The sequence below is a fragment of the Bacillus sp. SH5-2 genome (genome assembly GCF_008368905.1).
GTDB lineage: Bacteria > Bacillota > Bacilli > Bacillales > Bacillaceae_G > Bacillus_A > Bacillus_A luti.
In genome coordinates this window covers 115,343-173,013 of the sequence record NZ_QOSD01000025.1, presented here as the reverse complement: position 1 = coordinate 173,013, position 57,671 = coordinate 115,343, and the positions used below count along the sequence as shown (strand labels likewise).

Here is a 57,671-nt window from a genome sequence, read left to right as displayed (position 1 = left end):
CCAGCCGTTTTGAATTTGTATTCCGGGATCGCTAATCGCTCTAACCAGTGATCTATAGCGAGATCTACTTCTTTCTTAGACATTCCTTCTAATCTACCAAAATATCGCAACTGATCTACTACTCTACTCTTTGTATATAAGCCTCTTTCTTCTGGTAAATACCCAATTGTTACCCCGCTATTCTCGAATGCTTTTCCATCCCACGTAATCGAACCTTCATTAGGCGTTAATAATCCGAGAAGCATTTTGATTGTTGTTGTTTTCCCTGCACCATTTCGTCCAAGTAACCCTAGTACTTCACCTTTTGGTACCGAAATTTGCAAACCGTTAACCGCTTTTGATTCCCCAAATTGTTTCGTTAAATTTTGAATTTGTAAGCTCAAAGTATAAAGCCTCCCCTTTAGTATCATTCACGCTCTCTTTCAAAGACTATGTTTATTCAGGATAAAATATAGCACTACACTTCATCCTCTTACATGTAACACCAACCGCAATCCATCATTTGTACTATTTAGTTAAAATTGTAAATATCAAAGTTTCATTTGTTAATTATAATTGTCATTACGACAATTAAATTTGTCAAAAAAACTATCATTATTTTACTCGCCTTTCTAATATAGGACATACTACTATATATACAAAAGACAATATGCAAATGTTCATAAAAAAATTTTTATATTTTAATATATAATATAAAATGATTTTCTAACATCAAGGAGGATACATATGAAGATGAAGAGGGGAATTACCACTGTATTATCTGTAGCGGTTCTATCTATATCGCTTGTAGCATGTTCAGGAACAACAGAGAAGTCAGTGGCGAAAGAAGAAAAAGTAAAGTTAACAGAACAGCAATTAATGGCTGATTTATGGTATCAAACAGCTGGTGAAACGAAAGCACTTTACTATCAAGGATACAATATCGGTCAATTGAAGCTTGATGCAGCTCTTGCAAAAGGAACCGAAAAAAAACCTGCTATCGTACTTGATTTAGACGAAACTGTTTTAGATAACAGTCCTCATCAAGCAATGAGCGTAAAAACAGGAAAAGGCTATCCTTACAAATGGGATGACTGGATTAATAAAGCTGAAGCGGAAGCCCTTCCAGGTGCAATTGATTTCTTAAAATATACAGAATCTAAAGGTGTAGATATTTACTACATTTCAAATCGTAAAACGAATCAACTAGATGCGACAATTAAAAATCTCGAACGTGTAGGTGCCCCTCAAGCAACGAAAGAACATATATTATTACAAGATCCGAAAGAAAAAGGAAAAGAAAAACGCCGTGAACTCGTTTCTCAAACACATGACATTGTCTTATTCTTCGGTGATAACTTATCTGATTTCACTGGTTTTGATGGAAAAAATGTAAAAGACCGCAATCAAACCGTAGCAGATTCAAAAGCACAATTTGGTGAGAAATTCATTATTTTCCCTAATCCAATGTATGGTGATTGGGAAGGTGCTTTATATGATTATGATTTCAAAAAATCAGATGTAGAAAAAGATAAAATCCGCCGTGACAACTTAAAATCATTTGATACAAAGTAAAGAGGATGGCATTCGCCATCCTCTTTACTGCATATTTCTCGTTAAAGGTAAAATAAACACTTCTACACGTCTATTTTTCGCCTTTCCTTCTTGTGTATCATTTGGAGCAATAGAACGGTATTCTCCGTAACCAACAGCACTGAATTTTTCCGGTTGTAATTCTTTATTTTGCAGTAATACTTGCATGAAATTAACTGCCCGCTGCGTGCTCAATTCCCAATTCGATGCAAATTGCGCATTTGCAATAGGAACATTGTCTGTATGGCCAGATACTGTAATTTCACGAGGCGATGTGGAAACTAGTAAGTTAGACATTTCTTTTGCAATATTTAACGATTCCAATTTCACATCTGCTTTCCCTGAATCAAATAGTACATTTTCTAATATTGTTACCTTTAATCCTTTTTCTGTTAAATCAGTTTTAAAAGAAGAAGATAATTGCTTTTCCTCAATATACTTATCGATACTTTTTTGTACCGCTTTTAATTCGTTCATTTCTTGCTGTTTTACTTCAGCCTCAGCATTTTTTTTCATCTTCTCAGACTCTAAACTACTTGCCGACAACTCTTTTTCTTCATTCGGCTTTTGATTACTTAAAAATTCTTTATTCCCTGTTCCACCTGCTAGTTCACTTCGAAAAGCTACTGCCATCTGTTTAAACTTCGCTGCATCTATACTACTCATTGCAAATAAAACGATGAACAATGCAAATAACAACGTTAACATATCAGAATATGGAATTAGCCAAGTTTCATCAATATGCTCATCATGCTTTTTCTTTTTGTTTCTTCTATTTTTTTTACTCCGCATTTTTTTCTGCTCCTTTTTCGAGTTTTTTACGCTCTGTTGCAGAAAGCGCACCTAAAATGCGGTTCTTCATTATAAATGGATATGTACCTTCTTGTAACATTAATAAACAATCGATAATTAAACGTTTTTTCTCTATTTCAGCTGCAGATTTTTGCTTCAACTTATTTGCAAATGGATGCCATAGTATATAACCTGAAAAAATACCAAAAATCGTTGCAATAAATGCACCCGAAATAGCGTGTCCTAACTTTTCTACATCAGTTAAATTACCTAGCGCAGCTACTAGACCGATAACAGCACCTAAAACCCCTAGTGTAGGTGCATACGTACCCGCTTGTGAAAAAATAGTAGCGCCTTTTGCATGTCTATCTTCAATTGCTTCTAATTCAGCTTCTAAAATCTGCTCTAAATCTTCTGCGGATACACCATCAATCACAAATTTCATACCACGCAAAAGAAATTCATCTTGAATTTTATCTAATTGTTGCTCTAAAGACAAAATACCGTATTTTCTACTTTCAGATGTCCAATGAACAAACAATTCTAGCAACTGTTCATAACTTAAATCTTTTTTATTTGAACCAAAAAGAACTTTAAATAATTTTGGAATCCTTTTTAGTTGATTCATCGGAAATGCTATGCATACTGCAGCAAATGTACCAACAAAAATAATTAATGCTGCGGCAGGATTAACTAAGGCCATTACGTCAGCGCCCTTGACAACCATCCCTACTACTACCGCCGCTACTCCTAAAATTATTCCAATAATTGTTGCAAAATCCATTCCCTTTCACTCCTAGTCTATACAAGAAGTTCTTTATTCTCGATAATCGTTACATCTTCTTATGTATATATATTACATAAAAAATGAATTTCATGAAAGATAAGAAATGAATTATATAAAAAAATACTACAATTTCACACATTTTCTGACATTTTCTTTGCATTTCTATTACGTTACGACTCTTATATTTCCTTTTCAGTCAACTAGACTTATAATAAAAATGATACATATTTTATTAAGAAAGGACTGAGATTACAAGGCATCATGAAAAAGATAATCATTATTTCTGCCGCTACTATTGTAATCGGTATCACATCTTTCGCTTACTTCGGTTCTCAATCACCATTACAAAATGGAGCGAAAGCTGTCGAAGGTCAAAAGCATAATAACCATCCAAAAGAAGATATTCCTGCTTTTCCAAAAGCTGATCATAATGCAAAGAAACTAGACAATGATTTTTCAGTTGTAACAAATCCGGAATCTAATCTTGTCTTAGTTAATAAACATCGAAAACTACCAGATGGATACATACCTGAAGACTTAACGAGACCAAACGTACCATTTACTAGTCCAAAAGACAAAGAAAAAACGTTGCTACGCAAAGATGCTGCAGACGCACTTGAGAATATGTTCGAATCGGCAAAAAAAGAAGGACTTGAACTTACAGCTGTATCTGGTTATCGTTCATACAAACGCCAAAAATCATTGCATGATACGTACGTTAGACGTCAAGGAAAAGCTGAAGCTGATTCTGTAAGTGCAATTCCTGGCACAAGTGAACATCAAACTGGTTTAGCAATGGATATTAGTTCAAAATCTGCCAAATTCCAATTAGAGCCTATTTTCGGAGAAACAGCAGAAGGAAAATGGGTTGCAGAACACGCCCATGAATTCGGTTTTGTCGTCCGTTATTTAGAAGATAAAACAGGAACAACAGAATATGCATATGAACCGTGGCATTTACGTTACGTTGGTAATCCATACGCTACATACATATATAAACATCATTTAACATTAGAGGAAGCGATGGAAGACAAAAAATAAGAGAGCAATTTTGCTCTCTTATTTTCTTTCACTCTATCATTGTAGTAATTTTGCCTTCCACTCTTCAGGCCATGGTTCGCCTCTTCCAGTTTTTTTTGATGCTTGAACCATCATACCACGCCCCACTAAACAAACTTCCCCTGCTGCATTTTTGACCATATAGTGTAAATCTAAAGAAGAATTCCCAACCGATCCTGCCTTTACATATACCTTCAACTGTTCATCAAAATATATTTGCTTAATAAAATTACATTGTAAATCTGCAACAACGATCATCGTTTCTGATGATTCATGCGTCCATTCTTGCATAAATCCAAGTTCTTTAAACAATTCGATACGTGCCTCTTCAAAATAAGTAAAAGCAACGACATTATTTACATGTCCAAACATATCTACTTCACCAAAACGAACTTTGACAGGATTGTAAAATGAAAAACCACTTTCCCATTTCTCAAAGTCTTCAATGTAAGAAATTCTCTTCATTATTCTCTCCCCTTTTCCTCTTAATAAACAGAATAAACTGAAAAATACAGTTATAAATATTGCCTCTTCAAGATGAAGAGGCAATATTTATTAATAGTTATTATCGCTACCAAAGAAATCTTTGAACGATTGAATTGTTGTATCACGGTTTAATGCCGCAATTGAAGTTGTTAATGGAATACCCTTCGGACATGATTGCACACAGTTTTGAGAGTTACCACAGTTTGCAAGTCCTCCATCTCCCATAATTGCACGTAAGCGATCTGCTTTATGCATTTCACCCGTTGGATGTGAGTTGAATAAACGAGCTTGTGATAACGGTGCTGGTCCAATAAAATCAGATTTACTGTTCACGTTTGGACATGATTCTAAGCAAACGCCACATGTCATACATTTTGAAAGTTCATAAGCCCACTGACGCTTTTTCTCTGGCATTCTTGGACCTGGTCCTAAGTCATACGTACCATCGATTGGAATCCAAGCCTTAACACGTTTTAACGCGTTAAACATACGGCTACGATCAACTTGCAAGTCACGTACAACCGGGAATGTCTTCATCGGCTTTAAGCGAATTGGTTGTTCTAACTGGTCGATAAGAGCTGTACATGATTGACGTGGTTTTCCGTTAATCACCATCGAACATGCTCCGCATACTTCCTCTAAACAGTTCATATCCCATGCAATCGGAGTTGTTGCGTTTCCTTTTGAATCGACAGGATTACGGCGAATTTCCATAAGCGCCGAAATAATGTTCATATTCGGACGATACGGAATTTCAAACTCTTGGTCAAATTCTTGTGCATCTGGTCCATCTTGTCTCGTAATGATGAGGCGGATTGTTTTCTCAGACATGTTGTTTATCCCCCTTCTCTTCACTCTTAGCAGCTACATCATGTTTTGAAGAATAGTCACGTTTACGTGGTTTAATTAATGAAACATCCACGTCTTCGTAATGGAATGCTGGTGCATTTCCTTCTCCCTCAAATTTCGCCATCGTAGTTTTTAAGAAGTTTGCATCATCACGATTTGGGAATTCAGGTTTGTAATGTGCCCCGCGGCTCTCATTACGGTTATATGCGCCAATTGTAATAACACGCGCTAACTCAAACATATTTGCAAGTTGGCGTGTAAATGAAGCACCTTGGTTACTCCATCTTGCTGTATCGTTAATGTTAATACGTTTGTAACGAGCCATTAACTCTTCAATTTTCGCATCTGTTTCTAATAATTTTTTATTTTCACGAACTACTGTAACGTTATCTGTCATCCATTCTCCAAGCTCTTTATGAAGAACATATGCATTTTCGTTACCATCGAGCGTTAAAATATTGTTAAATTTCTCTGTTTCGATTAATTCATTTTGCTCATATACAGTAGATGAAACAGCATCCGATGATTTAGAAAGACCTTTCATATATTCAATTGCATTCGGCCCTGCTACCATACCACCGTAAATTGCTGATAATAGTGAGTTCGCACCAAGACGGTTACCACCGTGCATAGAATAATCACACTCACCTGCTGCAAATAAACCTGGAATACTTGTCATCTGCTTATAGTCAACCCATAATCCGCCCATTGAATAGTGAACAGCTGGGAAGATCTTCATTGGTAGTTTACGAGGATCATCACCTGTAAATTTCTCATAGATTTCAATGATTCCACCAAGTTTAATATCTAGTTCTTTCGGATCTTTATGAGAAAGATCTAAGTACACCATGTTTTCACCGTTAATACCTAGTTTTTGCTCTACGCAAACATCAAAGATTTCACGCGTTGCAATATCACGAGGTACAAGGTTTCCGTAAGCAGGATATTTTTCTTCTAAGAAGTACCATGGCTTACCATCTTTATATGTCCAAACACGTCCACCTTCACCACGTGCAGATTCACTCATAAGACGTAATTTATCGTCTCCAGGAATTGCCGTTGGATGGATTTGAATGAATTCACCGTTCGCATAATATGCACCTTGTTGATATACAGCAGATGCTGCTGTACCTGTATTAATAATAGAGTTAGTTGATTTTCCAAAGATGATACCAGGGCCCCCTGTTGCCATAATCACGGCATCAGCTCCGAAACTTTTAATCTCCATAGTTTGTAAGTCTTGTGCTACGATTCCTCGGCACACACCTTCATCATCAACAACAGCTCGTAAGAAATCCCAACCTTCATATTTCGTTACAAGTCCTGCTACTTCATGACGACGTACTTGCTCATCTAATGCGTATAGTAATTGTTGACCAGTTGTTGCGCCAGCAAATGCTGTACGGTGATGTTGCGTTCCACCAAAGCGACGGAAATCAAGAAGTCCTTCTTCCGTACGGTTGAACATAACACCCATGCGGTCCATTAAATGAATGATACCAGGCGCTGCTTCACACATTGCTTTAACTGGTGGTTGGTTCGCTAAGAAGTCCCCACCATAAATTGTATCGTCAAAGTGGATCCATGGAGAATCCCCTTCACCTTTCGTATTTACGGCACCGTTAATTCCACCTTGGGCACAAACAGAATGTGAACGTTTTACTGGTACTAATGAAAACAGTTCAACATTTACTCCTGCCTCTGCCGCTTTAATCGTTGCCATTAAGCCGGCCAAGCCACCGCCGACTACTATAAGTTTCCCTTTCATGCTCTCCCACTCCTTACTGGTTTGCTAGCTGTGGATCGATGAACGCTAATAATGCACTCACACCTACATAAGATAGACCTAAGAAAATAGCTAATGTTACATAAGTAGAGATTCTTTGTGAACGTGGAGATACTGTAATTCCCCAGCTGATGCAGAATGTCCATAGTCCATTTGCAAAGTGGAAAATTGTTGAAACAACACCAACTAAATAGAATGCAAACATAGCTGGATTGCTTAAAATATCTGCCATCATATCATAGTTTACCTCTTTACCTAACATTGCTTGAATACGAGTTTCCCAGACGTGCCAAGAAATGAAGATCAGCGTGACGATACCTGAAATTCGTTGGAAGACGAACATCCAGTTACGGAAATAACCGTAAGATACCGCATTGTTCTTAGCTGTAAATGCAATATATAAGCCATATATAGCATGGTACAGTATAGGTAAAAAGATGATGAAAATTTCTAGCGCATACCGGAATGGAAGGAGCTCCATAAAGCCTGCAGCTTTGTTAAAAGCCTCTGCTCCTCTTGTTGCAAAGTTGTTTACTACTAAATGTTGCGTCAAAAAGACACCAACCGGGATGACCCCCATTAATGAGTGCCACTTACGAAACGTATACTCGCGGCCTTTCATGTCCCCATTACCCCCCTCGAATGTTTGACTGCTGTTTTCAGATTAGTTTACAACAATAATGTTTTTTCACTATTGGCATAAGAAAAACTGAAAAAATTATTCGAAATATTTCAGCATAATTTGATACCAAGTTCATTTTACTCCTATTTTTGTCGAAGCGTCAAGAAAACGTATACATAATTTGCATATAATTTGCCAATTCTTTTTTTCTTCTTATATATTCAGATTTTCCTAAAGAAAAATCTGTTTTTATAAATGTGAAATGTTATATAATAATCCCTATAGAAAGAGGGGATTATTGTGAGTAAAAATACAATTGATATAACATCTTTAGAAGATGTTTCATTGAATGCCTTCGCTTATGAATTGCTACGTGAAGAATTACTACCTGACTTAATTGGCAACGATTTAGATGGTATTTTATACTGGTCTGGTAGAAACCTTGCGAGAAAATATCCACTAGAAACAATTGAAGAAGTTATTCAGTTCTTTGAAAAAGCTGGTTGGGGCACTTTAAGTATTATTGAGCATAAACGTCGTGAAATGCAGTTCCAACTTAAAGGCACACTTATTGCTGAACGTCAAAAACAAAATAGGCATTCTTCTTATCAATTAGAGGCTGGATTCATTGCTGAGCAAATTCAGAAGCAACGAAACGTCGTTGCAGAGTCATACGAAGAAAAGAAAAAACGTTCAGACTCTATTACATTTCTTGTGAAATGGGATATAAAAGATCTCATTGAAGTGTAGCATTACCTACAGTCAACTAGACATATAAGTTTAGTTGACTTTTTTGTATTTTCAATTAGATCTAGTTATTTTAAATCTTCAGAAATTATAACAAAAAATCGAAGACATTGTAAACTACAACGTCTTCTTATCTGCTAAATAAGTATAGATCGTCTCCGCGACATTTTTCGGCATACCTGCTTCGACAAATTCCGCCACAGAAGCTTCTTTCATCTTTTTTAACGATCCAAAATGTTTCAGCAATATCTTTTTTCGTTTATCACCAATTCCAGGAATATCATCCAGTGCCGATTGAATGACAGATTTCCCATGTAATTGTCGATGGAATGTAATTGCAAATCGATGCACCTCATCTTGAATGCGCTGCAATAAATAAAATTCTTGGCTATTCCTTTCAAGCAAGACAGGTTCAGGTGGGTCCCCAATAATTAAATGTGATGTTTTATGTTTGTCATCTTTCACAAGCCCTGCCATTGGAATATATAATCCGAGCTCATTCTCTAGAATATCACTCGCAGCCGCTAAGTGGCCTTTTCCGCCATCAATAATGATTAAATCAGGTAAAGGTGAATTTTCTTTCAGTGCCCTTGTATAACGGCGCCTCACAACTTCTCTCATAGACTCATAATCGTCTGGCCCTTGAACCGTTTTAATTTTATATTTCCTATATTCTTTCTTCGCGGGTTTCCCATCGATAAAAGCAATCATTGCTGAAACAGGATTTGTTCCTTGAATATTTGAGTTATCAAACGCTTCAATACGATAAGGTGTTTCAATTCCTAGCTGCTTCCCTAAATTTTCTACAGCTTTAATCGTCCGTTCTTCATCACGTTCAATTAAGTAAAACTTCTCTTCAAGAGCAATCTTTGCATTTTTATTTGCTAATTCTACAAGATCTTTTTTCTTACCACGTTTTGGCTGTGTCGCTTCAACTTCTAAAAAGCGCTCTACTAATTCTGAGTCTATACTTCCTGGAACGACAATTTCCTTCGGCTTAAAATGACTACTGTTTTCATAAAATTGACCGATAAATGTTAAAAATCCCTCTTCCGGTTCATCATAAATTGGAAACATCGAAACATCACGTTCAATTAACTTTCCTTTTCGAACAAAGAAAACTTGAACGCACATCCATCCTTTGTCAACTGCATATCCAAATACATCACGATCCACTAAGTCACTCATAATCATCTTTTGTTTTTCCATAATTGCATCCATATGAGCAATTTGATCTCGTAATTCTTTCGCACGTTCAAATTCTAGTTTCTCTGAAGCATCATACATCTTTGTTTCTAATTCTGAACGAATTTCTTTATGCCCACCATTTAAAAACTTAACAATTTCATCCACAATTTCTTTATTTTGTTCTTCTGTCACTTCTTTCACACAAGGTGCTAAACATTGACCCATATGATAATACAGACAAACTTTATCTGGCATATTCGTGCATTTACGAAGTGGATACATACGGTCTAATAGTTTTTTCGTTTCATGGGCTGATTGTGCATTCGGATAAGGTCCAAAATATTTCCCTTTATCCTTTTTGACATTGCGCGTAATAAGCAAGCGTGGCTGTTTTTCAGCTGTAATTTTAATAAAAGGATATGTTTTATCATCTTTTAATTGAATATTATATTTTGGATCGTATTTTTTTATTAAATTCAGCTCTAAAATAAGAGCTTCCAAATTTGAGGAGGTTATAATATATTCAAAATCTACAATTTCTCCTACAAGCCGCAGTGTTTTCCCATCATGCGAACCAGTAAAGTACGAGCGCACACGATTTTTAAGCACTTTTGCCTTTCCGACATATATAACCGTTCCTTGCTTATCTTTCATTAAATAACAACCAGGTTGATCTGGTAAAATGGCTAACTTCTCTTTCAAATGTTCGTGCACTCGTCACCCTCCATTTCTACATGCTTAGCATTTTTATTTTCACATGAAAACATACTATGCCAAAACACCCAACATACGTTCTTTCATTGTAACGGAAAGGCTATAAAAAAGAAAATAAAAAAAGCTACCAAATGGTAGCTTCTTTATTTTAGAAGTGTTTAGAAACTAATTCTACTAACGCTTCTTTCGGCTTGTAACCTAACGCTTGATCAACTACTTTACCGTCTTTTAATACGAAAAGAGCTGGAATGCTCATTACTTCGAATTGACGAGCAGTTTCTTGATTTTCATCAACGTCTACTTTTACTACTTTTACTTTCTCGCCTAATTCTGCATCGATTTCTTCTAATACAGGAGCGATCATTTTACAAGGTCCACACCAAGGTGCCCAGAAATCTAATAATACAACACCTTCGCTAGTTTCAGCTGCGAAGCTTTGGTCATTTGCATTTACAATTGCCATTTTATTTCCTCCTTCAAGTATATTCTACCAAGAGTATATCATTAACTTATATACGTGGCGAATATTATGTATCGTTATGTATTGTAACAAAAAAATGTTCCTTTATACTATATAAAAATACGGATAAAATACTAAAAAGATGAGAGACAGGGGATCTCTCACCTTTTTCTATATATAGGGGTACTTCACTTGGAACTCAAGGGTACTCAAATCACGAATGTACTTTTAACTTTTTAAACTCTTCTGTTAAAAGAGGCACCACTTCAAATAAGTCACCGACAATACCGTAGTCAGCTACTTTGAAGATACTTGCTTCTGGATCTTTATTAATCGCAACGATGATTTTTGAGTTAGACATACCAGCTAAATGCTGAATCGCACCAGAAATACCGCATGCAATGTATAAGTCTGGCGTAACAACTTTACCAGTTTGACCAATTTGTAATGAGTAATCGCAATACTCAGCGTCACAAGCACCACGAGATGCCCCAACAGCGCCGCCTAATACGTCAGCTAACTCTTTCAATGGTTTAAATCCTTCTTCACTCTTCACACCGCGTCCACCAGCGATAATTACTTTCGCTTCAGAAAGATCAACACCTTCTGCAGTTTTACGGACAACATCTTGAATGATTGTACGTAAATCTTTTACATCAACTGTAATAGAAGACACGTCACCTGTGCGAGACTCATCTTTTTCAAGAGTTGCAATGTTATTTGGACGCACTGTCGCAAATAAGATGCCATCTGTTACAATCTTCTTCTCAAACGCTTTACCAGAGTAGATTGGACGAGTAAAGATAACATTTCCACCTTCAACTTCTAAAGCAGTTACGTCAGAAACTAGACCAGCCTCAAGCTTTGCTGCTAATTTTGGTGATAAATCTTTACCAAGTGCTGTATGTCCAAATACAATACCTTCTGGCTTTTCTTCAGCATATACAGCTAAAAACGCTTGTGCATAACCATCAGACGTATATGATTTTAATTTATCGCTTTCAACTGTCACAACGCGATCTGCACCGTAATGAATCAATTCATTTGCAAAAGAGGCAACGCTGTCTCCAACTAGAAGACCTACCACTTCACCGCCTTCTGCAATTGTTTTTGCTGCTGCTACCGCTTCAAACGAAACGTTACGTAGCGATCCGTCACGAACTTCACCCATTACTAATACTTTACGAGCCATAGATTTTCCCTCCTGCGTATATAATTTCGTATTTTATTAGATTACTTTCGCTTCTGTATGGAGCAACGATACAAGTTCTTTTACTTGATCTTGCAGCTCGCCTTGTAACACTTTTCCTGCATCTTTCTTAGGAGGCAAATAGATTTCAATTGTTTTTGTCTTTGCTTCCACATCATCTTCTTCTAAATCTAAATCATCTAATTCTACTTCTTCTAATGGCTTTTTCTTCGCTTTCATAATACCTGGAAGCGATGGATAACGAGGTTCATTTAAACCTTGTTGCGCTGTTACTAAAACTGGTAATGATGTTTCAATAACTTCTGTGTCACCTTCAACATCACGCTCAATTTTCACGCTTGTACCATCAATCTCAAGCTTTGTAATTGTCGTTACGTATGGAATATTTAACGCTTCAGCTACGCGTGGACCAACTTGTCCAGATGCACCATCAATCGCAACGTTTCCGCCTAAAATTAAATCTGCATCTTTATCTTTTAAATATTCAGCAAGCACTTTTGCTGTCGTGAACTGATCACCATTTTCAACATCATCTTCAATATTAATTAATACCGCTTTATCGCAGCCCATCGCTAATGCTGTACGAAGTTCTTTCTCACTATCTTCGCCACCAACTGTTACGACAGTAACCTCTCCGCCTTGTGCATCTCTTACTTGAATTGCTTCTTCAATCGCATATTCATCGTAAGGGTTGATGATGAATTCCGCTTCGCCATCGTAAATTGCACCGTTTTTAATTACGATTTTTTCTTCTGTATCAAATGTTCGTTTCATGAGTACGTAGATGTTCATTCCATTTACCCCCTTATTTTTCAGAAAGATTCTATCAATTTTAAAATTCTGTTAATTTATATTAAAAAAATATTTAAACTACCTGCCACTAAATGAAGGCTTACGCTTTTCTAAAAACGCCGCTACACCTTCTCTTCCATCTTCACTCGTAAATACCTCACCAAAAATCTGTGATTCACGTTGTACACCTTCATAATAATGAGACGATTTCGTCGTTTGTAATAACTCTAATACAGCACGAGTTGTTGCTGGACTTTTTCCAGCAATTTGTTTTGCGACTTTAAGCGTATCATCTAAAAGTGATTCTTCAGAGAACAATCCGTTAACAAGTCCCCATTTTAATGCTTCAGCACCAGTAATCGGTGTACTCGTTAACATCATTTCACAAGCTTTCGCTTTCCCAACATAACGTGGTAAGCGCTGTGTACCTGCAAAGCCAGGAATTAATCCGAGCGTCAATTCAGGTAAACCAAGTTTTGCACTTTCAGTTGCAAAGCGCATGTGGCAAGACATAGCAAACTCCAGACCGCCGCCTAGTGCCGCTCCATGAATTGCCGCAATAACTGGTTTTGAACATTTTTCTACGCGCTCAAACGTAACTTGTCCAAGCTGCGCTAGTTCAGTCGCTTGCTTCGCTTCAGTAACAGATGTGAATTCTTTAATATCTGCTCCCGCCGAGAAGAAGCGACCTTCACCGTGAATAACAACAACACGAATGTTATCATCCTTTTCCACTTGATCGATTAATTCAGTAACGTCATGCATAACTTGCGAAGACATCGCATTCGCTGGCGCGTGATTTAACGTCGCCACCGCGATATGGTCTTCAACTCTTACAGATAGGAATTTCAACATGATCCCTCCCATTATTGACGATAACCAAAAGCTGCAATAAGTAGCCCATGTACCGTTTTTGAAAGTGCGACCAGATCATACTTATGATCGCTCATTACCCAATTGGTCACAACTTCATCTACTGTTCCAAAGATCATTTGTCTTGCCACGCGAACATTTAAGTCCGCTTGGAATTCACCTTGCTTTATGCCTGTCTCTAAAATCTCATCCATAACTTGTAAGTAGCCTTTTAATACTTCATTTATTTTAAGGCGTAAGTCTTGATTGGACTGTCTTAGCTCTAATTGCGTAACGATAGCAAGAGGATCATTTTGTGATAACAGTAAGAAGTGCGTTTCTACCAACATGAATAATTTCGATACAGCGCTTTCAATTCCTGCTGTTTTTTGACGAATTGTTTCGACAAATTCCCCCATCTTCTCTTGGAATAAGGATATTAATATATCTTCTTTATTTTTAAAATATAAATAAATCGTGCCATCAGCTACCCCAGCTTGCTTTGCAATTTTCGAAACTTGCGCTTGGTGGTATCCATTCTCTGCAATCACAATGACTGCCGCATCAATAATTTGATTGTATTTCGGTCTATTTTTCTTCACTTTACTGTCCCCTTCAAGAAGATGACTGAATGAATAGTCATTCATATTCTTATAATACTGACTATTTAGAAAAGTGTCAATCCTATTTTTTCAAAAAGAAAGGGCCTTAGCCCGTTTGCTCATCCTCATTCTTTCTCTTCTCTTCATCTATTAGGACACGTCGTAAAATTTTTCCGACCGTCGTTTTTGGCAGTTCATCTCTAAACTCATATACTTTCGGCACTTTATAAGCAGCTAAATACTTACGTGCAAACTGATCTAATTCGTCTTCAGAACATTCTGCGCCTTCTTTTAAAACAACAAACGCTTTTACAGTTTCCCCTCGGTACGGATCAGGAACGCCGATTGTTACTACTTCCTGCACCTTTTCATGCTCATATAATACTTCTTCTACTTCACGAGGATACACATTAAATCCACTCGCAACAATCATATCTTTCTTACGATCTTTCACATAGAAAAATCCACCTTCATCCATGTAGCCAACATCCCCTGTATGGAGCCATCCATCTTGTAACACAGCTGCTGTTTCTTCTGGCTTATTCCAATACCCTTTCATAATTTGAGGGCCTTTCACTACAATTTCACCGATTTCTCCCGGTGGTAATGCCTCACCAGTTTCAAGCGACATAATCATTGCTTCTGTATCTGGCCATGGAACCCCAATACTACCTGGCACTCGCTTTTCCCATAAAAAATTACTATGTGTAACTGGAGATGATTCCGTTAAACCATATCCCTCTACTAGTTTACCCCCTGTAACTGTTTCGAACTTTTCCTGTACTTCTACCGGCAGTGGTGCTGATCCACTAATACAAGCACGAATAGAAGAAATATCGTATTCTTTTAAAAGCGGGCTATTTAAAAGCGCAATATAAATAGTTGGTGCTCCTGGAAACAGTGTCACTTTATGTTTCTTAATCGCGTCAAAAACCATTTTCATATCAAACTTTGGAATAAGCACCATCTTGTATCCTTGCATAATACTTAAATTCATGACGGCCGTCATGCCATACACGTGGAAAAATGGAAGAACTCCAAGAACGACTTCTTCCCCTTCTTTGCAATTATATAACCAATGAACCCCCATCAACGTGTTAGAAACGAGGTTTTTATGCGTTAACATAACGCCTTTCGGAAATCCAGTTGTCCCTCCTGTGTACTGTAAAAGGGCTAGATCATTTTCAGGATCACAAGGCACTTCAACATCCGTATTCACTTCTTTTTCTACTGAGTTCCAAAGATGAATCGTTTCACTCCCTGATACTTTTACAACTAAATTCGACTGTTTTTTCTGCACAAATGGATACAATAGATTTTTAGGGAAGGGTAAAAAGTCCGCAATACGAGTTACGATAATATGCTCAATTTTTGTAGCAGATTGAACATTCGTCACTCTCGGAAACACTAAATCGAGGCAAAGAATTACTTTTGCTCCCGAGTCATGAAGCTGGTATTCTAATTCTCTTTCTGTATATAGTGGATTTGTTTGTACTACGATACCTCCCGCAAGTAATGTACCGTAATAACCAATTACAGCTTGCGGACAATTCGGCAACATAATAGCAACTCGATCACCCTTTTCTACACCGAGCTTTTGAAGATAATTTGCAAACCTCTTCACCTTGTCATGGAAGTCTGAAAATGTAATATCCTTCCCTAAAAAGTGAAGCGCTTTCTTTTGTGGATAACGAGAAGCCATCTGTTCTACATATCCGTGAAGCGGCTGAATATCATAAGAAACCGTACTTGGAATTTCCTCTGGATAACTTTTCAACCATGGTTTTTCCACCTTCATTCCCCCTTCAAATACATAAAAAATAAATGAATGTTCATTCATGATGGTTGTTTTCATTATATTATAGTCGCCATAACGTTACAATCATAATATTCTGACTTTTATATAACTATGCTTTATCTCATTAACTTCTTATTATATGTAGAAACTCTCCTAACCTTAAAAGAGTAAGAGAGTTATTATTTAGCTTAATCTTATTATCGTTAGCACAGCTCCTGGTGTAGTTGTTGATAATGTTGCAACAGCTAACAAACCAAATAGTTGCAAACTAATCGCATCTCCTGCTGCAAGAGTTGTAATAATTGTTGCACTAAATGATGTAGTTGCTACAGCAGGAGCATTGACCGTCCCAGCAAGTTGTACTCCATTAATTGTAATCCGTGAACTGACTAATAATGAAGCCGTTATATTAATCGAATATGAAATATAATAATTCCCAGCATTTGCAACCGTAAATACTGTATTTCCCCCAGAAACAGTAATACCTGGACCTATGTTTTGATTATTCGGAAGCGGGACATTCGTTCCACCTAGAAGTACCGATATCGCTGTTCCCGACGTATTATTTGCAAATGCATAAGTCGCTGTGATACTTGTACCAGTTGCCCCGGTTGATCCTGTTGAACCTGTTGCTCCCGTCGCTCCCGTCGGACCTGTTGATCCCGTCAGACCTGTTGAGCCTGTTGAACCCGTTGATCCCGTCGCTCCCGTTGCTCCTGTTACTCCTGTCGCTCCCGTTGGACCGGTTACTCCTGTTGCTCCCGTTGATCCCGTTACTCCTGTTGCTCCCGTTGGACCGGTTACTCCCGTTGTGCCCCCGTTGGCCCGGTTACTCCTGTTACTCCCGTTGGACCGGTTACTCCTGTTGCTCCCGTTGGACCTGTTGCTCCTGTTGCTCTCCTGTTGCTCCCGTTGGACCTGTTGCTCCTGTTGCTCCCGTTGCCCCTGTTGCCCCCGTCGGACCGGTTGGACCAACCTTAGGCACTGTCCCATCACAACTAAAACAGCATGAATCAACATGTACACCATTTCGATGATTACAACTACAATATCCATTTGTATTATTGAGCCATGAAGACATGTTGATCACTTCCTTCAAATTCGATCTTTTAAGTACCAGTAAGTAATAAAAAAATTTATTTGGTGGGTATACACATACAGGTTTATTGCGTACATTCCAGTAATTATTACATGCAACAAACTCTTCTTTTGCTTGTACTTTTGCCTCCTTGATTAAACGAAATCCCTTTTTACATTTGCTGTATACAGCGCTAACATATCTTATTTTCGAAGACATTCTACTATTTCTATTGCAGCAAATGCTTAACTCAATATTTCTTATCGAACAGGGATTATATAATCTCTCACGAATTTAATCTATGAACAAAAATAGGAGGGATAACTATGTACCAAACTATTGAAGGTTTTTTACAATCATGGACATACGAGGCCGATTCTACTCAGAAAATGCTCGATGCATTAACAGATGAGTCTTTATCACAAGAAATTGCACCTGGACATTGGACGTTAGGCAGAGTTGCTTGGCATATCGTGACGGCAATTCCTGTTATACTGTCTGGCACAGGGCTAAAGTTTGAAGGAGAATCGAAAGATTATCCTGTTCCAACTTCTGCAAAAACAATTGCAGATGGGTATCGTAAAGTGAACGCGGCTTTCGTTGAAGCACTTCAAAGTAAATGGACTGATAAAGATTTAACAACTATTAATGACTTCTTTGGTCGCCCTATGCCGAATTCTATATTTTTAATGACACTTATTAATCATCAAAATCACCACCGTGGACAAATGACGGTTTTAATGAGACAAGCTGGCTTAACAGTTCCTGGCGTGTATGGACCCGCAAAAGAAGAATGGGCTGCTGCTGGAATGGAAGCACCTAAAATGTAACAACAGAAAAAGACAAGATGTTTACACATCTTGTCTTTTTCTGTAACTTGTTTCATGTGAAACTATTTTTTAAAAATGGTTGTTTTATGGAATATATAGGTTAAAATGAATACATATTACGAAGAGGAGTAACCAAATTGAATACAAAAAATAAAAAAATAGCTATGGGAACTATTTTACTAACTTCTCTTATTGGAGTTATTAGTGTATCTATTTATTTCGCCTATTATGGTACCCCTTGGGGAAAACAAGCAGCAATTACGGAATCAAAAGAGTATATTACTAAATATTTCAATCTAGATGCAGAAGTCAAAAATACTTCTTACGATGCTAAAATGAATAGCTATGCAATCTCCTTTGAAACAAATAAAGACGGAGAGTTTACTATCGAATATAAAAGTCCTAATAACTTTAACATTTCTCCAGGAGTGCAAAAGTATTTAAGCACACACTCTAAATTTACAGAGTAGTAACGAAGCGTACATATACAAAAAAGAGTTGGTGTAACGCCAACTCTTTTTTACGTATTCTTATCATACAGTTATATCTTCCTTCTCTATATTTTTTATTCCGTAATATGCAATTGCAACTCCAATTGCTGCCAATGCTAGTTGAAGGGGAAGTAAAGTTGCTGTAGGAAACTCTGGGTTGGTATTCATTGCAATTGTGACAACGATAAGAGATGAAACAATTGTAGTTGGCACGGAACGTTTACGCATTCCGAAATATAATGGGATTAAACTCATCCCCGCAGTTGCAATGGCTAAAGGAACTAGTTTTATTCCTTCTTGCACCAATTGATCTACTGTGAATGAATTAGGAAGAATTGAAAAACAACTATCTATCCCAAAGAAAATTCCTACTACTAAAATATTAGATACAATAACTGTTATAAATGTTACTATCGCTGTAATAGCCAACTTACTAGCCATCATTTTCTTTCGGTTAATGGGATAAGAAAACATGAGTAGTATTGTTTTATTTTTATATTCGCCAATTATTAACCTTGCTATTAATACACTACCAAAAATAATAAATGTTGCTCTTACTACTGTACTAGCCATTAACAAAATCATCTGCGGATCTCTTATTTCTGGATCTCCCTCTATTTGTGCAACGAAACTAACAAAGATTAATAATGCCAGTATAATGATATTTGCAATAACTGCTCCCCTCACATACCATCCAAACTTAAACTTCTTCAATTCTAGTTTCATAAGACGTAGCATGGTAGTCCTCCTTCCTCCTAAGACTTAATCAATATAAATGACTCCTGTTTCACTTAAAATCTTCGCTTCATTTTTTGCATCACCAATCGTTCCTACTTTTATTTTTTCTGTATTTTTATCTTTCTTAAGTCCTTTTAAATCCACTATTACGTCAGCTGAATTACTTTTAGCCATAAGCTTCAATGATGCCGGGACACCTTTATACCGTACGCCAATATCCCCTGATTTTGTTTCTACAAATAATGATTTTCCTTCTGTCATATCTTTTAGTAATGCTTCCCCAGATGTTGAAGTGATGTTCATATTTTCGTTTTTTACATTTTTCACATAATTATCGCCAGTAGTAGAAGTTATATTTACTTCTTGCAATGAACTATCTTTTAATACTAAATCTCCACTTTCGGATGTAAATTCACCCTTCTCTGCCGATAATCCTGTAATCATTTCATCTCCAGATTTTCCCTTTGTCACAATACTTTTTACTACTATATCGCTTATTTTCACATCACCCGAATTATTATTTACTACAATTTTATCTATTTCTTTCTTCGGAATAGCTATAGATATACTATTTTTCTTCCTAAACGTAAAACCATTAAAAAATTTGTTCACCTTTTGTTTTTGCTTAATCACAATTTTATTTTCGTCATTTTCTATTTTGACGGGATCTATCTCTTTATCTACTTGTTCACCTTGAGCGAAAATTACTATTTTATTAGCGTCTGTACTTTTAAATTCAATATTCCAATTTTCATTGTCTACTTCTATTTCTTTTATATTATTTATATCAAAAGACTTTTCTTTTTTAAAATCTTTCCCCTGAAATACCTTAAAACCAAAAACCGCACTAGCAATTGTAATTACTAATATTGCAATTACTATTATTTTTTTCACCATTCATACCCCAGTTCGTTTTTGTTTTAGGCTTGCTTCACGCCACATCGATCTTGTCAATTTTATGGAACGATAGATAGCTAATGAAAATTCCTAATAAACAGAGCACGATTGGGATAGCTATAAAATCAAACATACTTACTTGATCGTTTCCAGCACCAACGTTACCACTAATCAGCATACCAATTATTACTGCCGAAGTAATCGTTGTCGGTGTCGATTTCTTTCTCATTCCAAAAAATAAAGGAATTAAACTTATACCAGATATCATAAATGCACTTATAATAGTAGCTGGAACGATAGCTATTATTTCGCCTATCGTAGCAGGTGTTTCAATCAGTCCCATCATTGGACTCACAAAATATACGAGCAAACTAATAATGAAAGTAGCGATAATTGTGCTCACAAAACAAAAACAGAAAACAATTGTTAATTTCGCACTCATTAACATTTTCCTTTGTAGAGGATACATAAATGATAGTTGTATCGTTTTGTTCTTATACTCATCAATTACTAAACGTGATAAAATGACCGAACTAAAAATAATGAATGTTATTCTAATAAAAATATTTACTAAAGCCATGTTCTGTTTGAAGTCAGAGAAGAGCACGTCCCCCTCAGCTTTCATTCCCCATGCCATAAGGCTTACTACAGCGAAAATTGCTATAATACAAATTGCTACACTTTTAAAGCAACTAGATAATTGATGTTTCTTCCATTCGAGCTTCATTAATTTAAACATATAAACCACGCCTCCATTCTTTATATACCTGTCTCTACGCTGCTAACATTCTAATTCCAGCAGTAACAAAGCTTAACATTCCTATCACTAGTAGAATTAACAACCATTTCCGCTCCGGTTTTCTATAATATAAAATCCCACTTATGAACATTACGATCAATCCACTTACCAGGTTCAGCCACAACCCATTAAGCATGAATACCCTCTCCATCCATTACATTTAAGAAATACTCTTCTAAGGAACTATGTTTCTTATTAATACTTTCAATTTCCACATCGTTCATAATAAGTGCTTTTGAAATGGCCTGCTGCGTCACCTTCAATTCATACACACGAATCATATTTCCACTCATTATTTTGTAATTTTTTATACCAAGTTTATCTTCTAAAATATAAGCTGCACGTTTCACATCTGGAACAGTAATTTCAATGTACTCTGTTTGTTTTCCGTTAATACTCTTCATTGAAACTTCTTTTATTAGTTTTCCATTTTGAATGACACCAATTGTATCCGCCATTAGTTCCATCTCACCTAAAATATGACTAGAAACTAATAATGTAATGCCATATTCTTTGCAGAGCATTTTAAATAAATCTCTTAATTCTTTAATACCAATTGGATCTAAACCGTTAATCGGTTCATCTAAAATGAGAAATTCTGGCTTTGTCACGATTGCCCTTGCAATACCAAGTCGTTGTTTCATTCCCAATGAAAAATCTTTTACTTTTTTATTATCTATCCCTTGCAGCTTCACTAAATGTAAAGCATGGTCAATTTCATTTTTGTCGTAATAGCCCATATATTCACAATGTAATTCTAAGTTTTCTTTCGCCGTTAATTTATCATAAAAGATTGGATATTCAATAATTGTCCCCATTCTTTTTAATACTTCATAAGATGTGTCTGTTAACTTCTCACCGAAAATTTCAATCTCACCGCTCGTCGGTTTTATTAAATTTGTAATCATTTTCATAATCGTTGTTTTACCAGCACCATTCGGTCCTAAGAAACCGTATATCTCTCCTTTTTTCACATGCATGTTAACGCTAGAAATAACTTCTTTCCCTTTAAACACTTTCGTTAACTGATTCGTTTTTAATATATAGGTCATGTCACTTTCCCCTTTCGCACTACTTTATATTTCTATAATAGACAACGGAAATCTCTTTTTTCTTACCCGTTTCTTACAAATTCCTTACGCTGCAAAAAAGCTTGTAGAATCTACTTCTCTACAAGCTAAAACTGCATCTTTTTTAATGCAACTGTAAAAATTGTTTTTTCATACGGCTTACTAGAAAGATGAATTTTTCCATCCATCGCTTCCACCAGTCTTTTCGTAATCGTTAACCCTAAACCGCTTCCTTGGTACAATCTATTTCTCGAATCTTCAAGTGTGTACATACGCTCAAACACTTTATCAATATGAGATTCATCAATTCCTTTTCCTTTATCCCATACATCTATATACACATTCGTTTCATCATCTCTTAACGTCATACCCAGTGTCTTTCCATCGTCTCCATATGTAATCGCATTTGATAGTAAATTATTCAATACCCTACCTAATACCTCTACATTTCCAAGTGCATATATATTTCTTTCTGGTATATCAATATGAACATGAAAACCTTTCGACGTCACTAAATCATAAAAAGATAAAATCTTCTCACGACAAACTTCATTCATATTCACTTTTGTCATTTCGATTGCTTTGTCACCAGATTCTAATTTTGCTAAGTCAAAAAACTTATGAATTAATTCCATTACTTCTAGTGTTTTCACATGCACCTTTTCAAGTAATATTTGCTGTTCTTCTTTATTCATTGTTTTATCCTTATTTAACATTTCTGTATATCCAAGAATAACTGTTAGTGGTGTCTTTAAATCATGTGAAATATTTGAAAGCATTTTTCTCATCGAAATTTCTACTTTCGCATGATCTGCATTTGTTTTCTGTTTTGCATCTAATAATTGATTAATTGCCACTAATAATTTTTGCAATTCTAGATCATCTGTCATAACGAGTAACTTCTCGCCTGTTTTTTCATTAACAATACTTTCTAATTTTTCATATGTGTATCTCAAATTTTTATTACTATTTTTCCTCATTTTATATTGTATATAAATGACACATAACAATATAAAAATAATACCTATTAACAAATTGACCATATTACAGCACTTCCAACTTATAACCGATACCCCATAACGTTTTAATGTATTCTGGATTAGATGGATCACTTTCGATTTTCTCACGCAATCTTCTCATATGAACATTAATAACGTTATCGTCACCGTAATACTCTTCGTTCCAAATTAGCGTATATATTTGTGCTTTTGTAAATACACGATTTTGATTTTTTACAAACAGTTTTAGAATCTCAAATTCTTTTAAAGTAAGTTTGAGAGGCTTCCCGTTTTTTTCCACAGTAAAATTAATTGGATCAATCGTTAAATCACCAATTTGAATCATCTTTTCTGTTGTTTCTGTAGCCGAATATTTCGTAGACCTCCGAATACCCGCTTTTACACGCGCGGCTAATTCAATCATAGAAAATGGCTTACAAATGTAATCATCTGCTCCAAGTCCTAATCCAACTGCTTTATCAACATCTGTATCTTTTGCTGACATCATTAAAACCGGCACGGCACTCTTCTCACGAATAATACGTACAACCTCTAATCCATCTAACTTCGGCATCATAATGTCGAGGATAATCAAATCAAATGAACCTTTTAAATATGTGTTCACGCCTTCTTCTCCATCAGACGCAATTGTAACTTGAAAACCTTCTTTCATTAAATATTTCTCCACCATCTCTTGAATTGAGATATCATCTTCAACTAATAAAATATGATGTGACATATATCTATCCCCTTTTTTACAAACATTAACATATCAATTGTATCGCAACGAATGAATGCTGGAAACAATTATATGAATTTTCAAACCAACTTCCCTTCCTTCCTTAACAATGATATGATGAAATTCACTACGATTGTTCATAATTAACTTTATATAAAGGAGACTTATCATGTCAGAAAACAAAAAAGTAAGCTTAGCTGATTTAATGCGTGAACAACTTGCTAAGAAAAAGCAAGGTAACGGTAATGGTCAAAATGCCAAAAACCAAAGCCAAGAAACAAAAAAATTACAAAACCAACAAACGAAGAAAACAAACAATCAACGTAGACGTACAGGTGTATAAATGAACGGACAAAAACGTTCTAATATCGCACCCGGCCTTGAAGTTGATATTGTATTAAAACAAGATCAACGTACCGGCAAATTAACACGTGGAATTGTAAAAGATATTTTAACGAATTCCCCTTCTCATCCGCATGGCATTAAAGTGCGATTGCAGGACGGGCAAGTCGGTAGAGTACAAAATATCGTTCAATAAGAAAAGGAGCTCAAGTAAACTCGAGCTCCTTTTCTTTATTACCCTTTAATTTTCTCAATGAAAACTACTTTTAAATAGTCTCCCTCTTTAAATTGATCAATTGTACGGAAATCTTCTGGTAAAGAATGTTCTTCTAATATTTTATACTTGCCATTCATTTCTTTAAATGCTGTATCAATAAAGCCTTTAAACTTTTTCATATCGAACGCACTACAATTTGTAGAAGCAACGATAATCCCGTTATTTTCTGTAATGGCAATTGTTTCTTTTAATAAGTTTTTATAATCTTTCGCTGCACTAAATGTATATTTTTTTGAGCGGGCAAAGCTTGGCGGGTCTAGTACGACCATATCAAATTTCATCTTTTTCTTAGCTGCATATTTGAAATATAGAAATACATCTTCTACAATAATATCTTGTGCCTCATAATCAATTTCATTTACACTAAACTGCTCAATCGTTTTACTTAAACTACGATTTGCAAGGTCGACACTCGTCGTTTTGCTCGCTCCGCCAAGCGCTGCAAATACAGAGAAAGCACCTGTATAAGAGAACATATTTAACACTGTTCTTCCCTTTGCATATTTATCACGAATTTGTTTTCGAACGTTACGTTGATCTAAAAATACGCCAACCATCGCTCCGTCATTTAAATAAACCGCAAAGTTCACACCATTCTCTTTTACGATAAGCGGGAATTCACCACGCGCTCCTGCTACGAAATCATCACCTTCAATGTACTTCCCTTTCGTATCAAAACGCTTCTTCTCATAAATACCTTTAAAATTTGCTACTTTTTGAAGAGCTGCTATAATCTCATCTCTGAAAGTATAAATCCCTTCACTATACCAACTTACTACATAATAGCCGTCATAATAATCGATGATTAATCCGCCAAGACCATCACCTTCGCCATTTAGGGCACGGAATGCTGTCGTATCACTTGATTTGTAAAATTGCTTTCGTTTATGTAAGGCAGATTTTATTTTACTTTCAAAGAAAGATTGATTAATTTGTTCACTCTCTTTTCTCGTTAAAATCCAGCCGTACCCTTTATTTTGTTTTCCATAATATCCTTTTCCGACAAATTGATTCTTCTCATCTACTACTTTAATGATTGTTCCTTCTTCCTGAACATCATTTAAATTTTGAATCGCATCTTTTAAAATAAGCGGATATCCACTTTTAATTTCTTTTATAAATTTCGGTTTTATTTTTACAGTTACTTCTGATCGCATATAATAACTTCCTTTCCATTTGCATGCTTTCTCTATAGGAAGCATTTAAAAAACGAGACTGAAAAAACAGCCTCGTTTCACTATACCATATTATTGCTTTGCTAGTACAACTCGCTCATTCTCTCGCTTAAGCGCCACATATTTACTACATTTTGAAATGGAAATCTTACTGTCCAAAATAATAAAAAACCTATTTATTTTACATTCACCATTGACAATGATAATGATTTTCATTATCATTTAATTTATATGAGTTCTCGAAAATAAAGGCAATATTTATAGGAGGAATACACATGATTATTGTTACAAATACAGCTAAAATTACAAAGAGAAATGGACATAAATTAATCGAACGTTTTAATAAAGTAGGTCAAGTCGAAACGATGCCAGGATTTTTAGGTTTAGAAGTTCTTTTAACGGAAAATACAGTTGATTATGATGAAGTAACAATTAGCACACGTTGGAATGCAAAAGAAGATTTCCAACGTTGGACGAAGAGCTCAGCATTTAAAGATGCTCACTCACATCAAGGCGGGATGCCAGATTATATTCTTGATAATAAAATCACTTACTACAATGTTGAAGTTGTACGTATGCCAATGGCTGCAGCACAGTAAACAGATCTCTTTTTTAAAGTATAGAATATGAGAAGCGTTACCTTTTCTCATATTCTATACTTTTTTATTTACTGTCTTTTTACTAGTTTCGCATGCACTACTAATCTTCCTGCTTCTGGATCAAGTGCATAGTCACATGTAGAAAGTGTTATAATTTCATCGTTTGCCGTCAATTTCGTATCTGTTTTGTAAAGTGATTTATCTTGAATTTGCTTTAAGAACGCTGTATACGCTGCATCGCTTTCAAAATCCGTTTCAATGTAATAAAAGTCCGTCGTTGTCGTATATACTGAAAACACTTCAACGTCGTATCCTTCAAATAATGTATCGTAATACAATTTACGATGGGACATGAAGAAATCTTCATTCAACATCTTTTTTAAACTTCCAAACATAGAACCGTCCTTCATACGATGACCATATAAAATAGTATTTCGGTTTTGGGATTTCACATCATTACGATAATCCATAAAAATACTTCCCGCTCTCATATCCTCGCCTTTGTAATTACGAAATAAATAGTAATCATTATCCTTCGCTTGAACGATTGGATAATTGATTTGTGTATCATCCATCGTAATCCATCCAACTATTTCTGGATTAATTTTTTGGAGAGCTTGAAACTGTTTACGTACTTCCCCATCTTCTGATTTTTCTTCCATTGGACTTCTCTTATAAATATGTTGCGCTTCAGCCATTACTTTACGATTTTCATAATAATCCATGAAAATCCCATCCAATTCATACATTGAATAGAAAAAGATTCCTAAAAATACAATTGTAAGTATTCGTTGAAAAAAAGAATTCTTTTTCCGTTCTTTCTTACTATTCAAATTATCACCTCAAAACGGATTATGCCCAGCCTTTAAATTCCCATTGGTACCATGTATAACCCTGTATCTTCGTCTTGTTTTACAACGACATCTACACCATATATTGCTTTAACCATTTCTTCTGTTATTACATCATTAGGATTACCTTTCGTAACAATTTCCCCATCTTTCATAACGATAATATGATCACTATAACGAATGGCTTGATTTATATCATGTAGTACCATCACAATCGTTAATCCATACACTTCATTTAACTCTTTCACTAACTCTAATATTTCTAGCTGATAATAAATATCTAAATATGTTGTCGGTTCATCTAAGAAAAGCATTGGTGTACTTTGAGCTAATGTCATCGCGATCCAAACTCGCTGTCTCTCTCCGCCCGATAAAGCATGAATTGGCTTTTCACGCTTACTTTGTAAATTCGTACATGTTAGTGCACGCTCAATTGCTTCTCTATCTTCATCAGTTTGCGAAGAAAAAACATTTTTATATGGCATACGTCCAAAGCTTATTAGTTTTTCCACTGTAATATCTGCTGGCGCCTCATTTTGTTGATGGACAACAGCTAACTTTCTAGCAAACTCTTTCGGTTTATACTCACTAATCGCTTTTCCATCAAGTATTACTTCCCCACTATTAGGAGCATGATTTCTAGACATAACACCAAGTAATGTTGATTTCCCGCAACCATTCGGACCAATGATTGTTGTAATTTTTCCAATTTCTATTTCACTACTAACAGACTTTAAACGATTTGTTACATTATCGTATGAAAAGGTTACATTTTTAATTTCCATGAACTTTATCACTCTTTCTAAGCAAGAATATTAATAATGGCCCACCAATGACCGCCATAATTGTTGCTGCTGGAATTTCATTAGGTGGCACAATTAACCTTCCAATCGTATCCGCCGTCAAAATTAATAACGCTCCTGCAAGTGCAGAAAATGGAATCAACACTTTATGATCTGAACCAACTAGTTGTCTCGAAATGTGCGGAACAAGTAATCCAACGAAAGCAATGACTCCTGCAATCGCTGTTGATACTGCCGCTAAAAGTACTGCAATGGCAGAAATAATAAGACGAACTCTCGTCACGTGCAAACCTAAGTTTTTCGCAGTCTTATCTTGTAGTGATAATAAGTTACACCAAGCCCCTACAAACAATGCAAGAATAAGACCAATTGTCCCATACGTAACCATTATTTCTACATCGCCCCACGTCTTCATCGTTATGTTAGAGGTCGTCGTTTGTTTAATACTCTTAATGAAATATCCACAAATCGTAATGAACGATTCATTTAATCCAGTGAACATTGCATTAATAGCTATACCAACTAAAATAATGCGAAGTGGACTTAGCCCTGACTTCCATGAAAAGGCATAAACGAGATAACAAGCAAACGCACCACCTAAAAAGGCGAATACTGGTGTCCAGAAAAAGAATTGCGGGAATAACGTAATAATAACAAGTGTCATAAAACTTGCTCCTGAAGATATACCAATCACTCCAGCATCAGCGAGTGGATTTTTCATAACAGCTTGAAAAAGCACACCTGAAACAGCAAGAGCCGCCCCAGTGAACAGCGCAATAATAATACGCGGGAAACGTAAATCTTTAATCACTACAACATCTTCATTTGCTCCTGTAAATATCCCTTGTACAAGCTCAACAATCCCTACTTCTAAACTCCCTTTCATCGCTGACAATGATGTCATAACAATAAGCAATGCAGTAACAATGAAGAAACTCCAAGTTTTTTTATTCATTCCACTCTTCCTTTATATTAAAATGCATCACGGATACATCATTTTTTTCAATTCATCTAATGCTTCAATAGCTGCTAAATTGCCTGTCGTTCCAAATAAACGCTCTTCTAAATCATAGACACGGTTATTTTTAACTGCAGCGAAGTGTTTCCAAATATCATTTGTTTTAAATTCTTTATCGAACATTTTTACGACTTCATCAGGCATACCATGTGCCGCTCTTAAAATAATGTCTGGATCAGCTTTCTTTAAATACTCTGTATTAGAAGATAAATACTCTACTTGTTCACCTTGTACAATATTTTTACCACCTAGTTGTTTTACTAAATCTCCAATATAGGAATGTTCTGTCGCTACTAAGTAACTTCCCGGCACACCTAATAAAATAAGTACTGTCGGTTCTTTCTTACCCTTTACTGCTTTTTGAATCTCTGCAACCTTGTTATCTAACTTAGTTACAACTGCTTCAGCCTGCTTTTCGCGTCCATATTTCTTACCTAAATTGCTAATTGAATTTTGCATATTTTTCAAACTCGTTAAATCTAAAAAGTTGGCTTTCATACCTACACCATCAAAAACCGGCTTTAATTCATATTCAAGTGTTGTCACAGATAACACTTCTGATGGCTTTAATGATTTTGTTTTTTCCATATCTGGACTCATTGGATTTCCAACTTCCGGTAAGCCTTTATATCTCTTTGGTAAATCTTTCGTACTTGTTGGTACACCAACTAAATCTACTTCTAACGCATCCATAATTTCAGTAACAGCGACTGTCGTTGCAACAATCCTCTCTTTACCCTCACTCTTTACCTGCTTCGTTGTTTCTTTTTTGGGTGACGAGCACCCAGCTATACTCACTAATAAAATGATAGCCATTAGTACACTTGCAATTTTCTTCACTCTCAATCACCACTCCTTTCCAAACAATATGAAACAAGTCTTGATGCGCCCGAAAACGCATCAAGACTCCAAAAATTACAATCTACCAGCTCTATATTTACGAACTAGTAAAGCAAGTGAACCTAGCAGTAACACCATGTATAAACCAAGTTGTGCTGTATCTGCAGTTTTTGAGTTTTTCTCTTTTTTCGCATCATTATTTGTAGCTTCGTTTTTCTTTTTACCATCTGCATTTCGGTTAAAATCAGGAGTTCCTACTGTTTTTACATTATCTACTTTTGGTATAGTTACTGGATTTTCCGGATCATTCTTCGGATCTTTTTTGGGATCCTCTTTAATCGTTCCTAACGCACCAATATTATTTGTATCAAATTGGATTTGTACATCGTAGAAATGATGGTAGTTCATTTCGTTAATATCTACTTTTACTTTTGCATTTAATTTTGCAAATAAATCACTTACTTCAAATTGCACTACTCTCGTATTTGCATTTTTATCTTCGCTCACTATTTTCGCATCAGCAAATAGACCATTGTTTTCTGTTTGGAATTTCGTAATCCACGCACTATTTTTCAGCGTCATCTCAATGTACTTTTTACCATCTTTAACGATTAATTTTGCTGGATGTACAGTATAGTCATGCATCTTTGAAAGTTCATTTGTTTTATCTTTTAACACTTTAAATGGAATATCATATTGACCATCCACTAATTTTTTTGGATTAACGATTACTTTCGGCTGATTATCTCCACCTTGGTTGTCTTTTCCGCCTTGATTGTTGTTCCCACCTTGGTTATTGTTTCCACCTTGGTTATTGTTTCCACCTTCGTTGTCTTTTCCATCTTGATTATTGTTTCCGCCTTCGTTACCTAAAACTTTGATACTATTTTGATCAAATACAAATTGAACATCGTAGAAATGGTGGTAATTCATCGCATCAATATCTACTTTTACTTTTGCATTTAATTTTTTCGATAAATCATCTACTTCTATTTCTACTACCTTTGTGTTTTTCTCTTTGTTCTCGCTTAACGCTTTCGCGTCAACGAAAGAACCATTTTTTTCATACTCAAACTTCGTAATCCACGCACTATTCGTTAATGTAAACGATACATACTTCTTACCATCTTTCACTTTTAACACACCTGGATTTTTTGTATATGTGTTCATCATTGAAATTTCTTCAGTCTTATCCTTTAATACTTTAAAACCGATACTGTATTCACCGTCTTTAAGAGCATTGGGATCAATTGTTTTGTTATCGTCATGGTTGTTGTTTCCACCTTGGTTATTGTTTCCGCCTTGGTTGTCGTTTCCGCCTTGGTTATTGTTTCCGCCTTGGTTGTCGTTTCCGCCTTGGTTATTGTTTCCGTCTTTGTTGTTTCCGCCTTGGTTATTGTTTCCGCCTTGGTTGTCGTTTCCGCCTTGGTTATTGTTTCCGCCTCGTTTCCGCCTTGGTTATCATTTCCGCCTTGGTTGTCTAACGGTTTCATGCTACCTTTATCAAATGCAAATTGAATGTCATAGAAATGGTGATAATTCATTGAATCGATATCTACTTTTACTTTTGCATTTAACTTTTTCGATAAATCGTCTACTGCTACTTCCACTACACGTGTATCAGCTTTTTTATCTTCACTTATTACATTTGCATCAACGAACGAACCATTTTTCTCAAATTCAAACTTTGTAATCCATGCACTATTCGTTAATGTGAATGATACATATTTTTTACCATTTTTCACTTTTAACACGCCTGGACTTTTTGTATATGTGTTCATCATTGAAATTTCGTCTGTTTGATCTTTTAACGCTTTAAAATTGATGCTGTATTCACCATCTTTAATTGTTTCAGCATCTGGCTTTTCTACTTCCGGTTTTTCTACTTCTGGTTGTTTCTCTTCATTTTTAATTTGTTCAAGTTTATCTTGTTCAAATAAAAGTTGTACATCATGCGTTTGTTTATAATTTCTTGATGCCATCTCAATAAATACTTTTGTATTTAGTTTTTTTGATAAATCAGCTACTTCGAACTCTACTACTCTTGTATCTTTTTCTTTATTTTCACTCACTACTTTTGCATCAACAAATGCACCATCTTTTTCCGTTTGGAAATTTTTAATTAATGAGCTACTTTTTAGTGTTACAAACGCTTTTTTCTTACCGTTTTCTACTTTTAATATTCCTGGATTTACCATATAAGTATTCATCTTAGATTCTTCATCTGTTTGATCTTTTAACACTTTAAATGGAATGCTGTACTCTCCATCTTTAATTGTGTTAGAATTTGATTGTTGATCTGGGTCAGGCTTTTGGTCGGGCTTCTGACTTGGATCCGGTTTTTCATTTGGATCTGGCTTATTAGCTGGGTCCTCTTTTTCATTTGGTTGTTCCACATGAATCGGTGTAATACTATTTTGATCAAATGCAATACGAACGTCGTACTCATGATGATAATTTAAAAAATCAATATCTACTTTTACTTTTGCATTTAATACCTTCTCTACATCTTCTACATCAAATTCTACTACTCTTGTATCTTTTTCTTTATCTTCACTAATTACATTTGTCGCAACTAGCTTACCTGCTTTTTCTGTTTCAAACTTCGTAATCCATGAACTATTCGTTAATGTAAAGGATACTTTCTTTTTCCCATCCTTCACTTTTAAAGTCCCTGGGCTTACTGAATATTGATTCATCATCGATTCTTCATCTGATGTATCTTTTAAAACTTTGAAGCCAATTGAATATTCACCGTCAGCCAACTTGGTAGCTGCTTGAACTGCAAGTGGTTGTAATGTTGATACGAATGTAAATATCATTAAAAACATAGCAACAATAATTTTTGTATACCTGTTCAATGGAACGACTCTCCCTTTTGAAAATTATTTAATACTGTTCCCATCAAATACAAAGCGAATATCATATGAAGCATTATAATTAATAATTGGAATATTAATTTTCACCTTGCCATTTAGTTTTTTTGACAAGTCAGCAACTTCAAATTCTACAACTCTAGTATTATCTTTTTTGTTTTCACTTAACACGGTTGTTTCTACAAATTGACCATCTTTTTCTACTTGGAAACTTTTAATAGAAGTACTATCTTTCACTTTAAATGAAACATATTGTTTTCCATTTTTAACTGTTAATGTTGCTGGGCTTTCAAAATAACTATTCATTCTAGACGATTCATCTTTATCGCCTTTCCATACAGTAAAAGCAATATTATATTTTCCATCAGCTAGTTTTGTAGCAGCCTTTGCATCTTGTAAACCTAGTGTTGCGATAAACGTAAATAAAACAGCAAATACAGCAATAATCATTTTAAATTGTTTAAACATATATTCATCACCCTTCAAAAGATTTATTTACTCAACTTCACTTTACGAATTAAGAAAGCACCTGAAATAAGAATTAACGCTGCAAACAATCCAATACGTGCTTCATCGCCTGTTTTTGGGTTATCTGTTTTTTCAGCTTTTCCATTTTCATTTTTTGTTTCTTTGTTCACTTCTTTAGCTGTTTCCTTACTCTCTACTTTTGTTTTCTCTTCTTTTACTTGTGTATCTGTTTTCGCTTGATCATTATTTTTTGTTGTAGCAGCTACGCCGTTATCGCCACCTACAGCTTTTACATTTGCATCAAAAGCAAAACGAATTGTGTAGTGGTGGTCATAGTTTGCATTCGGTACAACAACATGAATTTTTACAGCTGCCGGTTTGGATAAATCATCTACTTTAAACTCTACTGTTCTTTTATCTGCCGATTCATCTTTACTAACAACTTTCGCATCAACAAAATTCCCGTTCTCTGGTGCTTTAAATTCTGTAATCCAAGCACTATGATTCATCGGAACTTGTACTCTCATCTCACCGTTTTTCACTATTAATTTTGCCGGCTTTTCAAAATAGTCATTTGCCATTGAAGCTGAATCATTTTCCGCTTTTTGAATTACGTAATTAATATCGTAAGTACCATCAGCTAGTTTTGCTGAAGCATTCCCGTATGGCATTACAAGAAAAGCTAGCATACATACGAACGTTATAATAAAAGCGGGTAATACAGAAACCTTTTTCATTTTTCTTGTTTCCTCCTTGGTTATCTTTCATTTCACTTTTCCTGAAAATGATAATTATTCTCAATTTATAAGAAAAAAATAATCTCTTCTACCCATTATTTAATTAGCACTCTTTTATGTAACATAAGTATTATTGATTATCATTCTCATTTAATATTAAAAATAATATCTCACCCTATTCCTTATACAAAGGCATAGAAACTGAGAAAAAATTATAAAACGCATTTATTGATTATCATTCTCAATGCAAATCAAAAAAAATAAACTATCTCTTCACCTCTTTCACCTCTTTCACCTCTTTCACCTCTTCCCATAACAACACTATAGTTATAGAAACCCCTTTTCCCTCACTTCCCTTCCAATATTTCCACAACTAAATCAATCTTAGCCTACTCATAATTTTTTTGTCAACTATATTACGTATAAAATTTTTAATATCTAATTTTCCCTATATACGGCTTTTTCTACAAAAAAAGAGGCTTTCTATGAAAGGAAGCCTCTTTTCTCTATTTTTCTACAACAATTTCATGTTTTTGAAACTTAGAAATTATATAACCAAATCCTATACCGATCATACCTGGAACTAACCAGCCAATCCCTACACTATATAATGGGATCTTATCTAAAATAGGCGCTAATGCTGCAATTTGAAGATTCGCATTGTGTAATCCATCAAAGAAGCTTATTGCAAATGCTCCTACAATACCGCCCACGTACATCGCTAATGGAAGACGAACGTAGTTTTCAACGAGTGATAATACGATAAGAACGATTCCAATTGGATAAATTGCGATTAAAATTGGTAATGCTAATGCATTTAACTGAGTTAAGCCAAGATTTGCTACCATAAATGCTAATACACAGAAAATGAAAACGACTTTTTGATAAGAAAGCTTTGGTAATAAAGAAGAAAAATAATCACCACAAGCTGCAACAATACCTACAGAAGTTGTTAAACATGCTGCTGTAATTGCGATTCCTAATAATAAAGTTCCGTAACTACCAAATAAATGATTTACAACGTTTGTTAAAATAATTCCTCCGTTTGCTCCCATTCCAAGAGACACACTAGAAGCTCCAAGGTAAGCAAGAGCCAAGTAAACTAGTAGTAAACCAAGCGCTGCAATAAATCCTGCAAAGATTGTTACTTTTGCAATGCTATTTTTATTTGTAATGCCTTTTTCTTTTAAAGCATGAATAACAACATTTCCGAATACTAGTGCTGCAAGTCCATCTAAAGTTAAATATCCGTCAATAAAACCTTTAAAAAGAGGAGCACTATATGCTTCTGTCGGTGCACCAAATTCTCCGATTGGTGTAATAAGTGCTTTACCTACGATAATTGCAATAACAGCTAACAAAATTGGAGTTAACACTTTACCGATGCGTCCCACTAATTTTGATGGATTTAAAGCTAAATAGAAAGTTACGGCAAAGAAAATAAATGTAAAGATAACAAGTGGATACGATTGACCAGCTATGTCACTTGGTAAAAACGGTGCAACACTCATTTCATAAGCAACTGTTCCTGTACGCGGAACACTTACGAACACACCTAAACATAAATAAATTGCAGTGATAAAAACAAGTGCGAATATAGGATGTACACGTCCCGCTAGCTCGTTAATATCTCCCTTTAAGGCTATAACAATTACACCTAATAAAGGCAATCCAACTCCTGTTACGATAAAACCAAACAAGGCGATCCATACATCAGTTCCGGCACCTTGCCCTAACGCTGGTGGAAAAATCATATTACCTGCGCCAAAAAATAGTGCAAATAACATTAAACTTATTGCAAACATCTCAGAAAACTTTAAAGATGATTTCATTTCTACTGACCTCCTAAATAATAATTGTTAATTAACAAAATATTCTGAATTAAAATCCATCACATATCCTCTTTCAAGCATACTTCCCCGTAAAAGAACGCAAAAAACACCCGTCCCTAACAAAGGGACGAGTGTTGAAATCGTGGTTCCACCCTTATTCTAATAAAATGCATTTATAACGAAATAAGCTCATTTTATAGCTCGTGTAAATTGATAACGGTTTTATCCGCCAAGAATTACAATGCATCGTGCAGTTCACTCTTGAAGTTTAGAGGTGGTAAGTTTGTCTTTCCGTATTAGGAAGCTCACAGCCTAAGGCTTCCCTCTCTGAGAATCGTAAAAAACAACTCATGTCCTCATCATTACTTTTATAAAATATCTTGTCGAAACTTGTTGTTTTTTTATTATATGGGCTATTTTTTAAAAAATCAATAGTTTTATTTTTTCTGACAAAAAAATATAGGGAGAAAATTTTTCCTCCCTATAACTGTCCTATTAATAATTCTAATTCTTCAGCTGTAATGTCTCGCCACTTTCCTACTTCAAGATCATTCAGCTCTATATTCATAATGCGTTCTCGCTTTAACTTTGTTACAGTAAACCCGAAAGCTCGGCTCATTCTACGAATCTGTCTGTTCATCCCTTGCGTTAAAACGATGCGAAATGTAGACTGATCAACCCTCGTCACTTTACATGGCTTCGTCATCCCATCTTTAATCTGTACACCGCTGGACATCTCATCAACAAACCAATCTGTAAAAGGCTTATCGACTGTGACAACATATTCTTTCTCGTGCTCATGATCTCCGTGTAAAATTTGATTCGCAATCGCGCCATCATTCGTTAATAAAATAAGTCCTTCTGATGCTTTATCTAATCGTCCAACTGGAAAGATTCTCTCTGGATAATTGATATAGTCAATAATATTATCTTCAATATGATCAGCTGCTGTACAAGTAATGCCGACTGGCTTATGAAAGGCGATATACACCTTTTCTTTCGCTTCTTTTGCAATAACCTGTCCATCAATCGTTACAACATCACCATCGCCCACGAGTGCACCGTGCGTACATATTTCACCGTTAATCGACACGCGTCCAGCTTTAATAAGGCGATCTGTTTCGCGTCTTGAGCAGGACTTTGCTTCGCTTATGTATTGGTTGATTTTCATGTTTTATTCCTTTTCATATAGATTAAAAGCGTCAATCTATGGCAATATCATTCTGCCACGATTGACGCTCGTTTACTTCGCAAAAACAACTAAATAAATAACCCCTATCACCAAAAATATTCCGCAACAAGCTAACAATACTTTTGCAAGTTTGTCCATAAACATATAATGGTTTCCCCTTTGTTTCGTTGTTTTCTATTTTAATTCGACAACTGTTACGCCTAGGCCTCCCTCGCCCATGTCACCGTAACGGAATGTTTTCACACCGCGGTGCTTCTTCAAGTAATCTTGTACACCTTGGCGAAGCGCTCCTGTTCCTTTACCGTGAATGATTGAAACGCGTGGATAGCTTGCAAGCTGAGCATCGTCTAAATATTTCTCGACGCGCGCCATTGCATTTTCAAAACGTTCACCACGAAGATCGAGTTCTAATGAAACGTGATAATCTCTACCTTTTACTGTTGCAACTGCTTTTTTCTCTGTTTGTTTCGGTGTGTTAATGTATTCCATGTTAGACTCTTTTACTTTCATCTTCAGAATACCGATTTGTACGCTCCACTCCGTATCGCTTACTTTTTCAAGTAATTGACCTTTTTGACCGAACGTTAATACTTTTACCTCATCACCTGCGCGTAACTGTTGTTTCGGCGCAGTGTTTTTCACGTTTACTTTTTGTTTCTTCACAAGCTCTGGTGCTGCGCCTTCTAGACGGCTCTTCGCTTCAATTAGCTCATGATCTTTTACATTTACAAGCTGTGCTTTACGCAATTGACGAAGCTCTTGAATAATGCCTTCTGCCTCTTTCTTTGCAGCTTCGACTTTTTCTTCCCCTTCTTTTTGCGCTTTTAATAATCGTTCATCGCGATCTTCGTTAAATTCAACAATTTGACGTTGTAATTCGCGATGAAGTTTTTCAGATTGTTTGCGAAGCGCTTCTGCTTCGTTCCAGTCACGCTCTGCGTTCTTTTGACTTTCTTCTAACTTCGCGATCATATTTTCAATTTTGTTTGTATCTGTACTAATGTGATTACGTGCTTGCTCAATCACGCGATCAGATAATCCAAGGCGTTTCGAAATTTCAAAGGCATTACTACGTCCTGGTACACCGATTAATAATTTATACGTTGGACTTAACGTGTTCACGTCAAACTCAACGCTCGCATTAATCACTTGCTCACGGTTATATCCGTATGCCTTTAATTCTGGATAATGCGTCGTTGCCACAACGCGAGCACCACGATTACATACTTCATCTAAAATTGAAATTGCAAGTGCAGCCCCTTCTTGCGGGTCTGTTCCAGCACCTAATTCATCGAATAAAACTAAGCTTTCAAAATCAGCTTTTTCTAAAATATCAACAATGTTCACCATATGTGAGGAGAACGTACTTAAACTTTGTTCAATCGATTGCTCATCACCGATATCAGCAAAGATATTTTTGAATACACAAATCTCTGACTCATCCATTACTGGGATGTGAAGACCCGATTGCGCCATTAATACACAAATACCAACTGTTTTCAGCGTAACTGTTTTACCACCTGTATTCGGTCCTGTAATAACAATTGTCGTGAAATCTTTACCTAACATAATATTATTTGGCACGATAATTTCTGGATCAATAAGCGGGTGACGCGCTTGTCTTAAATCCATGTAACGCTCGTTATTTACGATTGGTTTCGTTGCTTTAATACGTTTCGCATAAAAAGCTTTCGCAAAAATGAAATCAAGATTGGCAACTACTTCTACGTTTGATAAAACGATATCAGCTTCCACTGCCACTTCTTCTGTTAACATCAATAAGATGCGTTCGATTTCTTGTTTTTCTTTCACACGTGCTTCTTGAAGTGCGTTATTTAATTCTACAATGACTTGCGGTTCAATAAATAACGTTTGTCCAGAAGCCGATTGATCATGGACAATACCGCCATATACGCCGCGGTATTCTTGTTTTACCGGGATTACGTAACGTTCGTTACGAATCGTTACAATCGAGTCAGACAGCATCTTTTGCGCGTTTGAAGAACGCGTCATGTTTTCTAACTTTTCACGAATACGGCTTTCCGCAGTACGAATTTGAGTACGAATACCACGCAGTTTATCACTTGCGCTATCGACTACTTCACCGCCATCACCGATGCAATTTGTAATTTTCTTTTCTAAATCATATAAAGATACAATTTGAGCGACATGAGTTTCTAAAATTGGAAGCTCGACACCATTATCAACCATATCTTCAATGAAACGTTTCATATTTCGACTACCGTACATCGTATTCGCAATATCAAGTAGTTCATTTGGGCTTAGCATACTTCCGATCTTTGCACGCTTCACATTTGAGCGAATATCCGTAATACCACCTAATGGTGCACTACCTTTTAAACGAATGACTTTCGCTGCTTCATCCGTTGTATCTTGCATCTCTACAATTTCTTCAAAATCAGTGCTCGGCACTAAATGCTTCACTTTATCACGACCAAGTGATGAGGCTGTATGTTCAAGTAATTGTTCTTTTACTTTATTGTATTCTAATACACGCAACGTTCTTTCTAACATGTTGCAGGTCCCCCTTGTGTTACTTATTACGTTTAATATAGTCTAATAAACGTTCAATATCCCATGTGTTAATCACGGTATCTTTTTGAATCCAACCTTTACGTGCTGCCGCTACACCTGTTTCCATATCTTCTAACATTTCAAGTGTATGAGCATCCGTATTAATCGCTACTTTTACACCAGCATCTTGTGCTTGTTTTAATAGTTTCGCGCTTAAATCTAGACGGTTCGGATTCGCATTTAATTCTAATACTGTATTTGTTTCTTTTGCGAGCTCAATTAATAAATCTGTATCTACATCATAGCCCTCACGGCGTCCAAGAAGACGTCCTGTCGGATGAGCAATCATTGTGACATGCTCATTCTCTAGCGCAGCACGAAGACGTTTCATAATCGTTTCACGATCTTGTGAGAAGCTAGAGTGAATCGCGCCAATGACATAATCTAACTCCGCTAATACTTCATCATCAAAATCAAGCGAGGCATCTGGTAAAATGTCCATTTCAATTCCGCGTAAAATTGTAATGTCCGGATACTTTTCGTTCATACGTTCAATTTCTTTCGCTTGTTCACGAAGGCGCTCTTTCGTTAAACCGTTCGCTACTTTTAAGTATTGTGAGTGGTCGGTAATTGCCATAAATTTATAACCACGAGCACGACATGCCTGAACCATTTCCTCAATTGAAAAGGCACCGTCACTCCATGTTGTATGCATATGTAAATCACCTTGTATATCAGAGAACTGAATTAAGTTTGGGTACTCTTTAATTAATTCAATCTCCTTTCCATCTTCACGCACTTCTGGCGGGATAAATGGAAGACCGAAATGAGCAAAGAATTCTTCTTCAGTCTCAAATGTTTTCACTTCACCTGTCTCTAAGTTTTCCACACCGTACTCACTAATTTTCTCGCCTTTATCTTTTGCGATTTGACGCATTTTTACGTTATGGTCTTTTGATCCTGTGAAATGGTGAAGCGTTGTAATAAACTCTTCTGGTTTTACTAAGCGGAAATCAATTGAAATATCATATTCATATTGAAGACGAACAGAAACTTTCGTATCACCGCTCGCGATTACTTCAATCATATTATCGAACTGTAATAAATGCTCACGTACTGCTGCTGGCTCTGTCGTTGCAATAATGAAGTCTAAATCCTTCACTGTCTCACGAACTCGGCGCAAGCTACCAGCGCGAGAGAAACGAATTACTTCAGCAATATTCGACAATTTCTCCTCTATTTCCCCGGCAATAGGCAATACCATCGCGATTGGTAAACGCTCTGGACGAGACCCTACTTGATCGATTGCTTCTAATATTTTCTCTTCTGTTTTTTTACCGAAACCAGCTAAAGCTTGTACTTTATTTTCCTCACAAACAGCTTTTAGAGATTCCATATCAACAACACCAAGTTCTTTATATAACTTGGCTACCTTCTTACCACCAAGACCTGGTAGTTTTAATAGCGGTAATAAACTACTCGGTACTTCTGTTTCGAGCTCTTGTAATACTTCAGATGTTCCCGATTCTATATATTCTTGAATAACTGCTGCCGTTCCTTTTCCGATGCCTGGAATCTTTGTAAAATCTTCAATTTCAGAAAGACTACGATCATCACTTTCTAACGCTGCTGCTGCTTTACGAAATGCAGATATTTTAAATGGATTCGCACCCTTCAATTCCATAAAAAGCCCAATTGTTTCTAGTAATTTGATAACTTGTTTTTTATTTACTTTCATCACTGCCCCGCCTTTCTTTCATAGAAAAAAACTTCCCTTTCCGAAAAAAGAGAAGTTATACTTTGCTACCTGTCTGCCATAGCTCCTTCACCTTTTCAGAAAGAATCGGTGTATCGTCTACAATTATGTTGCTAATTGATGATTTTTGTAATGGTGTTTGTACTTGTTCAATCGGAAGAATATTTCCAACGATAATTAAGACAAACAAAATAATGTATACTTCTAAAAATCCGAGGATCGCCCCCGCAAACGCATTTACTTGCTTTAAAACCGGTATTTCTGCAAACATATTTAACAAATTACCAAGCAATGAAAGTGCGATTTTTGTAATAATAAATAATACGATAAACGCAATCGCTTGATAAAATACAGTTTCAATATTATTTGCATCAATCCATTCTGGAACAGATACGTTTTTATCAAATGGATACGGAATAAATTTCGCAAGTGCTGGCGCTAAATCTTTACAGTACCAGTATGCAACAAGGTATGCGATAATAAAGCTTGTTAGCTTTACAAGCTGCAGAATAAACCCTCTGCGTAAGCCAAGGAAAAATCCCATAACAAGCAGTAAAATGATAATAATATCAATCATGTTATTCCATTCCTTTTTTTGTCATACTTTCTTTCAATTTTTCATGTTCTTCTTTTAATTTTATGTAATCGTGTATGACGTTTACCGCCGTCAATACCGCTAGTCTACTCGTATCAAGCGAAGGATTCTTGGCATTGAGTTCGCGCATTTTATCATCCACAATCGCTGCTACCATGCGGATATGACTTGTACTTTCATCGCCAACAACTGAATACTGTTGGCCATATATTTCTACATTAATTCGACTTTTATTTCCCTTTTGTTGTGACAACTCACCGGCCTCCAATCACGTACAGAATCCTAAAGTTTATAATACCATGAACCATCATAATATGGAAACAGAAAGAACAATCCGATATGATAAAAATAACAATATAAAAAAAGGAGCGACCATATTGTCAAATTCTATCGTAATACAAACAAGTTCTACAGTAATTGAAGACATGAAACAACAATATAAACAAGCGCTAAGCCCGAAAATTCCGCAAGGCGGTATCTTTATGGCAAAGGTGCCATCTTGCACAATTACAGCATATAAATCTGGAAAAGTAATGTTCCAAGGTGGCCGTGCCGAAGCAGAAGCTTCTCGTTGGCAAACTGTCTCTCAAACACCAAAAACAGCTGTAAAAAAATCTGTCGATTCACACCGTTATGCACCTCCTGCTTCGATCGGTACAATGTCTATCGTAGGGTCTGATGAAGTTGGTACTGGTGATTACTTCGGACCGATGACAGTCGTTGCTGTATATGTGGATGCGAAGCAAATTCCACTTTTAAAAGAACTTGGTGTAAAAGACTCTAAAAACTTAAATGATGATCAAATTACTGCGATTGCCAAACAACTTCTACACGTTGTTCCTTATAGCTCTCTTGTCCTTCATAACGAAAAATATAACGAGCTGTTTGATAAAGGAAATAATCAAGGTAAGCTAAAAGCTCTACTACACAATAAAGCAATTACAAACTTATTAGCAAAAATGGCACCTACAAAACCTGAAGGCGTCTTAATCGATCAATTCACACAACCTGATACATACTACAAATATTTAGCAAAACAAAAACAGGTACAGCGTGAAAATGTTTATTTCGCGACAAAAGGCGAAAGCGTCCATTTAGCAGTAGCCGCTGCTTCTATTTTAGCTCGTTACTCATTCGTAAAACAGTTTGATGAACTAAGTAAAAAAGCTGGCATGCCACTTCCAAAAGGTGCCGGTAAACAAGTTGATATTGCAGCTGCTAAATTAATTCAAAAGCTCGGTAAAGAAAGATTACCTGAGTTTGTGAAACTGCATTTTGCTAATACAGAGAAGGCGTTTCGCTTATTAAAATAGTATCGACAAAAACAGGAGCCTACAAACTCCTGTTTTTTGTTTCACCCTACTATTGTCCTTGTAATTTTGTTACAATATAAATATACAGATTATTCAAATTAAGGAAGGGGATTCCCATTGCTACTTCTACAAATGATTCTAAATATTTTACTGGGTGATCCACATGAAAGACAGTTCGAAATTAGGGAAAACATTCAGCTACTAAGTGAACAACCAGCGTTCAACGACTTAATAGAGCGCTATGGTCGATCTTTCTTATTAAACTTTCGGATCCGGAGATTTATCGGGAAATACGATGCCCGCTTGTTAATACATAATCCAGCAAAACTACAACACTTCTGTGAGGAACTTGAGTTTATGATTAGAAAAAGGAGGTTTTTCATATGAACGCTATAAAAGTTAAAAAGATATTATATGTTTTCGTACACCTCGTAGGTCCACTTTCTTACCTCACTATTTCTACCATTTGGGGAGCTTTTTTCACTACTAAATCTACATTTGAAAATATATCTGATAATCTCGGCGTTATGGCCATCTATTACGTGTTCATAAGTTTACTGTGGGTTTTCTATTTAGATCGATTAGACAAAGATGTAGATAAAATGAAACTTTAATCAGTAGGGGTTTTGTTCATCCCCCACTGATTATTAGTTGAACCAATCGGGCTTTTACGGGCAGTTGATCCCCCACCTAACTTCTTCACTTTCGCTGAATTTTGAGGTGGGGGTCTTACTGCCCGTTAATGCGGGATAAAATTACAAAAGAAATTAACGATAAGAAGATGTAATACATAAAAAAGGAGAGTCGCCAAGACTCTCCTTTTTTATGTTAGCTTCGTTTCTGCTTCTTATTTGATGAAGGTACTTTATGAGAACCCGTTTCATGCGTAGTTGTTCCTTGTCCTTCCACCTCTGGAGAACCTAGGACTGATCTAGAATGATCTGTTTTCACTTTTTTACTCATTGCACTCACCCCCAAGATTACTTTTTACTTAAGGGTAAAAAACTATTCAACATAGCCATATGAACAAACACTCATTTACTCTCGTATCTGTTTTTCACTAATGTCCCATAGACGTTTTGCGGCATCTTTATCCAAGGCAGCTTCAGACGTTTTTCCGTTTTGCTTATCGGCATAGTAACAGCCACTATGATTAGTAACTCCAGTTGATTCCGCTAGCCATATTAAAGTTTCAGCACCTTCCTCGGGCGTACGCGAGAAAGGTTTCATTGCTGCCATCGTTAAGCGAGCAACTAGACCATTATCTTGGTTGAAATTCGTAGCCACTAGCCCTGGGTCGAAGCTGTATGCACTAACACCCGTCCCCTCCAGCTGCCTTGCCAATTCAGTGGTAAATAAAATATTTGCTAATTTTGATTGAGCATAACGCATGGTAGGACCGCCCATGAACTTCTTAACACCACGATAAAGTTGTTCTGCATCTAAATCATCGAAATCAATTCCCTTTTTAGCCATTTTGTGACCGTGAGATGCGGTGGTGATCACACGAGCAGGAGCACTTTCCTTTAAACGCCCCAACAGTAAATTAGTAAGTAGGAATGGACCTAAATGGTTTACCGCCCAAGTCATCTCCAAACCGTCCTCCGTAAGTTGCCTTGTTTGAAATAAAGCTCCAGCATTATTCACTAATATATCAATTCTCGGACACCTTTCTAAAATCTCAGTAGCTACCTGGCGTATAGATTGTTGGGAAGCCATATCAGCGAAAAATATATCTACCACTGCATTCCCATTCGTTAGATTTTCAATTTGAGTCATCACATCATTCGCTTTCACTTCATTACGAGCAATGATTCCTAGCTTGGCACCACGTTCTGCAAATACTTTAGCTGCCGCTAATCCAATACCACTTGTTGCACCAGTGATTACTATATACTTGTCACGCAAATTCCACTTTGTATGACTTGGAATGTCCCCCATTGTATCAAAACCCCTTCCCCATAAATGTCGCATTCATTTTACTTATATATGAAGTGAGAAGGAAACTTTGAACAACATCTTTCCCAATCGTAAAATACTTTATAAAATTCGAGTTCTAATTACACCCTTTTCCAATAAAAAAAACGAGAGCAATCGCTCTCGCTTTTTTTATTTTAGAATTCAGAAGAACCTGGTGTTCTTGGGAATGGAATTACGTCACGGATGTTAGCCATGCCAGTGATGTACATTAGGAAGCGCTCGAAACCTAGACCGAATCCAGCGTGTTTTGTACCGCCGTATTTTCTAAGTTCTAAGTACCACCAGTAGTCCTCTTCGTTCATACCTAGTTCTTTAATTCTGTCTACTAAAACGTCCATTCTTTCTTCACGTTGACTTCCGCCGATTAATTCGCCGATGCCAGGAACTAGAAGGTCAGTAGCAGCTACTGTTTTACCGTCTTCATTTAAGCGCATGTAGAATGCTTTAATGTCTTTCGGATAGTCAGTTACGAATACAGGGCGTTTGAAGATTTCTTCTGATAAGTATCTTTCGTGCTCTGTTTGTAAGTCAATTCCCCATTCTACTGGGTATTTGAAGTCAGCACCTGATTCTTGAAGTACTTTAATTGCTTCTGTATAAGTAATGCGACCGAAGTCAGAGTTGATTACGTTGTTCATGCGCTCTAGAACTGTTTTATCAACGAAGCTGTTGAAGAATTCCATTTCTTCTGGTGCATGCTCTAATACGTATTTCATTGCATATTTCAGCATATCTTCTGTAAGGTTCATTACGTCACCTAGTTCAGCGAATGCAATCTCAGGCTCAACCATCCAGAACTCAGCAGCGTGGCGAGTTGTGTTTGAGTTTTCTGCACGGAATGTAGGTCCAAATGTGTAAACATCACGGAATGCTAATGCGTAAGCTTCAGCGTTCAGCTGTCCACTTACTGTTAAGTTTGTTTCTTTGCCGAAGAAGTCTTTTGATTCATCAACTTGTCCATCTTCGCCTTTTGGAACGTTGTTTAAATCTTGCGTTGTTACGCGGAACATTTCGCCAGCACCTTCTGTATCACTACCAGTGATTATAGGTGTGTGAACATGTACGAATCCACGCTCTTGGAAGAACTGGTGAATCGCAAATGCTGCGATAGAACGTACGCGGAACGTTGCAGAGAATGCGTTTGTTCTTGGACGTAAGTGAGCGATTGTACGTAAGTATTCAAACGTATGACGCTTCTTTTGAAGTGGGTAATCAGAATCTGATAAGCCCTCGATATCAATTTTTTCTGCTTTAATTTCAAATGGTTGCTTCGCTCCAGGCGTTGCAATTACTTTACCTTCTACTTTCACTGAAGAGCTAAGTGGAAGTTTTGCAATTTCTTTGAAGTTCTCTAATTCTGTATCGAAAACGATTTGAACGCTTTTAAAGAAGCTACCGTCGTTTAATTCGATGAAACCAAATGCTTTTGAATCACGTAAATTACGAATCCACCCTGATACTTGTACTGTTTGACCTGCGTATTTATCTGTATCTCTATACAGACTTTTTACTAATGTGTTTTCCATAGTGAAATTCTCCTTTGCTGATATATTTAAATACAAAAAAACCTTTCATCCATAAAGGGACGAAAGGTTAAACTTCGCGGTACCACCCAATTTGTCATAAAGACCAACTTTAACTCGTATGTAATACATACTTCCCGGTTTGTAACAGGCCGGATTCCCGTCTAAGTCTACTCTTGAATACGAGATTCAATTTCGGTTAGCAACTCCAAGGTGTTCTTCACATATACCGCCTCATCAGGCTCTCACCGTCCCTGATTCGCTTTGGATTATAGTATATACTACTTTTCCTTATCATCGTCTTTCATTTTGTTAAACTAAAATTAATGTACTACATTCGAGAGAAAGATGCAAGATGTCGGAAAATATATCGCCGATTTTTACAATATATCGATGGTTCGACAATCGTTCCATAAAAAAATTGCCGGAATAGATCCGGCAATTTCTTATTACTTACGTAACTCCGCACCAAATTTCTCTTCTACCGCTGTTAACACGCGGTTATGTGCTTCTGTTACTTCTTCGTCTGTTAACGTACGTTCTGCATCGAAGTAGTTCATAGAGAATGCAAGTGATTTCTTGCCTTCTTCCATTTTTTCACCTTCGTATAAGTCAAATAGTGTTACGTCTTTCAGAAGTTCTCCACCAGCTTCAGCAATAACTTGCTTCATTTCGCCAGCTTTTGTTTCTTTTGTTACGACAACAGCCATATCACGTGTCATAGATGGGAAACGTGGAATCGCTGAGTAGTAAGTTTCTTCTGCGTCTGCACCGAATACTTTTACAAGAGATAGTTCGAATACGAATGTATTTTTCACATCTAATTGTTTTTCTGCTTCTGGGTGCAATTGACCGATGAAACCAATTACTTCGCCATCTAATACGATGTCAGCTGTACGACCTGGGTGCATACCTTCACGTTTTGCTGGTGCATATGTGATTTGGTTTGCAACGCCAAGTACGTCGAATAGTCCTTCTAGTACACCTTTCACAACGAAGAAGTCTACTACTTTTTTCTCACCTTGCCATGCATGGTGAAGAGCAAGACCTGTCATAACACCTGCAAGATGTTGTTCTTCTTTAGGAAGTTCTCCTGCTTCTGTCGGTAAGAAGATAGAACCTACTTCGTATAAAGCAACGCTGTCGTTTTTACGTGCAACGTTGTATGAAACTGCTTCTAGCAATTGTGGCACTAAGCTTAAACGAAGTTGGCTGCGCTCTTCGCTCATTGGAAGTGCAAGATTTACAGGCGCCTTTTCGTTCGGCTCAACCATATATTGTTTCGCTTTATCAGCGCTTGTTAATGAATACGTGATTGCTTCATATAAACCAGCACCTTCTAAGAAGCGACGTACTTTACGACGTTTCGTTTGTGCTGCTGTTAATTTACCACGAGTCATCGTTCCAGAAGGTAATGTAACTGGAATGTGGTCATAACCGTATAGACGGCCCACTTCTTCTACTAAGTCTTCTGAAATTGTAATATCAGGACGACGTGCTGGTACATTCACGTGGAATGTTCCTTCTACTTCTGTGAATGGGAATTTCAAGTTTGTGAACATTGTACCCATTTCACTTGCAGAAATATTTGTGCCTAATACACGGTTTACTTTTTCAGCAGTAACAGATACTGTACGCTCTTGTACTTGTAAGTTATCAGCTTCTACTACACCTTCAAGTGCTTCACCGCCAGCATATTTCGCCATTAAAGCAGCTGCATGTTGAATTGCTTCAAATGTACGTGTTGGGTCGATTCCTTTTTCGAAACGTGCACTTGATTCACTGCGAAGACCTAAGTCTTTTGATGTACGGCGCACTGTTTGACCTGCAAAGTATGCAGATTCAATTAGAACGTTTACTGTCTCATTTGTAACTTCAGAATCCGCTCCGCCCATTACACCTGCAACAGCTAAAGCTTTTGTTCCGTTTGTAATGACAAGGTGGTGGCTTTGTAATGTACGTTCTTGATCATCTAACGTTTCAATTTTTTCGCCTTCTTTTGCAAGACGAACAACGATTTCTTTTGAACCTAATTTATCGTAATCGAATGCGTGTAACGGTTGACCGTATTCCATTAAAATGTAGTTTGTAATATCAACTACGTTGCTAATTGGGCGAATGCCAGCTGCCATAAGGCGCGTTTGCATCCACATTGGTGATGGACCAATTTTTACGTTTTTAACCATTTTTGCAATGTATAATGGATTTTCTTCTTTCGCTTCTACACTTACAGAAATGTAATCAGAAGTTTTTTCTGCTGTTTCTTGTAAGTCGATAGCTGGAAGTTTTACTTCACGGCCATAAATAGCAGCTACTTCATATGCAACACCTAACATGTTTAAGCAATCTGCACGGTTTGGTGTTAAACCAAGCTCAAGTACTTCATCATGTAAGTTTAAAATTTCAAGTGCATCTGCACCAACTTCAGCGTCACTTGGGAAGATGAAGATACCATCTGCGTATTCTTTTGAAACTAATTTCCCATCAATGCCAAGCTCTTGAAGAGCACAAACCATACCGTGAGAAGCTTCACCACGTAGTTTTGCTTTTTTAATTTTGAAGTTACCAGGAAGTACAGCTCCAACTTTTGCAACTGGTACTTTTAAGCCTTTTGCAATGTTAGCAGCTCCACAAATAATTTGAACTGGTTCTTCTTCACCGATATCGATTAAGCATTTGCTTAACTTATCAGCTTCTGGGTGTTTTTCACATTCTAATACGTGACCAACTACAACACCTTTTACACCTTTATTTAATACTTCAACGCCTTCTACTTCAATACCACTTTTCGTGATTTTGTCTGCTAGTTCTTGTGCTGTTACATCTTTAATATCTACATACTCTTGTAACCAACGATATGATACGAACATATTTATCCTCTCCTTCCCTTACGCTCGTTTGAATTGTTGTAAGAAACGTACATCATTTGTATAGAAATGACGAATGTCATCTACGCCGTATTTCAACATTGCGATACGCTCTGCGCCCATACCGAATGCGAAACCTTGATATTCTTTTGAATCATAACCAGCCATTTCAAGTACGTTCGGGTGAACCATACCTGCGCCTAAAATTTCGATCCAACCAGTTCCTTTACAAGTGCCGCAACCTTTGCCGTGACACATCATACAAGAAATATCCATCTCTACAGATGGCTCTGTGAATGGGAAGAAACTTGGGCGAAGACGGATTTCACGATCTTCACCGAACATCTTTTTCACGAATACTTGCAATGTACCTTTTAAGTCACTCATGCGAATGTTTTTATCAATTACAAGACCTTCAATTTGCATGAACTGGTGTGAATGTGTCGCATCATCGTCATCGCGGCGATACACTTTACCAGGACAAATAATTTTGATTGGGCCTTTTTCTTTATTATTTTCCATCGTACGCGCTTGTACAGAAGATGTATGTGTACGTAGTAACGTTTCTTCTGTAATGTAGAATGTATCTTGCATATCACGCGCTGGGTGATCTTTCGGTAAGTTTAATGCTTCGAAATTGTAGTAGTCTTTTTCTACTTCTGTTCCTTCAGCTACTTCATAACCCATACCGATAAATACATCTTCAATTTGTTCCACAACCGCTGTTAAAGGATGGTGACAACCTGTTTCAACAGGACGACCTGGCAATGTAACATCAATTGTTTCAGTAGCCAATTTCGCTTCAATTACTGCTTTTTCTAAGTTACCAATTTTGTCGTCTAGACGCGTTTGAATCGCTTCACGTACTTCATTTACTAATGCTCCCATACGTGGACGCTCTTCTGCTGATAATTTTCCCATGCCGCGTAATACTTCTGTAATTGGACCTTTTTTTCCTAAATACGCTACGCGTACGTCGTTTAAGCCTTTTAGCTCTTTCGCTTCTTCAATAAGCTCTAACGCTTTTTGCTTTAGCTCTTTTAAACGTGCTTCCATTTGGAACCCTCCTAATTTTAAAAATAAAAAAACCTCGCTCCCAAAAAGGGACGAGGTAAATTCGCGGTACCACCCTAAATTGACAGAACAAGTCTGCCCACTCATTAGTTATAACGATCAATTCTGACCGGAACGCCTTTACATATACATGGTCCTAGCGTCAACTCCAGAGGTGAATTCACTTCCGTCTACCATAAGAATGCTTTCAGTCTACGGCATTCTCTCCCTATATGGCGATTTTGTAAGCTACTCTTCTCTATCAACGTTTTTCGTTATTTAACTTTTAATATAATGTACTTCAACTTATTATAAGAAGTTTTTTATTTGTTCGCAACTGGGCTTTGTAAATAATACGTTAAAATCCCTGCTGCAACTGCAACATTTAATGATTCTGCCCCGCCGTAAATCGGAATATACAAGTTTTGATCCGTTTTTGCAAGAATTTCTTGGCGTACGCCGTTTCCTTCATTTCCTACAATTAATGCAAAACTTCCGGCTGGTGTTACCTCGCCGTAAGGAACCCCATTTTCAAGAGCTGTTCCATATACAGGGACGTTATTTTCTTTTAACTTGTCTACCCATTCTTCTAAGCTTCCTTTTACAATCGGTAAGTGGAAAATAGAACCTTGTGTAGAGCGTAGTACTTTACTATTATAAACATCAACACAACCTTCTCCAAGCACAACGGCATGAATACCAGCTGCATCAGCTGTACGAATAATCGTTCCTAAATTACCTGGGTCTTGAAGGCCATCTAATAAAAGAAATTTCCCATCAGTAAGAGCTACTTCTTTCTCATGCTTTTCACAAACAGCAAATACACCTTGCGTTGTTTCTGTTTCACGAAGTACTTTTACAATTGCTTCCGGCACGATATACATTTCCACATCATTAACTGTCCAATCTTTTGGAAGGTCTGTTTGATCTGAAACGATAAGTTCTGTTACAACCCCTGCCTTTAAAGCTTCCTCTACTAAATGGAATCCTTCTACAAAAAATAAACCTTTTTTATCGCGTTCCTTTTTCGTTTGCAGCTTTTTCCACTGCTTCACACGCGGATTTTGTACTGAATCAATGTTTTTCATAATATGTATTTCCCTCTCTTCTTGTCTTATCATTATAGCCTATTTTTCATACATATTTACATAAAAAAGAACAAAAACTAACGTCAGTTTCAATTCTGAAGAAGAGGTGAAAATAATGAGTTTTAATTTACGCGGTGCTGTACTAGCGAATGTATCTGGAAATTCACAAGACCAATTACAAGAAACAATTGTCGATGCAATTCAAAGCGGTGAAGAAAAAATGCTTCCAGGTCTTGGCGTTTTATTTGAAGTCATTTGGAAAAATGCTGATGAAAATGAAAAGCATGAAATGTTAGAAACACTAGAGCAAGGATTAAAAAAATAATCAATTTGAAAATCACCTTTGCATAAGCTAAGGTGGTTTTTTTATGCCCATAAAATTTTTCTTTTCCTAAACATTTCTACTTTACTAACGCCGATTGATGGAGTACAATGTTCAAAATACATTTAAACCGATCGATTTTCTTCATATACACCATTAGATAAAAGGAGTGAATGTTTTATGCACCGTATTACGCTTGAACAAGTTTTTAAACACCACATTACACAAAAATATGTAAATCGTTCTGGAATGGTCCACGCGATTGCTGTCGCTTACCATGCGTTTCACTTAGCTAAAAAGCATCACGCCTCAGTCGATGCTGCGACAAAAGCCGGTTTCCTTCATGATATCGGACACCATACATGGTACACAGGCGGCGAATGGGACTATGATTTATATAAAAAGAATGATATACACGCAATTAAAGGCGCAGAAAGAGCTCATAAATTACTTATTAGATTAGGAGAACATCCAAAACTAGCAAAAGAAATTTCTATCGCAATTCTCCTTCATACAGATTCTTTCTTAGTAGAACAAGAAATTGAAAGAACATCTCTTCAAAACATTATTAAATGGGCGGATGAAGCAGATGAAGAACCGGGCGGAGCGCATCATTATAGAACGATTTCTTATGAAAAAGCATTAAAAGCTATTCAACAGTTAGACCGTTTAGTAGAGCGTGAATTACAAATAGAGCAATCGAAATCAAACAACAAAACAGAACATAGTTATCAATGAGAAAGAGGCATCACTATAGGGTGATACCTCTTTTATTTTTCCTTAAAATACAATGCTGGATGTAATATTTTAATATTACATCCAGTACAAAAATACCTTACAATTATATATATAAAGAGGTGATTCTACATATGCAACCCGCCACACAACTTCCTTATGAACAGAAATACTCTATGTCATGGGGACAATTTGTCAGCTCCGTTTTATTCGCTTTTTTCGGAACCGGACTTATTACTGTGTTCCTCGCAATGCCCTTAACAATTTATACAGCCGGACTCGAAAATAAAAAACAAATTGCCCTGTATGAATCTATTGCAAATACCGCAAGTATCGGATTACAACTAGCCGTGTTGTTATTCTTCATTTTTAAATTTGAACCCGCAAAAAAATTATTACTAAAATCTTTTCACTTTAAAGCACTGAAAGAATGGCGCACATACGTATACTTACTTCTTTTCTTCGTTATAAACATCGCGCTCAATCATATCTTGTTGAAATATGTGTTCCAAGACGCAACAAAGCAACAAGCTTCCGCACTAAACTTAGACGTTTTTGAACAGTATCAAATATTACTACTTATCGGCTTTGCGATACTCACCCCAATTTTTGAAGAACTTATTTTCCGTGGTTTTTTACTTCGCTTCTTCTCTGAGCGCTTTCCATTTTGGATTGCAGCGATCTTATCAAGTTTCTTCTTTGGTATCGCTCATACATACTCAATCGGAGTAATGGTAATCACTTTCTTCACGGGGTTATTGATGGCTATTTTATGTAAAAAAACAAAATCCATTATTCCAGCTATGTTATTTCATATTATGAATAATATGTTGGCATTCTTAAGTTAAAAAAGAGGTATCATCACGGTACCTCTTTTTACTCTTTTATCACAACTTCAAACTCTTCTTCCGTTAGCACTTTTCGATAATTTGTTTTCTTTTCTCCTTCTTCATCCGAAGTAACAACAGGCGTCAGTATAATTTTCGTTACATTATCCTCTAGTTTTTCAAAACTCCAATAACACATCATCCATACATTCCTCTTGCACATCTTCAAACGAAGCTAAATGCTTCTGAGTAATACTTTTTATTAGTCCGCCGTACTGGTCAATAATAAAATATAATGCTTTTTCGTTCCTTTTCCTTAGCTGCATTGCAACGTTCTCTTCTGTAATTTTCATATGCCCCTCCTCTCTAACGTTCTCTATATCTATTAATTCGTATTGCTACTTCTCATTTCTATCAATTTATACATATTTATTAATAATATCCAAAATAAACCTCATGCAGTAAAATATAACTGATTACATAGAAGGAGATTACATATATTGAGCTTACTTTGGATTTTTTATATGCCACTTCTTGTTTTATGCGGATTTTTCGGTGGTATTTTTTTAATTATTACTAGCATGAAACATCGAACACTATTTGTTGGTTTAATGGGATTACTTAGCCTCTCTTTTGTCACGCTACCTTTTGTTTTTTGGAGCATGGGGGTGGATAACAATACAATCCTCCCTATTTCAACTACTTTATATTGGATACTGTTTTCTTTAACTGGATTATTGGCAGGATTACGTGGATTACAGGCAAAAATTAAAAGTATACGTAATATGGGGTTCATTATTTTTATCGCTGGAATATTAGGGGTTATTTTCTGGGTGCTCATGTCTGCAGGGGATTCATTCTATATCTAATTGGATCCTTTTATAAGAAGACAAAAAAGCAGGGAAATTAATTCCCTGCTTTTCTATTTGGTTTATTGCCTGATGGTAAGAAGAACGATAACACCCAAGCAATACCTGCGAGTATCGTTGCAATTAAGAAGGCATCGTTAATACCGTTAATTGCAGATAGCTTTGAAATTTGTCCATATAATAGTTGCGTGCTCATCGCATCTCCTGCTTGAGCTGATCCAGCTAAGGCCGCTAAACTTTGGCCCATACCGTGTACTTTATCAACTAAAATTGGATTTGACGTTGTTAACATATTGCCGTAATCTGCTACGTGAGCAGTCGTTTGTTGCGTCATAAGCGTGATTAATATCGCTGTTCCAATTGAACCAGCTACTTGTCTTGACGTATTTTGCGTTGCTGTACCGTGAGAAATTAATTTCATCGGCAGCGCGTTCATACCGGCTGTCATAATTGGCATCATAATGAATGACATACCAATTGAGCGTATAATATAATCCGTCATAATAACGCTATACGGTGTATCCATCGATAACGTTGTAAATTCATATGTCGCGAACGTTGTAATGGCTAATCCGACAATTGCTAACGGACGAATACCATACTTATCAAATAGTTTACCTGCAATAGGCCCCATGATCCCCATAATTAATGATCCTGGAAGTAATAATAAACCTGATTCTATCGGTGTAAAACCGCGAATATTTTGCAGATATACCGGAAGCAATAACATACCCCCGAATAATGCCATCGTTACAATTGCATTAATTACTAAAGTAAAAGTAAATACTGGATATTTAAACACTTGTAAATCAAGCATTTTATTGTCCGTTGTTAGCTCTCTCCAAATAAATAACGCTAAACCAATTACCCCAATAACAAGTGAAATAATGACTTCTGCACTAGTCCAACTATTATTTCCTGCTTCACTAAATCCGTACAATAAGCTTCCTAGTCCAATACTTGAACTAACAACACCGAATACATCTAATTTCGTTTTAGATACTGGCTGAGCTAGTGTAAAGAATTTTAAAGCTAGGAACGTAATAATTAAACCAATTACAAACATCCCGTAGAACATCAAGTTCCAGCTATAGTTTTCAATCACCCAACCTGTTACAGTTGGTCCGATAGCTGGCGCTAAGATCATCGCTACCCCTAGTAATCCCATAGCTGCTCCGCGCTTATGAGGAGGGAATAATGTCATGAAGATATTCATACCAACTGGCATTAAAATACCTGCACCAACCGCTTGAATAACGCGGCCCGTCATCATCATTGTAAAGTTACCTGATGTAGCACAAATGATAGATCCTACCGTGAAGAATAACATTGCCGCTACGAATAATTTTCGATACGTAAATCGCGAAACTAAAAAGGCACTAATCGGCACTAAAATTCCGTTTACAAGCATAAAGCCTGTAATTAACCATTGGGCTGTTGAAGTTGATACGTTAAATTCATTCATTAACGGAGGCAATGCAACGTTAATGATTGTTTGGTTTAAGATAGAAACGAACATACCGAGAATTAATACCGCTACAACTGCTTTTACATTTACATTTTCCACAGGCATAGACATTTGTTTTTTCGGCACTTCTTTTTCTTGCTTCACTTCTTCTTGCTTTCCTGTTTCTAACTCAACTACATTAGAAATTTCTGGTTCTTGCTTGTGTTCAATTTCTTTCTCTTCTGTTTCTACCTTACTTACTTCTATTTTACTTACGGCTGGGACTTGTTCTTCTCCCGCGTTCGTTTTTTTCTTTCGTAAAAGACGATTTACAAGGAAGAAGACGATTATACAAAATAGTGCATATCCTGCAATTACGATTGAGGACATCTCATCTCCCCCTTACTTATGAATACGAACTGTCACATTCATGCCAGGAACAATATTTACTGATTTGCTATGATCTAAAGAAATTTTAACTGGTACTACTTGTGTTACTTTCGTATAGTTCGCTGTTGCGTTGCTTGATGGTAGCATAGAGAATGTATTCGCTGTTGTTAATCCAACTTGCTCTACTTTTCCCGATAATGTTGTATCTGGATATGCATCTACATACACATCTACATCTTGCCCTTTTTGTACATCGTCAACATCTGTTTCTTCAATGTTTGCTGTTACCCATAAGTTATTCATATCAAATGCATAAGCAATTGGGTTACCTGCTCCAACGAAAGCATTTGTTGTCGCGTTTGATTGTACAACTGTTGCATTTTGCGGAATTGTTACATCTACTGTTTGTTCCCCATTAGCCGCTGCTACAGTGACAGCACCTAATTTATCATTCTCATTGTAGTTCTTTCCTACTTCAGCTTTCCAGTCAGTTAGTTTACCTGCTACTGGCGATGCAATCGGAATTACCTTTCCATCAATTTTTGCATTTTCTGTTTTCAAGTAATTTTCCGCTTGATTGTAATAGTAATAACCGCCAATGCCGCCGCCAACTAGTACAATTAATGTGATAATGTTGATAATCACCATTCTTCGAAACTGATTCATTGCATTCCTCTCCTTATATCGCATATAATTTTTTTCTAAACTATTTACGTCCTTATTGTTTAGATTGTTTAATTGTTAATTATATTAACCTTTAAACAAAAAAATCACACCATTTACAGCGTAAACTAAAATATGTCTACCTGCGAGCGGTGCTGATTTCTGAAGGACTATCGTTTATAATTATAAATAATTATTTTGAATCTACAACCGACAATTTCAGTATGAAATGTCGCTTAAACAACAATATAATACCATTGTGTTGTTTAAGTGTAAAAAAATAAACGAGGAGAAGTAACAATGTCTATTAAAAATACAAATGATCCACGTGTAAAGCGGACGAGACAACTCATACAGGATGCTTTTGTCGCTTTAGTAGGCGAAAAAGGATTTGAAAATGTAACAGTCCAACATATTGCAGAACGTGCTCCTGTAAATCGTGCCACGTTTTATAGCCATTACCACGATAAATATGACCTATTAGAAAAAAGTATTGAAGAAATGTTAGAGAAGTTAACGGAAGTAATTAAACCGAAAAATAAAAATAAAGAAGAATTTCAACTTACATTTGATTCACCAAATCCAACCTTTTTAGCTTTATTCGAACATATCGCAGAAAATGTGAACTTCTATAACGTTATGCTTGGTGATAAGGCAGCTGGAAACTTCTCTTATAAAATGATGAAAACAATCCAAACACATTTAACATTAAGCTTGTCTATTTCACAGCCGAATGATACAG

General features: G+C 36.3%; 58 protein-coding genes, 4 pseudogenes and 3 other annotated features (2 of these 65 running past the window's edge). Of the genes and pseudogenes, 16 read left to right on the top strand and 46 right to left on the bottom strand.

Annotation, left to right across the window (positions count from 1 at the left end; all coding sequences use genetic code 11):
- Positions 1 to 383: the 5' end (the start) of an ABC transporter ATP-binding protein gene (locus DN410_RS22415; RefSeq protein WP_149178104.1), read on the bottom strand. It extends 502 nt beyond the left edge of the window; only the first 383 of its 885 coding nucleotides appear in the window; the start codon lies at positions 381 to 383; its stop codon lies beyond the left edge, outside the window.
- Positions 384 to 726: 343 nt separating this feature from the next.
- Here DN410_RS22415 and DN410_RS22410 point away from each other — a divergent pair, with 343 nt between their 5' ends.
- On the top strand, positions 727 to 1,554 hold the full coding sequence (locus tag DN410_RS22410) for a 5'-nucleotidase, lipoprotein e(P4) family (RefSeq protein WP_149178103.1): 828 nt from the start codon (positions 727 to 729) through the stop codon (positions 1,552 to 1,554).
- Positions 1,555 to 1,578: 24 nt separating this feature from the next.
- Here DN410_RS22410 and motB read toward each other — a convergent pair whose 3' ends face one another.
- Both motB and motA read right to left on the bottom strand, forming a co-directional pair.
- Positions 1,579 to 2,364, bottom strand: a complete 786-nt coding sequence (gene motB, locus DN410_RS22405) for a flagellar motor protein MotB (RefSeq protein ID WP_149178102.1) — start codon at positions 2,362 to 2,364, stop codon at positions 1,579 to 1,581.
- Positions 2,354 to 3,148, bottom strand: a complete 795-nt coding sequence (motA, locus tag DN410_RS22400; protein WP_149178101.1) for a flagellar motor stator protein MotA — start codon at positions 3,146 to 3,148, stop codon at positions 2,354 to 2,356. Before motA ends, motB begins: the two co-directional genes overlap by 11 nt.
- Before the next feature lie 264 nt (positions 3,149 to 3,412).
- On the opposite strand from motA, the gene DN410_RS22395 reads away from it, so the two are divergent.
- Positions 3,413 to 4,192: a M15 family metallopeptidase gene (locus tag DN410_RS22395; protein ID WP_149178100.1), complete on the top strand. Its 780-nt coding sequence runs from the start codon at positions 3,413 to 3,415 to the stop codon at positions 4,190 to 4,192.
- Positions 4,193 to 4,228: 36 nt separating this feature from the next.
- Here DN410_RS22395 and DN410_RS22390 read toward each other — a convergent pair whose 3' ends face one another.
- From DN410_RS22390 to sdhC, 4 genes are all read right to left on the bottom strand, one after another.
- Complete coding sequence (locus tag DN410_RS22390) at positions 4,229 to 4,675, bottom strand: acyl-CoA thioesterase (RefSeq protein ID WP_149178099.1); 447 nt, start codon at positions 4,673 to 4,675, stop codon at positions 4,229 to 4,231.
- Between the two features lie 90 nt (positions 4,676 to 4,765).
- On the bottom strand, positions 4,766 to 5,527 hold the full coding sequence (sdhB, locus tag DN410_RS22385) for a succinate dehydrogenase iron-sulfur subunit (RefSeq protein WP_001291828.1): 762 nt from the start codon (positions 5,525 to 5,527) through the stop codon (positions 4,766 to 4,768).
- Positions 5,520 to 7,313: a succinate dehydrogenase flavoprotein subunit gene (sdhA, locus tag DN410_RS22380; protein WP_149178098.1), complete on the bottom strand. Its 1,794-nt coding sequence runs from the start codon at positions 7,311 to 7,313 to the stop codon at positions 5,520 to 5,522. The genes sdhB and sdhA overlap by 8 nt, the downstream gene beginning before the upstream one ends.
- Before the next feature lie 13 nt (positions 7,314 to 7,326).
- Positions 7,327 to 7,953 (bottom strand): succinate dehydrogenase cytochrome B558, encoded by a 627-nt coding sequence (gene sdhC / locus DN410_RS22375; RefSeq protein ID WP_000678360.1) that lies wholly within the window; start codon positions 7,951 to 7,953, stop codon positions 7,327 to 7,329.
- Positions 7,954 to 8,253: 300 nt separating this feature from the next.
- On the opposite strand from sdhC, the gene DN410_RS22370 reads away from it, so the two are divergent.
- Entirely contained in the window at positions 8,254 to 8,703 is a 450-nt protein-coding gene (locus tag DN410_RS22370) for a YslB family protein (protein WP_000042215.1), read from the top strand.
- 114 nt (positions 8,704 to 8,817) lie between these two features.
- Here the strand turns inward: DN410_RS22370 and uvrC are convergent, their stop codons facing one another.
- The 8 genes and pseudogenes from uvrC to DN410_RS22330 all read right to left on the bottom strand — a co-directional run bounded on the left by uvrC (position 8,818) and on the right by DN410_RS22330 (position 17,397).
- Positions 8,818 to 10,602: an excinuclease ABC subunit C gene (uvrC, locus tag DN410_RS22365; protein WP_149178097.1), complete on the bottom strand. Its 1,785-nt coding sequence runs from the start codon at positions 10,600 to 10,602 to the stop codon at positions 8,818 to 8,820.
- A 148-nt stretch (positions 10,603 to 10,750) separates the two neighbouring features.
- Positions 10,751 to 11,065 (bottom strand): thioredoxin, encoded by a 315-nt coding sequence (trxA, locus tag DN410_RS22360; RefSeq protein WP_001018943.1) that lies wholly within the window; start codon positions 11,063 to 11,065, stop codon positions 10,751 to 10,753.
- A 211-nt stretch (positions 11,066 to 11,276) separates the two neighbouring features.
- The gene (etfA, locus tag DN410_RS22355) at positions 11,277 to 12,254 is read right to left on the bottom strand and encodes an electron transfer flavoprotein subunit alpha (RefSeq protein WP_149178096.1); all 978 of its coding nucleotides are present in this window, start codon (positions 12,252 to 12,254) and stop codon (positions 11,277 to 11,279) included.
- A 36-nt stretch (positions 12,255 to 12,290) separates the two neighbouring features.
- Positions 12,291 to 13,064, bottom strand: coding sequence for an electron transfer flavoprotein subunit beta (etfB, locus tag DN410_RS22350; RefSeq protein WP_087982240.1), 774 nt, complete (start codon positions 13,062 to 13,064; stop codon positions 12,291 to 12,293).
- A gap of 78 nt (positions 13,065 to 13,142) precedes the next feature.
- A complete protein-coding gene (locus DN410_RS22345; protein ID WP_000911292.1) occupies positions 13,143 to 13,919 on the bottom strand; it encodes an enoyl-CoA hydratase in 777 nt (258 codons plus the stop codon).
- 11 nt (positions 13,920 to 13,930) lie between these two features.
- A complete protein-coding gene (locus DN410_RS22340) occupies positions 13,931 to 14,518 on the bottom strand; it encodes a TetR/AcrR family transcriptional regulator (protein ID WP_439021477.1) in 588 nt (195 codons plus the stop codon).
- Positions 14,519 to 14,624: 106 nt separating this feature from the next.
- Positions 14,625 to 16,310 (bottom strand): long-chain-fatty-acid--CoA ligase, encoded by a 1,686-nt coding sequence (locus DN410_RS22335; RefSeq protein WP_149178094.1) that lies wholly within the window; start codon positions 16,308 to 16,310, stop codon positions 14,625 to 14,627.
- A gap of 189 nt (positions 16,311 to 16,499) precedes the next feature.
- Positions 16,500 to 17,397 (bottom strand): annotated as a pseudogene (locus DN410_RS22330) (BclA C-terminal domain-containing protein).
- A 323-nt stretch (positions 17,398 to 17,720) separates the two neighbouring features.
- On the opposite strand from DN410_RS22330, the gene DN410_RS22325 reads away from it, so the two are divergent.
- Together DN410_RS22325 and DN410_RS22320 are read left to right on the top strand one after the other, a co-directional pair.
- A complete protein-coding gene (locus DN410_RS22325) occupies positions 17,721 to 18,224 on the top strand; it encodes a DinB family protein (protein ID WP_140970208.1) in 504 nt (167 codons plus the stop codon).
- A gap of 137 nt (positions 18,225 to 18,361) precedes the next feature.
- Complete coding sequence (locus DN410_RS22320) at positions 18,362 to 18,694, top strand: YfjL-like protein (RefSeq protein WP_149178093.1); 333 nt, start codon at positions 18,362 to 18,364, stop codon at positions 18,692 to 18,694.
- A 63-nt stretch (positions 18,695 to 18,757) separates the two neighbouring features.
- On the opposite strand, the gene DN410_RS22315 is transcribed toward DN410_RS22320, so the two are convergent.
- The 7 genes from DN410_RS22315 to DN410_RS22290 all read right to left on the bottom strand — a co-directional run bounded on the left by DN410_RS22315 (position 18,758) and on the right by DN410_RS22290 (position 23,956).
- On the bottom strand, positions 18,758 to 19,453 hold the full coding sequence (locus tag DN410_RS22315) for an ABC transporter permease (RefSeq protein ID WP_140970206.1): 696 nt from the start codon (positions 19,451 to 19,453) through the stop codon (positions 18,758 to 18,760).
- Between the two features lie 24 nt (positions 19,454 to 19,477).
- Positions 19,478 to 20,350, bottom strand: a complete 873-nt coding sequence (locus DN410_RS22310) for a DUF4097 family beta strand repeat-containing protein (RefSeq protein WP_140970205.1) — start codon at positions 20,348 to 20,350, stop codon at positions 19,478 to 19,480.
- Positions 20,351 to 20,384: 34 nt separating this feature from the next.
- Complete coding sequence (locus DN410_RS22305) at positions 20,385 to 21,089, bottom strand: ABC transporter permease (protein ID WP_140970204.1); 705 nt, start codon at positions 21,087 to 21,089, stop codon at positions 20,385 to 20,387.
- A gap of 34 nt (positions 21,090 to 21,123) precedes the next feature.
- Complete coding sequence (locus tag DN410_RS28075; protein ID WP_000931819.1) at positions 21,124 to 21,285, bottom strand: hypothetical protein; 162 nt, start codon at positions 21,283 to 21,285, stop codon at positions 21,124 to 21,126.
- On the bottom strand, positions 21,278 to 22,201 hold the full coding sequence (locus tag DN410_RS22300) for an ABC transporter ATP-binding protein (protein WP_140970203.1): 924 nt from the start codon (positions 22,199 to 22,201) through the stop codon (positions 21,278 to 21,280). Before DN410_RS22300 ends, DN410_RS28075 begins: the two co-directional genes overlap by 8 nt.
- A 125-nt stretch (positions 22,202 to 22,326) precedes the next feature.
- Positions 22,327 to 23,262 (bottom strand): HAMP domain-containing histidine kinase, encoded by a 936-nt coding sequence (locus DN410_RS22295; RefSeq protein ID WP_149178092.1) that lies wholly within the window; start codon positions 23,260 to 23,262, stop codon positions 22,327 to 22,329.
- A gap of 1 nt (position 23,263) precedes the next feature.
- A complete protein-coding gene (locus DN410_RS22290) occupies positions 23,264 to 23,956 on the bottom strand; it encodes a response regulator transcription factor (protein WP_149178091.1) in 693 nt (230 codons plus the stop codon).
- A gap of 169 nt (positions 23,957 to 24,125) precedes the next feature.
- Here DN410_RS22290 and DN410_RS28070 point away from each other — a divergent pair, with 169 nt between their 5' ends.
- The gene (locus tag DN410_RS28070; protein ID WP_001293578.1) at positions 24,126 to 24,299 is read left to right on the top strand and encodes a hypothetical protein; all 174 of its coding nucleotides are present in this window, start codon (positions 24,126 to 24,128) and stop codon (positions 24,297 to 24,299) included.
- Positions 24,300 to 24,494: a YwbE family protein gene (locus DN410_RS22285; protein WP_001014310.1), complete on the top strand. Its 195-nt coding sequence runs from the start codon at positions 24,300 to 24,302 to the stop codon at positions 24,492 to 24,494. It begins immediately after the preceding gene.
- Between the two features lie 38 nt (positions 24,495 to 24,532).
- Here the strand turns inward: DN410_RS22285 and DN410_RS22280 are convergent, their stop codons facing one another.
- Positions 24,533 to 25,732 carry a class I SAM-dependent rRNA methyltransferase gene (locus DN410_RS22280; protein ID WP_149178090.1) on the bottom strand — a complete coding sequence of 400 codons (1,200 nt, stop codon included), beginning with the start codon at positions 25,730 to 25,732 and terminating at the stop codon, positions 24,533 to 24,535.
- A gap of 293 nt (positions 25,733 to 26,025) precedes the next feature.
- Between DN410_RS22280 and isdG the strand changes: the two genes are divergently transcribed.
- On the top strand, positions 26,026 to 26,349 hold the full coding sequence (gene isdG, locus DN410_RS22275) for a heme oxygenase (protein WP_149178089.1): 324 nt from the start codon (positions 26,026 to 26,028) through the stop codon (positions 26,347 to 26,349).
- A gap of 68 nt (positions 26,350 to 26,417) precedes the next feature.
- On the opposite strand, the gene srtB is transcribed toward isdG, so the two are convergent.
- The 13 genes and pseudogenes from srtB to zapA form a co-directional block, all read right to left on the bottom strand.
- Positions 26,418 to 27,182 (bottom strand): class B sortase, encoded by a 765-nt coding sequence (gene srtB, locus DN410_RS22270; RefSeq protein ID WP_149178088.1) that lies wholly within the window; start codon positions 27,180 to 27,182, stop codon positions 26,418 to 26,420.
- A gap of 32 nt (positions 27,183 to 27,214) precedes the next feature.
- Positions 27,215 to 27,985, bottom strand: coding sequence for an ABC transporter ATP-binding protein (locus tag DN410_RS22265; protein ID WP_000403752.1), 771 nt, complete (start codon positions 27,983 to 27,985; stop codon positions 27,215 to 27,217).
- Complete coding sequence (locus DN410_RS22260) at positions 27,975 to 28,958, bottom strand: FecCD family ABC transporter permease (RefSeq protein WP_149178087.1); 984 nt, start codon at positions 28,956 to 28,958, stop codon at positions 27,975 to 27,977. The genes DN410_RS22265 and DN410_RS22260 overlap by 11 nt, the downstream gene beginning before the upstream one ends.
- A 27-nt stretch (positions 28,959 to 28,985) precedes the next feature.
- The gene (isdE, locus tag DN410_RS22255; protein ID WP_149178086.1) at positions 28,986 to 29,867 is read right to left on the bottom strand and encodes a heme ABC transporter substrate-binding protein IsdE; all 882 of its coding nucleotides are present in this window, start codon (positions 29,865 to 29,867) and stop codon (positions 28,986 to 28,988) included.
- A gap of 69 nt (positions 29,868 to 29,936) precedes the next feature.
- Positions 29,937 to 32,722, bottom strand: a pseudogene (locus DN410_RS22250) (NEAT domain-containing protein).
- 24 nt (positions 32,723 to 32,746) lie between these two features.
- Entirely contained in the window at positions 32,747 to 33,205 is a 459-nt protein-coding gene (locus DN410_RS22245) for an NEAT domain-containing protein (RefSeq protein WP_000476167.1), read from the bottom strand.
- A gap of 23 nt (positions 33,206 to 33,228) precedes the next feature.
- Positions 33,229 to 33,942, bottom strand: coding sequence for a heme uptake protein IsdC (gene isdC / locus DN410_RS22240; protein ID WP_000757950.1), 714 nt, complete (start codon positions 33,940 to 33,942; stop codon positions 33,229 to 33,231).
- Positions 33,943 to 34,448: 506 nt separating this feature from the next.
- Entirely contained in the window at positions 34,449 to 35,774 is a 1,326-nt protein-coding gene (gene brnQ6 / locus DN410_RS22235) for a branched-chain amino acid transport system II carrier protein BrnQ6 (RefSeq protein WP_149178085.1), read from the bottom strand.
- 120 nt (positions 35,775 to 35,894) lie between these two features.
- Positions 35,895 to 36,146, bottom strand: a binding site (T-box leader).
- Positions 36,147 to 36,255: 109 nt separating this feature from the next.
- Positions 36,256 to 36,945: a 23S rRNA pseudouridine(2604) synthase RluF gene (locus DN410_RS22230; RefSeq protein ID WP_149178084.1), complete on the bottom strand. Its 690-nt coding sequence runs from the start codon at positions 36,943 to 36,945 to the stop codon at positions 36,256 to 36,258.
- Positions 36,946 to 37,140: 195 nt separating this feature from the next.
- Positions 37,141 to 39,501, bottom strand: coding sequence for an endonuclease MutS2 (locus tag DN410_RS22225; RefSeq protein ID WP_149178083.1), 2,361 nt, complete (start codon positions 39,499 to 39,501; stop codon positions 37,141 to 37,143).
- Positions 39,502 to 39,520: 19 nt separating this feature from the next.
- On the bottom strand, positions 39,521 to 41,239 hold the full coding sequence (gene polX, locus DN410_RS22220) for a DNA polymerase/3'-5' exonuclease PolX (protein ID WP_149178082.1): 1,719 nt from the start codon (positions 41,237 to 41,239) through the stop codon (positions 39,521 to 39,523).
- Positions 41,240 to 41,294: 55 nt separating this feature from the next.
- On the bottom strand, positions 41,295 to 41,834 hold the full coding sequence (locus DN410_RS22215) for a CvpA family protein (RefSeq protein WP_000565406.1): 540 nt from the start codon (positions 41,832 to 41,834) through the stop codon (positions 41,295 to 41,297).
- Between the two features lies 1 nt (position 41,835).
- Complete coding sequence (gene zapA / locus DN410_RS22210) at positions 41,836 to 42,105, bottom strand: cell division protein ZapA (RefSeq protein WP_000082703.1); 270 nt, start codon at positions 42,103 to 42,105, stop codon at positions 41,836 to 41,838.
- Between the two features lie 124 nt (positions 42,106 to 42,229).
- Here zapA and rnhC point away from each other — a divergent pair, with 124 nt between their 5' ends.
- The 3 genes from rnhC to DN410_RS22195 all read left to right on the top strand — a co-directional run bounded on the left by rnhC (position 42,230) and on the right by DN410_RS22195 (position 43,779).
- Complete coding sequence (gene rnhC / locus DN410_RS22205) at positions 42,230 to 43,165, top strand: ribonuclease HIII (RefSeq protein ID WP_149178081.1); 936 nt, start codon at positions 42,230 to 42,232, stop codon at positions 43,163 to 43,165.
- Between the two features lie 117 nt (positions 43,166 to 43,282).
- Positions 43,283 to 43,552 (top strand): hypothetical protein, encoded by a 270-nt coding sequence (locus DN410_RS22200; protein WP_149178080.1) that lies wholly within the window; start codon positions 43,283 to 43,285, stop codon positions 43,550 to 43,552.
- The gene (locus DN410_RS22195; RefSeq protein ID WP_149178079.1) at positions 43,549 to 43,779 is read left to right on the top strand and encodes a hypothetical protein; all 231 of its coding nucleotides are present in this window, start codon (positions 43,549 to 43,551) and stop codon (positions 43,777 to 43,779) included. The genes DN410_RS22200 and DN410_RS22195 overlap by 4 nt, the downstream gene beginning before the upstream one ends.
- Before the next feature lie 214 nt (positions 43,780 to 43,993).
- Here DN410_RS22195 and DN410_RS22190 read toward each other — a convergent pair whose 3' ends face one another.
- From DN410_RS22190 to DN410_RS22165, 6 genes are all read right to left on the bottom strand, one after another.
- Positions 43,994 to 44,128, bottom strand: coding sequence for a YuzL family protein (locus DN410_RS22190; protein WP_002138569.1), 135 nt, complete (start codon positions 44,126 to 44,128; stop codon positions 43,994 to 43,996).
- Positions 44,129 to 44,203: 75 nt separating this feature from the next.
- The gene (locus DN410_RS22185) at positions 44,204 to 45,106 is read right to left on the bottom strand and encodes an SDR family oxidoreductase (protein WP_149178156.1); all 903 of its coding nucleotides are present in this window, start codon (positions 45,104 to 45,106) and stop codon (positions 44,204 to 44,206) included.
- Positions 45,107 to 45,279: 173 nt separating this feature from the next.
- Entirely contained in the window at positions 45,280 to 46,671 is a 1,392-nt protein-coding gene (gene asnS / locus DN410_RS22180; RefSeq protein ID WP_048531582.1) for an asparagine--tRNA ligase, read from the bottom strand.
- Positions 46,672 to 46,723: 52 nt separating this feature from the next.
- Positions 46,724 to 46,975, bottom strand: a binding site (T-box leader).
- 142 nt (positions 46,976 to 47,117) lie between these two features.
- Positions 47,118 to 49,538, bottom strand: coding sequence for a phenylalanine--tRNA ligase subunit beta (gene pheT / locus DN410_RS22175; protein WP_149178078.1), 2,421 nt, complete (start codon positions 49,536 to 49,538; stop codon positions 47,118 to 47,120).
- An 18-nt stretch (positions 49,539 to 49,556) separates the two neighbouring features.
- Positions 49,557 to 50,591, bottom strand: coding sequence for a phenylalanine--tRNA ligase subunit alpha (gene pheS / locus DN410_RS22170; RefSeq protein WP_000388217.1), 1,035 nt, complete (start codon positions 50,589 to 50,591; stop codon positions 49,557 to 49,559).
- Between the two features lie 43 nt (positions 50,592 to 50,634).
- Positions 50,635 to 50,863 (bottom strand) — a binding site (T-box leader).
- 48 nt (positions 50,864 to 50,911) lie between these two features.
- Entirely contained in the window at positions 50,912 to 51,709 is a 798-nt protein-coding gene (locus DN410_RS22165; protein WP_149178077.1) for a TrmH family RNA methyltransferase, read from the bottom strand.
- An 82-nt stretch (positions 51,710 to 51,791) separates the two neighbouring features.
- On the opposite strand from DN410_RS22165, the gene sspI reads away from it, so the two are divergent.
- From sspI to DN410_RS22150, 3 genes are all read left to right on the top strand, one after another.
- The gene (gene sspI, locus DN410_RS22160) at positions 51,792 to 52,001 is read left to right on the top strand and encodes a small acid-soluble spore protein SspI (protein ID WP_000009509.1); all 210 of its coding nucleotides are present in this window, start codon (positions 51,792 to 51,794) and stop codon (positions 51,999 to 52,001) included.
- Positions 52,002 to 52,178: 177 nt separating this feature from the next.
- Positions 52,179 to 52,736, top strand: a complete 558-nt coding sequence (locus DN410_RS22155) for an HD domain-containing protein (RefSeq protein ID WP_000554804.1) — start codon at positions 52,179 to 52,181, stop codon at positions 52,734 to 52,736.
- A 131-nt stretch (positions 52,737 to 52,867) separates the two neighbouring features.
- Positions 52,868 to 53,581 carry a CPBP family intramembrane glutamic endopeptidase gene (locus DN410_RS22150; protein WP_149178076.1) on the top strand — a complete coding sequence of 238 codons (714 nt, stop codon included), beginning with the start codon at positions 52,868 to 52,870 and terminating at the stop codon, positions 53,579 to 53,581.
- A gap of 28 nt (positions 53,582 to 53,609) precedes the next feature.
- Here DN410_RS22150 and DN410_RS22145 read toward each other — a convergent pair.
- Both DN410_RS22145 and DN410_RS22140 read right to left on the bottom strand, forming a co-directional pair.
- Positions 53,610 to 53,753: pseudogene (locus tag DN410_RS22145) on the bottom strand (DUF4179 domain-containing protein); the annotation flags it as partial.
- Positions 53,749 to 53,913: pseudogene (locus DN410_RS22140) on the bottom strand (sigma-70 family RNA polymerase sigma factor); the annotation flags it as partial. The pseudogenes DN410_RS22145 and DN410_RS22140, both read right to left, overlap by 5 nt.
- A 144-nt stretch (positions 53,914 to 54,057) precedes the next feature.
- Between DN410_RS22140 and DN410_RS22130 the strand changes: the two are divergent.
- Positions 54,058 to 54,429 (top strand): DNA-binding protein, encoded by a 372-nt coding sequence (locus DN410_RS22130; protein ID WP_149178074.1) that lies wholly within the window; start codon positions 54,058 to 54,060, stop codon positions 54,427 to 54,429.
- A gap of 37 nt (positions 54,430 to 54,466) precedes the next feature.
- On the opposite strand, the gene DN410_RS22125 is transcribed toward DN410_RS22130, so the two are convergent.
- Both DN410_RS22125 and DN410_RS22120 read right to left on the bottom strand, forming a co-directional pair.
- The gene (locus DN410_RS22125) at positions 54,467 to 56,266 is read right to left on the bottom strand and encodes a DHA2 family efflux MFS transporter permease subunit (protein WP_149178073.1); all 1,800 of its coding nucleotides are present in this window, start codon (positions 56,264 to 56,266) and stop codon (positions 54,467 to 54,469) included.
- Positions 56,267 to 56,278: 12 nt separating this feature from the next.
- Positions 56,279 to 56,932, bottom strand: coding sequence for an HlyD family secretion protein (locus DN410_RS22120; RefSeq protein WP_149178072.1), 654 nt, complete (start codon positions 56,930 to 56,932; stop codon positions 56,279 to 56,281).
- A gap of 297 nt (positions 56,933 to 57,229) precedes the next feature.
- On the opposite strand from DN410_RS22120, the gene DN410_RS22115 reads away from it, so the two are divergent.
- A protein-coding gene (locus DN410_RS22115) for a TetR/AcrR family transcriptional regulator (RefSeq protein WP_000023674.1) crosses the window boundary here: on the top strand, positions 57,230 to 57,671 show its 5' portion. Its footprint extends 176 nt past the window's final position; only the first 442 of its 618 coding nucleotides appear in the window; it begins with the start codon at positions 57,230 to 57,232; the stop codon falls past the right edge of the window.

Coding starts and splice junctions, on each gene's coding strand:
- DN410_RS22265 (WP_000403752.1), bottom strand. CDS start 27,985: ATGGAAATTAAAAATGTAACCTTTTCATACGATAATGTAACAAATCGT.
- DN410_RS22280 (WP_149178090.1), bottom strand. CDS start 25,732: ATGCGATCAGAAGTAACTGTAAAAATAAAACCGAAATTTATAAAAGAA.
- sdhA (WP_149178098.1), bottom strand. CDS start 7,313: ATGAAAGGGAAACTTATAGTAGTCGGCGGTGGCTTGGCCGGCTTAATG.
- DN410_RS22325 (WP_140970208.1), top strand. CDS start 17,721: ATGTACCAAACTATTGAAGGTTTTTTACAATCATGGACATACGAGGCC.
- DN410_RS22190 (WP_002138569.1), bottom strand. CDS start 44,128: ATGAGTAAAAAAGTGAAAACAGATCATTCTAGATCAGTCCTAGGTTCT.
- DN410_RS22260 (WP_149178087.1), bottom strand. CDS start 28,958: ATGAATAAAAAAACTTGGAGTTTCTTCATTGTTACTGCATTGCTTATT.
- etfA (WP_149178096.1), bottom strand. CDS start 12,254: ATGGCTCGTAAAGTATTAGTAATGGGTGAAGTTCGTGACGGATCGCTA.
- polX (WP_149178082.1), bottom strand. CDS start 41,239: ATGAAAGTAAATAAAAAACAAGTTATCAAATTACTAGAAACAATTGGG.
- DN410_RS22150 (WP_149178076.1), top strand. CDS start 52,868: ATGCAACCCGCCACACAACTTCCTTATGAACAGAAATACTCTATGTCA.
- brnQ6 (WP_149178085.1), bottom strand. CDS start 35,774: ATGAAATCATCTTTAAAGTTTTCTGAGATGTTTGCAATAAGTTTAATG.
- pheT (WP_149178078.1), bottom strand. CDS start 49,538: ATGTTCGTATCATATCGTTGGTTACAAGAGTATGTAGATATTAAAGAT.
- DN410_RS22185 (WP_149178156.1), bottom strand. CDS start 45,106: ATGGGGGACATTCCAAGTCATACAAAGTGGAATTTGCGTGACAAGTAT.
- motA (WP_149178101.1), bottom strand. CDS start 3,148: ATGGATTTTGCAACAATTATTGGAATAATTTTAGGAGTAGCGGCGGTA.
- DN410_RS22300 (WP_140970203.1), bottom strand. CDS start 22,201: ATGACCTATATATTAAAAACGAATCAGTTAACGAAAGTGTTTAAAGGG.
- DN410_RS22285 (WP_001014310.1), top strand. CDS start 24,300: ATGAACGGACAAAAACGTTCTAATATCGCACCCGGCCTTGAAGTTGAT.
- DN410_RS22395 (WP_149178100.1), top strand. CDS start 3,413: ATGAAAAAGATAATCATTATTTCTGCCGCTACTATTGTAATCGGTATC.
- DN410_RS22195 (WP_149178079.1), top strand. CDS start 43,549: ATGAACGCTATAAAAGTTAAAAAGATATTATATGTTTTCGTACACCTC.
- etfB (WP_087982240.1), bottom strand. CDS start 13,064: ATGAACATCTACGTACTCATGAAACGAACATTTGATACAGAAGAAAAA.
- DN410_RS22295 (WP_149178092.1), bottom strand. CDS start 23,262: ATGGTCAATTTGTTAATAGGTATTATTTTTATATTGTTATGTGTCATT.
- DN410_RS22215 (WP_000565406.1), bottom strand. CDS start 41,834: ATGATTGATATTATTATCATTTTACTGCTTGTTATGGGATTTTTCCTT.
- DN410_RS22390 (WP_149178099.1), bottom strand. CDS start 4,675: ATGAAGAGAATTTCTTACATTGAAGACTTTGAGAAATGGGAAAGTGGT.
- DN410_RS22155 (WP_000554804.1), top strand. CDS start 52,179: ATGCACCGTATTACGCTTGAACAAGTTTTTAAACACCACATTACACAA.
- motB (WP_149178102.1), bottom strand. CDS start 2,364: ATGCGGAGTAAAAAAAATAGAAGAAACAAAAAGAAAAAGCATGATGAG.
- DN410_RS28075 (WP_000931819.1), bottom strand. CDS start 21,285: ATGCTTAATGGGTTGTGGCTGAACCTGGTAAGTGGATTGATCGTAATG.
- DN410_RS22310 (WP_140970205.1), bottom strand. CDS start 20,350: ATGGTGAAAAAAATAATAGTAATTGCAATATTAGTAATTACAATTGCT.
- DN410_RS22165 (WP_149178077.1), bottom strand. CDS start 51,709: ATGATAAGACAAGAAGAGAGGGAAATACATATTATGAAAAACATTGAT.
- DN410_RS22345 (WP_000911292.1), bottom strand. CDS start 13,919: ATGTTGAAATTCCTATCTGTAAGAGTTGAAGACCATATCGCGGTGGCG.
- DN410_RS22225 (WP_149178083.1), bottom strand. CDS start 39,501: ATGTTAGAAAGAACGTTGCGTGTATTAGAATACAATAAAGTAAAAGAA.
- DN410_RS22245 (WP_000476167.1), bottom strand. CDS start 33,205: ATGTTTAAACAATTTAAAATGATTATTGCTGTATTTGCTGTTTTATTT.
- asnS (WP_048531582.1), bottom strand. CDS start 46,671: ATGGAAAACACATTAGTAAAAAGTCTGTATAGAGATACAGATAAATAC.
- DN410_RS22230 (WP_149178084.1), bottom strand. CDS start 36,945: ATGAAAATCAACCAATACATAAGCGAAGCAAAGTCCTGCTCAAGACGC.
- DN410_RS22290 (WP_149178091.1), bottom strand. CDS start 23,956: ATGTCACATCATATTTTATTAGTTGAAGATGATATCTCAATTCAAGAG.
- sspI (WP_000009509.1), top strand. CDS start 51,792: ATGAGTTTTAATTTACGCGGTGCTGTACTAGCGAATGTATCTGGAAAT.
- pheS (WP_000388217.1), bottom strand. CDS start 50,591: ATGGAAGCACGTTTAAAAGAGCTAAAGCAAAAAGCGTTAGAGCTTATT.
- sdhB (WP_001291828.1), bottom strand. CDS start 5,527: ATGTCTGAGAAAACAATCCGCCTCATCATTACGAGACAAGATGGACCA.
- DN410_RS22125 (WP_149178073.1), bottom strand. CDS start 56,266: ATGTCCTCAATCGTAATTGCAGGATATGCACTATTTTGTATAATCGTC.
- isdG (WP_149178089.1), top strand. CDS start 26,026: ATGATTATTGTTACAAATACAGCTAAAATTACAAAGAGAAATGGACAT.
- DN410_RS22410 (WP_149178103.1), top strand. CDS start 727: ATGAAGATGAAGAGGGGAATTACCACTGTATTATCTGTAGCGGTTCTA.
- DN410_RS22315 (WP_140970206.1), bottom strand. CDS start 19,453: ATGCTACGTCTTATGAAACTAGAATTGAAGAAGTTTAAGTTTGGATGG.
- isdC (WP_000757950.1), bottom strand. CDS start 33,942: ATGAAAAAGGTTTCTGTATTACCCGCTTTTATTATAACGTTCGTATGT.
- DN410_RS22305 (WP_140970204.1), bottom strand. CDS start 21,089: ATGTTTAAATTAATGAAGCTCGAATGGAAGAAACATCAATTATCTAGT.
- DN410_RS22120 (WP_149178072.1), bottom strand. CDS start 56,932: ATGAATCAGTTTCGAAGAATGGTGATTATCAACATTATCACATTAATT.
- DN410_RS28070 (WP_001293578.1), top strand. CDS start 24,126: ATGTCAGAAAACAAAAAAGTAAGCTTAGCTGATTTAATGCGTGAACAA.
- sdhC (WP_000678360.1), bottom strand. CDS start 7,953: ATGAAAGGCCGCGAGTATACGTTTCGTAAGTGGCACTCATTAATGGGG.
- trxA (WP_001018943.1), bottom strand. CDS start 11,065: ATGGCAATTGTAAATGCAAATGACCAAAGCTTCGCAGCTGAAACTAGC.